The 57671-nt window shown below is 74.6% G+C and carries 42 protein-coding genes (2 of these 42 cut by a window edge); 27 read left to right on the top strand and 15 right to left on the bottom strand.

The features are described from left to right. The 12 genes from ABZ937_RS13255 to ABZ937_RS13200 form a co-directional block, all read left to right on the top strand. Window positions 1-4401 carry the 3' portion of a type I polyketide synthase gene (locus ABZ937_RS13255; protein WP_361690156.1) on the top strand. Its footprint begins 4758 nt before the window's first position, so the window shows 4401 of its 9159 coding nt (coding positions 4759-9159); the start codon falls outside the window, past its left edge; the stop codon is at window positions 4399-4401. Continuing rightward, a complete protein-coding gene (locus ABZ937_RS13250; RefSeq protein ID WP_361690153.1) occupies window positions 4401-14537 on the top strand; it encodes a type I polyketide synthase in 10137 nt (3378 codons plus the stop codon). The genes ABZ937_RS13255 and ABZ937_RS13250 overlap by 1 nt, the downstream gene beginning before the upstream one ends. A gap of 187 nt (window positions 14538-14724) precedes the next feature. Next, a complete protein-coding gene (locus ABZ937_RS13245) occupies window positions 14725-15900 on the top strand; it encodes a zinc-binding alcohol dehydrogenase family protein (protein WP_361690150.1) in 1176 nt (391 codons plus the stop codon). Further along, entirely contained in the window at window positions 15897-20429 is a 4533-nt protein-coding gene (locus ABZ937_RS13240) for an SDR family NAD(P)-dependent oxidoreductase (RefSeq protein ID WP_361690148.1), read from the top strand. Before ABZ937_RS13245 ends, ABZ937_RS13240 begins: the two co-directional genes overlap by 4 nt. Further along, complete coding sequence (locus ABZ937_RS13235; RefSeq protein ID WP_361690145.1) at window positions 20422-21699, top strand: acyltransferase domain-containing protein; 1278 nt, start codon at window positions 20422-20424, stop codon at window positions 21697-21699. Before ABZ937_RS13240 ends, ABZ937_RS13235 begins: the two co-directional genes overlap by 8 nt. Beyond that, window positions 21696-22415 (top strand): SDR family oxidoreductase, encoded by a 720-nt coding sequence (locus tag ABZ937_RS13230; protein ID WP_361690142.1) that lies wholly within the window; start codon window positions 21696-21698, stop codon window positions 22413-22415. Before ABZ937_RS13235 ends, ABZ937_RS13230 begins: the two co-directional genes overlap by 4 nt. Before the next feature lie 31 nt (window positions 22416-22446). After that, complete coding sequence (locus ABZ937_RS13225) at window positions 22447-23469, top strand: 3-oxoacyl-[acyl-carrier-protein] synthase III C-terminal domain-containing protein (protein WP_361690139.1); 1023 nt, start codon at window positions 22447-22449, stop codon at window positions 23467-23469. Between the two features lie 68 nt (window positions 23470-23537). Then, window positions 23538-23792 (top strand): acyl carrier protein, encoded by a 255-nt coding sequence (locus tag ABZ937_RS13220; RefSeq protein WP_361690136.1) that lies wholly within the window; start codon window positions 23538-23540, stop codon window positions 23790-23792. 20 nt (window positions 23793-23812) lie between these two features. Continuing rightward, window positions 23813-25663 (top strand): asparagine synthase (glutamine-hydrolyzing), encoded by a 1851-nt coding sequence (gene asnB, locus ABZ937_RS13215; RefSeq protein WP_361690133.1) that lies wholly within the window; start codon window positions 23813-23815, stop codon window positions 25661-25663. Between the two features lie 172 nt (window positions 25664-25835). Then, a complete protein-coding gene (locus tag ABZ937_RS13210; protein WP_361690130.1) occupies window positions 25836-26615 on the top strand; it encodes an alpha/beta fold hydrolase in 780 nt (259 codons plus the stop codon). 4 nt (window positions 26616-26619) lie between these two features. After that, window positions 26620-27990: a crotonyl-CoA carboxylase/reductase gene (gene ccrA / locus ABZ937_RS13205; RefSeq protein WP_361690127.1), complete on the top strand. Its 1371-nt coding sequence runs from the start codon at window positions 26620-26622 to the stop codon at window positions 27988-27990. Next, window positions 27987-28202, top strand: coding sequence for an MbtH family protein (locus ABZ937_RS13200; protein ID WP_361690124.1), 216 nt, complete (start codon window positions 27987-27989; stop codon window positions 28200-28202). The genes ccrA and ABZ937_RS13200 overlap by 4 nt, the downstream gene beginning before the upstream one ends. 60 nt (window positions 28203-28262) lie before the next feature. On the opposite strand, the gene ABZ937_RS13195 is transcribed toward ABZ937_RS13200, so the two are convergent. Both ABZ937_RS13195 and ABZ937_RS13190 read right to left on the bottom strand, forming a co-directional pair. After that, window positions 28263-28763: a peptidylprolyl isomerase gene (locus ABZ937_RS13195; RefSeq protein ID WP_361690121.1), complete on the bottom strand. Its 501-nt coding sequence runs from the start codon at window positions 28761-28763 to the stop codon at window positions 28263-28265. Between the two features lie 173 nt (window positions 28764-28936). Continuing rightward, window positions 28937-30016, bottom strand: a complete 1080-nt coding sequence (locus ABZ937_RS13190; RefSeq protein WP_361690118.1) for an NAD(+)/NADH kinase — start codon at window positions 30014-30016, stop codon at window positions 28937-28939. Between the two features lie 273 nt (window positions 30017-30289). On the opposite strand from ABZ937_RS13190, the gene ABZ937_RS13185 reads away from it, so the two are divergent. Continuing rightward, on the top strand, window positions 30290-30955 hold the full coding sequence (locus tag ABZ937_RS13185; RefSeq protein ID WP_361690116.1) for a DUF4232 domain-containing protein: 666 nt from the start codon (window positions 30290-30292) through the stop codon (window positions 30953-30955). Window positions 30956-30979: 24 nt separating this feature from the next. On the opposite strand, the gene ABZ937_RS13180 is transcribed toward ABZ937_RS13185, so the two are convergent. Next, window positions 30980-31840: an alpha/beta hydrolase gene (locus ABZ937_RS13180; RefSeq protein WP_361690113.1), complete on the bottom strand. Its 861-nt coding sequence runs from the start codon at window positions 31838-31840 to the stop codon at window positions 30980-30982. 97 nt (window positions 31841-31937) lie between these two features. Here ABZ937_RS13180 and ABZ937_RS13175 point away from each other — a divergent pair, with 97 nt between their 5' ends. Continuing rightward, a complete protein-coding gene (locus ABZ937_RS13175) occupies window positions 31938-32357 on the top strand; it encodes a helix-turn-helix domain-containing protein (protein ID WP_361690110.1) in 420 nt (139 codons plus the stop codon). Between the two features lie 139 nt (window positions 32358-32496). Beyond that, window positions 32497-34185 (top strand): sigma-70 family RNA polymerase sigma factor, encoded by a 1689-nt coding sequence (locus tag ABZ937_RS13170; protein WP_361690107.1) that lies wholly within the window; start codon window positions 32497-32499, stop codon window positions 34183-34185. A gap of 20 nt (window positions 34186-34205) precedes the next feature. Here ABZ937_RS13170 and ABZ937_RS13165 read toward each other — a convergent pair whose 3' ends face one another. After that, window positions 34206-34991, bottom strand: coding sequence for a helix-turn-helix transcriptional regulator (locus tag ABZ937_RS13165; RefSeq protein WP_361690104.1), 786 nt, complete (start codon window positions 34989-34991; stop codon window positions 34206-34208). A gap of 54 nt (window positions 34992-35045) precedes the next feature. Between ABZ937_RS13165 and ABZ937_RS13160 the strand changes: the two genes are divergently transcribed. Continuing rightward, window positions 35046-36245 (top strand): MFS transporter, encoded by a 1200-nt coding sequence (locus ABZ937_RS13160; protein ID WP_361690100.1) that lies wholly within the window; start codon window positions 35046-35048, stop codon window positions 36243-36245. Here ABZ937_RS13160 and ABZ937_RS13155 read toward each other — a convergent pair. Continuing rightward, the gene (locus tag ABZ937_RS13155; protein WP_361690097.1) at window positions 36212-37003 is read right to left on the bottom strand and encodes a CAP domain-containing protein; all 792 of its coding nucleotides are present in this window, start codon (window positions 37001-37003) and stop codon (window positions 36212-36214) included. The two genes, ABZ937_RS13160 and ABZ937_RS13155, sit on opposite strands and share 34 nt — an antisense overlap. 474 nt (window positions 37004-37477) lie before the next feature. Here ABZ937_RS13155 and ABZ937_RS13150 point away from each other — a divergent pair, with 474 nt between their 5' ends. Continuing rightward, window positions 37478-39604: an ATP-binding protein gene (locus ABZ937_RS13150; protein ID WP_361690094.1), complete on the top strand. Its 2127-nt coding sequence runs from the start codon at window positions 37478-37480 to the stop codon at window positions 39602-39604. Here ABZ937_RS13150 and ABZ937_RS13145 read toward each other — a convergent pair. Continuing rightward, window positions 39575-41341 (bottom strand): hypothetical protein, encoded by a 1767-nt coding sequence (locus ABZ937_RS13145; RefSeq protein ID WP_361690091.1) that lies wholly within the window; start codon window positions 41339-41341, stop codon window positions 39575-39577. The two genes, ABZ937_RS13150 and ABZ937_RS13145, sit on opposite strands and share 30 nt — an antisense overlap. Window positions 41342-41482: 141 nt before the next feature. Then, on the bottom strand, window positions 41483-41677 hold the full coding sequence (locus ABZ937_RS13140) for a DUF2795 domain-containing protein (protein WP_361690088.1): 195 nt from the start codon (window positions 41675-41677) through the stop codon (window positions 41483-41485). Window positions 41678-41861: 184 nt separating this feature from the next. On the opposite strand from ABZ937_RS13140, the gene ABZ937_RS13135 reads away from it, so the two are divergent. The 8 genes from ABZ937_RS13135 to pqqB all read left to right on the top strand — a co-directional run bounded on the left by ABZ937_RS13135 (window position 41862) and on the right by pqqB (window position 48713). Further along, window positions 41862-42026 (top strand): hypothetical protein, encoded by a 165-nt coding sequence (locus tag ABZ937_RS13135; RefSeq protein WP_361690085.1) that lies wholly within the window; start codon window positions 41862-41864, stop codon window positions 42024-42026. Between the two features lie 101 nt (window positions 42027-42127). Beyond that, on the top strand, window positions 42128-43633 hold the full coding sequence (locus tag ABZ937_RS13130) for a cytosine permease (protein ID WP_361690082.1): 1506 nt from the start codon (window positions 42128-42130) through the stop codon (window positions 43631-43633). Window positions 43634-43661: 28 nt separating this feature from the next. Beyond that, window positions 43662-44213, top strand: coding sequence for an isochorismatase family protein (locus ABZ937_RS13125; RefSeq protein ID WP_361690079.1), 552 nt, complete (start codon window positions 43662-43664; stop codon window positions 44211-44213). Continuing rightward, on the top strand, window positions 44210-44917 hold the full coding sequence (locus tag ABZ937_RS13120; protein WP_361690075.1) for a GntR family transcriptional regulator: 708 nt from the start codon (window positions 44210-44212) through the stop codon (window positions 44915-44917). Before ABZ937_RS13125 ends, ABZ937_RS13120 begins: the two co-directional genes overlap by 4 nt. A 17-nt stretch (window positions 44918-44934) precedes the next feature. After that, entirely contained in the window at window positions 44935-45942 is a 1008-nt protein-coding gene (locus ABZ937_RS13115) for an ADP-ribosylglycohydrolase family protein (RefSeq protein ID WP_361690072.1), read from the top strand. Window positions 45943-46197: 255 nt separating this feature from the next. After that, window positions 46198-46596, top strand: coding sequence for an SseB family protein (locus tag ABZ937_RS13110; RefSeq protein ID WP_361690069.1), 399 nt, complete (start codon window positions 46198-46200; stop codon window positions 46594-46596). Window positions 46597-46639: 43 nt separating this feature from the next. Next, complete coding sequence (locus tag ABZ937_RS13105; RefSeq protein WP_361690066.1) at window positions 46640-47752, top strand: hypothetical protein; 1113 nt, start codon at window positions 46640-46642, stop codon at window positions 47750-47752. 70 nt (window positions 47753-47822) lie between these two features. Beyond that, entirely contained in the window at window positions 47823-48713 is an 891-nt protein-coding gene (pqqB, locus tag ABZ937_RS13100; protein ID WP_361690063.1) for a pyrroloquinoline quinone biosynthesis protein PqqB, read from the top strand. On the opposite strand, the gene ABZ937_RS13095 is transcribed toward pqqB, so the two are convergent. From ABZ937_RS13095 to ABZ937_RS13080, 4 genes are all read right to left on the bottom strand, one after another. Further along, window positions 48710-49108 carry a MarR family transcriptional regulator gene (locus ABZ937_RS13095; protein ID WP_361690060.1) on the bottom strand — a complete coding sequence of 133 codons (399 nt, stop codon included), beginning with the start codon at window positions 49106-49108 and terminating at the stop codon, window positions 48710-48712. The genes pqqB and ABZ937_RS13095 overlap by 4 nt on opposite strands. 74 nt (window positions 49109-49182) lie before the next feature. Beyond that, on the bottom strand, window positions 49183-49533 hold the full coding sequence (locus tag ABZ937_RS13090) for a VOC family protein (protein WP_361690057.1): 351 nt from the start codon (window positions 49531-49533) through the stop codon (window positions 49183-49185). A gap of 110 nt (window positions 49534-49643) precedes the next feature. Further along, window positions 49644-51953 carry an FtsX-like permease family protein gene (locus ABZ937_RS13085; protein ID WP_361690054.1) on the bottom strand — a complete coding sequence of 770 codons (2310 nt, stop codon included), beginning with the start codon at window positions 51951-51953 and terminating at the stop codon, window positions 49644-49646. Further along, window positions 51950-52657, bottom strand: coding sequence for an ABC transporter ATP-binding protein (locus tag ABZ937_RS13080; protein ID WP_361690051.1), 708 nt, complete (start codon window positions 52655-52657; stop codon window positions 51950-51952). Before ABZ937_RS13080 ends, ABZ937_RS13085 begins: the two co-directional genes overlap by 4 nt. Before the next feature lie 140 nt (window positions 52658-52797). Here ABZ937_RS13080 and ABZ937_RS13075 point away from each other — a divergent pair, with 140 nt between their 5' ends. Both ABZ937_RS13075 and ABZ937_RS13070 read left to right on the top strand, forming a co-directional pair. Beyond that, on the top strand, window positions 52798-53679 hold the full coding sequence (locus ABZ937_RS13075) for a histidine kinase (protein ID WP_361690048.1): 882 nt from the start codon (window positions 52798-52800) through the stop codon (window positions 53677-53679). Next, the gene (locus ABZ937_RS13070; RefSeq protein WP_361690045.1) at window positions 53676-54359 is read left to right on the top strand and encodes a response regulator transcription factor; all 684 of its coding nucleotides are present in this window, start codon (window positions 53676-53678) and stop codon (window positions 54357-54359) included. Before ABZ937_RS13075 ends, ABZ937_RS13070 begins: the two co-directional genes overlap by 4 nt. 24 nt (window positions 54360-54383) lie before the next feature. Here ABZ937_RS13070 and ABZ937_RS13065 read toward each other — a convergent pair whose 3' ends face one another. The 4 genes in view from ABZ937_RS13065 to ABZ937_RS13050 are tightly spaced (each overlapping or abutting the next) and all read right to left on the bottom strand, a layout consistent with a single transcriptional unit that may run on beyond the window. Then, complete coding sequence (locus tag ABZ937_RS13065; RefSeq protein ID WP_361690042.1) at window positions 54384-55415, bottom strand: LacI family DNA-binding transcriptional regulator; 1032 nt, start codon at window positions 55413-55415, stop codon at window positions 54384-54386. After that, window positions 55412-56317, bottom strand: coding sequence for a carbohydrate ABC transporter permease (locus tag ABZ937_RS13060; protein ID WP_361690039.1), 906 nt, complete (start codon window positions 56315-56317; stop codon window positions 55412-55414). The genes ABZ937_RS13065 and ABZ937_RS13060 overlap by 4 nt, the downstream gene beginning before the upstream one ends. Continuing rightward, a complete protein-coding gene (locus ABZ937_RS13055; protein WP_361690036.1) occupies window positions 56314-57291 on the bottom strand; it encodes a sugar ABC transporter permease in 978 nt (325 codons plus the stop codon). The genes ABZ937_RS13060 and ABZ937_RS13055 overlap by 4 nt, the downstream gene beginning before the upstream one ends. Then, on the bottom strand, window positions 57288-57671 hold the 3' end of the coding sequence (locus tag ABZ937_RS13050; protein WP_361690033.1) for an extracellular solute-binding protein. It continues 933 nt past the right edge of the window; 384 of the gene's 1317 nt are visible here — the last part of the coding sequence; the start codon falls outside the window, past its right edge; its stop codon occupies window positions 57288-57290. Before ABZ937_RS13050 ends, ABZ937_RS13055 begins: the two co-directional genes overlap by 4 nt.

Below are 57671 nucleotides of genomic sequence, written 5' to 3'. Positions count from 1 at the left end.
GGCCTCAGGCCGTCCGACGTGGACGCCGTGGAGGGCCACGGCACCGGCACCTCGCTCGGCGACCCGATCGAGGTGGAGGCGCTGCTCGCCGCCTACGGCCAGGAGCGCGCCGAACCGCTGTGGCTCGGCTCCATCAAGTCCAACATCGGGCACACGCAGGCCGCCGCCGGTGTGGCCGGTGTGATCAAGATGGTCGAGGCCATGCGGCACGGTGTGCTGCCCCGCACGCTGCACGCCGACGAGCCGTCCCCGCACATCGACTGGGCCTCCGGCGCGGTGGAACTCCTGGCCGAGGAGCGGGAGTGGCCGCGCACGGACCGGCCGCGCCGGGCCGCCGTGTCCTCCTTCGGTCTGTCCGGCACCAACGCCCATGTGGTGCTGGAACACCCGGACCACGGTGACCACCAGCCTGCCGAGGCCGGCGAACGGCCCGCCGTCCCCGTGCCGGTGGCGCTGTCGGCGCGTACCGACGCGGGACTGCGGGCCCAGGCCGACCGGCTCGCCGCCGCGCTGACCGCCGACCCGGACCTGATCCCGCTCGACATCGCCTACTCCGCGGTGACCGGGCGGGCCCGGCTGGAGCGCCGGGCCAGCGTCGTCGCGGCGACCCGCGAGGAACTGCTGGCCGGGCTCCGCGAGTTGGGACCGGCCACGGTGGCCGGCACCGGACACACCGCGTTCCTGTTCACCGGGCAGGGCGCCCAGCGCCCCGGCACCGGCGAGGAACTGGCCGCCGCCCACCCGGTGTTCGCCGCCGCCTACGCCGAGGTGTGCGCCGCGTTCGACGTGGTCCTCGACCGGCCGCTGCGCGAGGTCGTCGCCACCGGCGACGGGCTCGACGACACCGGGTACGCACAGCCGGCGCTGTTCGCGCTGGAGGTCGCGCTCGGACGGCTCTTCGAGTCCTGGGGCGTCGTACCGGACTTCCTGCTCGGCCACTCCGTCGGCGAACTGGCCGCCGCGCATCTGGCCGGCGTGTGGTCGCTGCCCGACGCGGTGCGCGTCGTCGCCGCCCGCAGCCGGCTCATGGCCGCCCTGCCGGCGGGCGGCGCGATGGCCGCCGTCGAGGCGCCCGAGGACGAAGTGGCCGCCGAACTCGCCGACGGCGCGGTGCTCGCCGCGGTCAACGGCCCCCGTTCCGTGGTCGTCTCCGGCGCGCGGGACGCGGTGCTGGCCACCGCAGAGCTGTGGGCCGCGCGCGGCTGCCGCACCCGGGAACTGAAGGTGTCGCACGCCTTCCACTCGCCGCTGATGGAGCCCATGCTCGCCGACTTCGCGGCGGCCCTGGCCGACGTGGAGTTCCGTGCGCCGCGGATCCCCCTGGTGTCCACGGTGACCGGCACCGTCGCCGGCGACGAGCTGTGCACCCCCGGCTACTGGGTCCGGCACGTCCGGGACACCGTCCGGTTCGCCGACGGCGTCCGCGCCCTCGGCGAGGCCGGCGTGGACACCGTCGTGGAACTCGGCCCGGACGGCGTCCTCACCGCGATGGCCGCCCCGCTGCTGCCGGACGCCGCCGTGGCCGTGCCCACGCTGCGCGCCGGACGCCCCGAGGCGCCCGCCGTCGCCGCTGCGCTCGGCGCCCTGCACGACCGGGGCACGGCGGTGGACTGGCCGGCCTTCTTCGCGGGCACCGGAGCCCGGACCGTCGAACTGCCGACGACCGCGTTCCAGCGCACCCGCTACTGGCTGGAGTCCGCCGCGCGGACCGGCGACCTCTCCGCCGCCGGGCTCGCCACCGCCGGGCACCCGCTGCTCGGGGCCGCCGTCGACTCGCCCGACGGGATGCTGCTCACCGGCCGGCTCGACACGGCCACCCATCCCTGGCTGGCCGACCACACCGTCCTGGACACCGTCCTGCTGCCCGGCACCGCCTTCGTGGAACTCGCCCGCGCGGCCGGCGAACGCGTCGGCCTGCCCCGGGTACGGGAACTCACCCTGGCCGCGCCGCTCGTACTGCCCGCGGACGGCTCGGTCCTGGTCCAGGTGCACGTGGGCACCGCCGCCGACGGCGAGCGGCCGGTCACCGTGTCCGCCCGCGCCGACGACGGCCGGGAGTGGGTGCGGCACGCCACCGGCGTCCTCGCCCCGGCGGCACCGGCACCCGGCACCGACCCGCTGCCCTGGCCGCCGCAGGACGCCGAACCGGTGGTGACGGCCGGCCACTACGACGAGCTGGCCGCCGCCGGCCTCGGCTACGGCCCCGCCTTCCGCGCCCTGCGCGCGGTCTGGCGGCGCGGTGACGGCCCGGCCGCCGAGGTGTTCGCCGAGATCGGCCCCGCGCCGGGCACCGACCCCGCGGGCTTCGGCGTGCACCCGGCGCTGCTCGACACGGCCCTGCACGCGGCCGCTGTCGGCGGACTCGGCGTCGCGGGCGTGCCGTTCACCTGGAGCGACGTGGAGGTGCACACCGCCGGCGCCCGCTCCCTGCGGGTCCGGATCGCCCCGGACGGAAGCGGCGGGCTGTCCCTGCGCGCCACGGACGACGAGGGCCGCGCCGTGATCGAGGTCGGAGCGCTGCGTCTGCGCGCGATCGCCCCGGAGGACCTGCGCACCGCGCCGGCCGCCACCGAGGCGCTGTTCGACCTGGACTGGGTGCCGGTCTCCGTGGCGCAGGGCCCGCGGCCCGCCGGACACTGGGCGGTGCTCGCCCCCACGGACGCGGAGCTGGCCGACGTACTGGGGGCCGGGACCGAGACGGTCAAGGACCTCGCGACAGTGCCGGACGGCCTGGACATCGTGCTCGCGGCCGTGTCCGGCGGGGCCGGGGGCGCGACCGATGTGCCCGAGGCCGTCCGGGTCGCCCTGCGCGACGCCCTCGACCTGGTGCAGACATGGGTGGCGGGGGAGTCCGCCGCCCGGCTGGTCCTGCTCACCCGCGGCGCGGTGGCGCTCGCCGGTGAGCGGCCCGACCTGGCCGGTGCCGCGGCCTGGGGCCTGGTGCGCGCGGCGCAGTCCGAGCACCCCGGCCGGCTCGTGCTGGCCGACGTGGACGACGACGCGGCGTCCCTGGCCGCGCTGCCCGCGGCCCTGGCGACGGGCGAGCCGCAGCTGGTGATCCGCGCCGGTGCGGTCCGCGCCGCCCGCCTGGTCCGCGCCACCCCCGCCGAACCCGCCGTACCCGCCGCCCCGCTCGGCGCGCGCGGCACGGTGCTGGTCACCGGAGCCACCGGCAGCCTCGGCACCCTGGTGGCCCGGCACCTGGTCGCCGAGCACGGCGCCCGGCGGCTGCTGCTGGTCAGCCGGCAGGGCCGGCAGCCGGAGCTGGCCGCGGAACTCGCCGCGGCCGGCGCCGAGGTCCGCTTCGCGGCGTGCGACGTCGCCGACCGGGACGCGCTGGCCGCGCTCCTGGCGAGCGTCGACCCCGAGCACCCCGTGACGGCCGTCGTGCACGCCGCGGGTGTGCTCGACGACGGCGTCGTCGCGGCGCTCGACCCGGACCGGCTCGACACCGTCCTGCGGCCCAAGGCGGACGCCGCCTGGCACCTGCACGAACTCACCGGCGACCTGGACGCGTTCATACTGTTCTCGTCCGCCGCGGGACTCCTCGGCGCACCCGGACAGGCCAACTACGCGGCCGCCAACGCGTTCCTGGACGCCCTGGCGGCGCACCGCCGGGCCGCCGGCCTGCCCGCGGTGTCGATCGCCTGGGGCCCCTGGGCCGACGGCATGGCCGCACAGCTCGACACCCGGCGCGCCTCCCGGGCCGGACTGCTGCCGCTCGACGCCGCACTCGGCCTGGCGCTGTTCGACACCGCCCGTACCGGAGCACCGACCGCACCGCTCGCCGCCCGGCTCGACCTGCCGGGACTGCGCGCCAGGGCGGCGGAACTCCCGCCGTTCCTGCGGGCCCTGGTGCCCGCCCCGGCCCGGACGGCACCCGAACCGGCCGAGCCGCTCGCGGACACCCTGGCCGCGCTGCCCGTCGCGGAACGGGAACGCCGGGCACTCGACGCCGTCCTGCGGCACACCGCCGAGGTACTCGGCCACGCCACGGCCGACGGCGTCGACCGCGACCGCGGCTTCCAGCAGCTCGGCTTCGACTCCCTGATGTCCGTCGAACTGCGCAACCGGCTGGGCGCCGCCGCGGGCCTGCGGCTGCCCGCCACGGTGATCTTCGATCACCCCACGCCCGCCGCGCTCGCGGCCCACCTGGTGGCCGAACTGGCCCCCGGCCGCCCCACCGTGGCGTCCCTGCGCACCAGCACACTCGCCGAACTGGAGGACGCGGCAGCCGAGTTCGCCGGCGACCCCGAGCTGCGCGAGGGCCTGCGTACCCGGCTGCGAGCACTGCTGCGCACCCTCGACGACCCGGCCCCGGACGAGCCGCTCGACGAGACCGGCGAGGAGAGCCTCGCCGATCTGCTCGACCTCGCCGACCGGGAGCTGGGGGACTTCTGATGACCGAGCACGACCGCACGACCGACCGCACCACCGCACGAGGAGCCACCGCGTTGTCCCAGGAACAGACCGACGACCGCAAGGTCGTGGAGACGCTCAAGCGCCTGACCACCGACCTGCGCCGCGCCAAGCAGCGGCTGCGCGAGGCCGAGGACCGGGCGCACGAGCCGATCGCGATCGTCGGCATGGCCTGCCGGTACCCCGGTGGCGTCAGCTCGCCGGAGGACCTGTGGCGGCTCGTCCTGGACGGCCGGGACGCCATGGGCGCCTTCCCCACCGACCGCGGCTGGGACCTGGCGGCCCTCTTCGCCGACGACCCCGAGCGCTCCGGCACCAGCCACACCCGCGAGGGCGGGTTCCTGCACGACGCGGGCGAGTTCGACCCCGGCCTGTTCGGCATCAGCCCCCGCGAGGCGCTCGCCATGGACCCGCAGCAGCGGCTCCTCCTGGAGACCGCCTGGGAGGCCGTCGAACGCGCCGGCATCGACCCCACCTCGCTGCGCGGCAGCCGCACCGGCGTCTACGCCGGCGTGATGTACCACGACTACGGCACCGGGGCCGACCCCCTGCCCGAGGGTGTCGAGGGCTACCTCGGCCTCGGCACCGCGGGCAGCGTCGCCAGCGGCCGGATCGCCTACACACTGGGCCTGGAGGGCCCCGCCGTCACCGTCGACACCGCCTGCTCCTCGTCCCTGGTCGCCCTGCACTCCGCCGTCCGGGCCCTGCGCGCCGGGGAGTGCACGATGGCCCTGGCCGGCGGCGCGACCGTGCTGTCCACCCCGGCCGTCTTCGTGGACTTCTCCCGCCAGGGCGGACTCGCCGCCGACGGACGCTGCAAGTCCTACTCCGCCGAAGCCGACGGCACCGGCTGGTCCGAGGGCGTCGGCATGCTCCTCGTCGAACGGCTCAGCGACGCCGAACGGCTCGGCCACCCCGTCCTCGCCGTGCTGCGCGGCTCCGCGGTCAACCAGGACGGCGCCAGCAGCGGCCTCACCACCCCCAACGGGCCGGCCCAGCAGCGGGTCATCCGGCAGGCGCTCGCCGACGCCCGACTCACCCCCGCCGACCTGGACCTCGTGGAGGGCCACGGCACCGGCACCCCGCTCGGCGACCCGATCGAGGTGCAGGCCCTGCTCGCCACCTACGGCCAGGACCGCGCCGAACCGCTCTGGCTCGGCTCGGTGAAGTCCAACATCGGCCACACCCAGGCCGCCGCCGGTGTCGCCGGAGTCATCAAGGCCGTCCTGGCCCTCCGGCACGGCGTACTGCCCGGCACCGCCCACCTGACCGAGCCGACCCCACAGGTCGACTGGACCGCCGGCGCCGTGGAACCGCTGCGGGAGACACGCGCCTGGCCCGAGACCGGCAGGCCGCGCCGCGCCGCGGTGTCCTCGTTCGGCATCAGCGGCACCAACGCCCACATCGTCCTGGAACAGGCCCCCGCCCCCGCGGCACCGGAGCCCGCCGGAGACCAGGCCGTTCCGGCACCGCGGTCCGCCGGGGACCAGGCCACCGCGGCGCGGACGTCCGCGGGAGACCAGACCTCCGCCGCGCCGGCCCCCGCCGGGCCCCGCCCCGCCCCCGCCGCCCTCCCCGTCCCCCTCTCCGCCGCGACCGAGCCCGGCGTCCGTGCCCAGGCCCTCCGGCTGGCCGCCCACCTCGCCGAGCACCCCGAACTCGCCCCGCAGGACATCGCGTTCAGCGCCGCCACCACGCGCGCCGCGCTGGCGTCCCGGGCCGTCGTGCTCGCCGACGACCGGGCCGGACTGCTGGACGCCCTCACCGCGCTGGCCGAGGGACGGCCCGACCCCGCCGTCGTCACCGGCACCGCCGCGGCCGGCGCGCGCCGGATCACCTTCGTCTTCCCCGGCCAGGGCGCCCAGTGGGCCGGCATGGCCGTACCCCTGCTGGAGACCTCGCCGGTGTTCGCGGCGAAGTGGGCCGAATGCGCCCGCGCGCTCGCCCCCTGGGTGGACTGGTCGCCCGACGAGGCGATCCGCTCCCCGCAGGCACTGGAGCGGGTCGACGTCGTCCAGCCCGTGCTGTGGGCCGTCATGGTCAGCCTCGCCGAGCTGTGGCGGGCCGCGGGCGTACGGCCCGACGCCGTACTCGGCCACTCGCAGGGCGAGATCGCCGCCGCCTGCGTCGCCGGCGCCCTGTCCCTGGAGGACGGCGCGAAGGTCGTCGCGCTGCGCGCCAAGGCCCTGCTCGCGCTCGCCGGCCGCGGCGGCATGCTCTCGGTCCCGCTGCCCGAGGCGGAGGTCCGCGCCCGGCTCGACAGCCGGCCCGGCCTCGGCGTCGCCGCCGTCAACGGGCCCGCCACCGTGGTGGTCTCCGGCGAGACGGCCGCCCTGGACGAGGCCCAGGCCGCCTGGGAGGCCGAGGGCGTCCGGGTGCGCCGCATCCCCGTCGACTACGCCTCGCACTCCCCGCACGTCGCCGAGGTCCGCGACCGCCTCGCCGCCGACCTCGCCGGCATCGCCCCGCGCCCGGCCGAGGTGACCTTCCTGTCCACTCTCACCGGGGAACCCCTCGACACCACCGGACTCGACGCCGACTACTGGTACCGCAACCTGCGCGAGCAGGTCCGCTTCGAGGCGGCCACCCGGCGCGCCCTCGAGCAGGGCCACCGCGTGTTCATCGAGGTCGGCCCGCACCCCGTGCTCACGCTCGGCGTGCAGCAGACCGCCGAGGCCATGGACGTGCCCGCCGCGGCGATCGCCACCCTCCGCCGCGACCAGGGCGACCTGCTCCGCTTCCGCACCGCGCTCGCCGAGGCCGCCGTCCTCGGCGCCCCCGTCGACTGGGCCGCCGAACTCGCCCCGTACGGACCCCGCCGGGTCGACCTGCCCACCTACGCCTTCCAGCGCGAGCGCTACTGGCTCACCCCGCAGCGGCGCGCCGCCCTGGCCGCCAGCACCGGCACCGACCCGTGGGACGGCCGGTTCTGGGACATCGTGGACCGCGCCGACGTCGAGGAACTCTCCCGCGCGCTCGGCGTCGACACGGACGACCCGCTCACCGCCGTCGTACCGGCCCTCTCGCGCTGGCGCCGCCTGCTGCGCGAGCGGTCCGCCGTGGACAGCTGGCGCTACACCGTCGCCTGGGAGCGGCTCGCCGTCCCCGACAGCGCCCGGCTGACCGGGCCGTGGCTGCTCGTCGTACCCGAGACCCGGGCCGGTGACGGACTCGCCGCGCAGTGCGCCGCCGCGCTCACCGGGCACGGCGCCGACGTCACCACGCTCACCCTGGGCGCGGACGACACCGACCGCGCGGCGCTCGCGGCCCGGCTGACCGGCCTCCGCCCGGCCGGCGTGCTGTCCCTGCTCGCCCTGGACGACGCCCCGCACGCCGCGCACCCGGCCCTGCCCACCGGACTGGCCCTGACCGTCGCCCTCGTACAGGCCCTCGGCGACGCCGGCGTCACCGCGCCCCTGTGGTGCGCCACCCGGGGTGCCGTCGCCACCGGCCCCGCCGACCAGGTCACCGCGCCCGCCCAGGCGCAGATCTGGGGCCTGGGCCGGGTCGTCGCGCTGGAGCACCCCGACCGCTGGGGCGGCCTGATCGACCTGCCCGCCGAGTGGGACGACCGCGCCGCGGGCCGGCTGGCCGCCCTGCTCGCCGCCGGCGGCGACGAGGACCAGACGGCGCTGCGCGCCACCGGCGTGTCCGCCCGCCGCCTGACCCGCGCGCCGCTCGGCACCGAGCCCGCCCCCCGGCCCTGGCGGCCCGCCGGCACCGTCCTGCTCACCGGCGGCACCGGCGCCCTCGGGCCGCACCTGGTGCGCTGGCTGGCCGAACAGGGCGCCGAGCGCATCGTGCTGCCCGGCCGCCGCGGCGCCGACGCACCGATCGCGGCCGAGCTGACCGCCGAACTGGCCGGCACCGGCACCGAACTCCACTTCCCGGTCTGCGACGTCACCGACCGCGCCGAACTGGCCGCGCTCATCGACGGACTCGACACGGCCGGGACCCCGGTGCGCAGCGTCCTGCACGCCGCCACCGCCCTCGAACTGCGCCCGCTGGCCGACACCCCCGTCGACACCTTCGCCGACCAGACGGCCGCCAAGGTGCTCGGCGCCCGGCACCTCGACGAACTCCTCGCCGACCGGGACCTGGACGCCTTCGTGCTGTTCTCCTCGGTCGCAGGCGTCTGGGGCAGCGGACTGCACGCCCCCTACGCCGCCGCCAACGCCTACCTCGACGCCCTCGCCGAGGACCGCCGGGCCCGCGGCCTGACCGCGACCTCCGTCGCCTGGGGCATCTGGGCCGCCGTCAACGAGTGGGACGGCGTGAACGAGGACGTCGACCCCGAACGCGTCGGCCGGCAGGGCCTGCCGTTCCTCGACCCGGACCTCGCCGTCGCCGGCCTGCGGCAGACGCTCGACCACGACGAGACGACCGTGGTGATCGCCGACGTCGACTGGACCCGGTTCGTCCCGGTGTTCTGCTCCGCGCGCCGCCGGCCGCTGCTGGAGTCCGTGCCCGAGGCCGCCGCCGTCCTGCGCACCGCCACCGTCGACACTGGAACCGTGTCCGCGCTGCGCGAGCGGCTCGGCGCCCTGCCCGAGGCCGGCCGCCGACGGGCCGTCACCGAACTGGTCCGCGAGCACGCCGCCGCCGTCCTCGGCCACGACTCGCCCGCCGCGCTCCCCGCCGACCGCGCCTTCCGGGACGTCGGCTTCGACTCCATCACCGCGGTCGAGCTGCGCAACCGGCTCCGCTCGGCCACCGGCCTGGCGCTGCCCGCCACCCTCGTCTTCGACCACCCGTCGCCCACCGCGCTGGCCGACCACCTGCTCGCGCTCGCCTTCGACACCGCCGCGGCGGACGTCGCCGTGCCCGCCGCCCGCGCCGCCGCCGATGACGACGACCCGATCGCGATCGTCGGCCTCAGCTGCCGCTACGCCGGCGGCGTCGCCTCCCCGGACGAGCTGTGGCAGCTCGTCGTGGCCGGGCAGGACGCGGTGGGCGGCCTGCCCACCGACCGCGGCTGGGACCTCGACTCGCTCTACGACTCCGACCCCGACGCCCGCGGCCGCAGCTACGTCCGCCAAGGGGCCTTCCTCACCGACCCCGCCGGCTTCGACGCCGCCTTCTTCGGCATCGCCCCGGCGGAGGCCCGCGCCACCGACCCGCAGCAGCGGCTGCTCCTGGAGGCCGCCTGGGAGGCGTTCGAGCACGCCGGCATCGACGTCACCGGCCTGCGCGGCGGGCGCGTCGGCGTCTTCGCCGGCGCCAACGTCGGCGACTACGCCTCCAGCCGCGGCCCCGGCGCCGGCGGCTCCGACGGACAGCTGCTCACCGGCAACGTGCCGAGCGTGATCTCCGGCCGGATCTCCTACACCTTCGGTTTCGAGGGCCCGGCCGTCACCGTGGACACCGCCTGCTCGTCCTCCCTGGTCGCCCTCCACCTGGCCTGCCAGTCGGTGCGCAGCGGCGAGAGCGACCTGGCCCTGGCCGGCGGCGTCGCCCTCATGTCCAGCCCGGCCGCCCTGATCGGCTTCTCCGCGCAGCGCGGCCTGTCCGGCGACGGCCGCTGCAAGGCCTTCGCCGACGCCGCCGACGGCACCGGCCTCGCCGAGGGCGTCGGGCTGCTGCTGGTGGAACGCCTCTCCCGGGCCCGCGCCCAGGGCCACCGCGTCCTCGCCCTCGTACGCGGCTCGGCGATCAACCAGGACGGCGCCTCCAACGGGCTCACCGCCCCCAGCGGACCCGCCCAGCAGCGCGTCATCACCGCCGCGCTCGCCGACGCCGGGCTGCGGCCCGTCGACGTCGACGCCGTGGAGGCCCATGGCACCGGCACCCGCCTCGGCGACCCGATCGAGGCCCAGGCCCTGCTCGCCACCTACGGCCAGGACCGCACCGAACCGCTCTGGCTCGGCTCGGTGAAGTCCAACATCGGCCACTCCCAGGCAGCGTCCGGCGCGGCCGGCGTGATCAAGACCGTGCAGGCGCTGCGGCACGGCCTGCTGCCCGCCACGCTCCACGTGGACCGGCCCACCAGCCAGGTCGACTGGACCACCGGCGCCGTCGAGGTGCTGACCGAGGCCCGGGACTGGCCGGCCGTGGACCGGCCGCGGCGGGCCGCCGTGTCGGCGTTCGGCCTGTCCGGCACCAACGCCCACGTGATCCTCGAACAGGCCCCCGCCGAGGAGGTTCACCCGGCCTTCGGCGAGGACACCTCGCAGACCGCGCCCGAGCCCGCGCGGCCCGTGGTGTGGCCGGTGCACGGCCGTACCCGGGACGCCCTGCGCGCCCAGGCCGCGCGGCTGCGCACCCACCTGGAGACCCGCCCCGACGCCCGCCCGGCCGACGTCGGCTGGACCCTCGCGGCCGGCCGGGCCGTGTTCGACCACCGCGCCGTGGTGCTCGGCACCGACCGCGCCGAGCTGCTGCGCGGACTCGACGCCGTCGCCGCCGGCACCCCCGACCCCGCGGTCGCCGACGGCGCCGCCCAGGGCGCCGACCGGACCGTGTTCGTCTTCCCCGGACACGGCGCCCAGTGGCCCGGCATGGCCCGGCAGCTCTTCGACGACTTCCCGGTGTTCCGCCAGAGCGTGCTCCAGTGCGCCGACGCCTTCGCCGAGTTCGTCGACTGGTCCCTGCTCGACGTGCTCCGCGACGAGGAGGGCGCGCCGCCGCTGCACCGCGTGGACGTCGTCCAGCCCGCCCTGTTCACCATGATGGTGTCGCTGGCCGCGCTGTGGCGTTCGTTCGGCGTGGAGCCGTCGGCCGTGGTCGGCCACAGCCAGGGCGAGATCGCCGCCGCCTACGTGGCGGGCGCCCTCGACCTGCGGGACGCCGCCCGGATCGTCGCCACCCGCGGCAAGGCCTGGCTGACCCTGGCCGGCACCGGCGGCATGGCCTCCGTGGCGCTGCCCCGCGCCGAGGCGGCCGAGCGGCTGCGCCCGTTCGGCCACCGCCTGGACATCGCGGCCGTCAACGACCCGCGCTCGGTCACCGTCGCCGGCGACCTCGACGCGCTGGAGGAGTTCCTGACCGGCCTGGAGACCGAGGGCGTCCGCGTCCGCCGGGTCCGCCAGATCGTCGGCGCGGGCCACACCGCGCACGTCGACGCGCTGCGCGACCAGCTGATCGAGACCCTCGCGCCGACCGCGCCGCGCTCCGCGCCGATCGCGTTCTGCTCCACCGTCACCGGCGAACTGCTCGACACCGCCAGCCTCGACCACCACTACTGGTACCGCAACGCGCGGCACACCGTCCTGTTCGAACAGGCGGTCCGGACGCTGGGGGAGCAGGGCTACGGCCCCTTCCTGGAGATCAGCGCACACCCGATGTTCACCGTCGCCGTGCAGGAGACCCTGGAGGACGCCGGCGCCGGCGCCGCGGTCCTCGCCACGCTACGCCGCGACGAGGGCGGGCGGGACCGGTTCCTGCGCGCCGCCGCCGAGGCCCACACGGCCGGCGTCACCGTCGACTGGCGCCCGGCCTTCGCGGGCACCGGAGCCCGTACGGCCGACCTGCCGACGTACGCCTTCCAGCGCACCCGGCACTGGCTGGAGCCGGGCGGGGACAGCGGCGACGTGACGGCCGCCGGCCTGGCACCGGCCGGGCATCCGCTGCTCGGCGCCGTGGTCGAACTCGCCGACGCGGCCCTGGTCCTGACCGGCCGGCTCTCCGCCACCGCACAGCCCTGGCCGGGGCCCGAGGCGCCGGACGCCACGCTCGTCGACCTCGTCCTGGCCGCCGCCGACCTGGCCGACTGCGCGGGCATCGGCGAACTGACCGTGCACGAACCGCTGGTCGTGCCGGCCGGCGGCGCCGACACCCGGGTGACCGTCGGCGCACCCGACGCGGCGGGCACCCGCACGGCCGCCGTCCACACCCGCACCGCGGACAGCCCATGGGTACGCCACGCCGAGGCCACGCTCGTCACCCGGCCGGCCCCCGGCGAGTCCCTGACCGACTGGCCGCCGGCCGGCGCGGAACCGATCGACCCGCCCGCGGAGGCGGGCCGCGCCGGAGTCGCCGTGACCGCCGCCTGGCAGCGCGGTGACGACCTCTTCGCCGAAGTCGCGCTCGACGACGGCACCGCCGAGCGGGCCGACGCGTTCGCGCTGCATCCGCTGCTGCTGGACGCCGCCCTCAGCCCGCTGCTCGACGGCGAACTGACACCCACCGCGTGGTCGGGCGTCCGCCTGCACGCGACCGGGGCAAGGACCCTGAGAGCGCGCGCGGAGCGCACCGGCCCCGACACCGTGGCGCTCACCCTGGCCGACCCCGAGGGCGGCCCGGTGCTGACCGCCGACACCGTCCGCCTCGCCGCCGCGCCCGCCGCGGGAGCCGGCCGGCGGATCGGCAAGGACGCCCTGTTCCGGATGGAGTGGGTGCCGGCGCCGCTCGCCCCGGCCACGCCCGGCCGCTGGGCCGTCCTCGGAGCCGACCCGCTCGGCGCCGCCGACACCCTGCGCGCCCTCGGCCACACCGTGCACGGCGCCGACGGCCCGGCCGGCCTGACCGAGGTGCCCGACGCGGTGCTGATCACCGCCGCCGGCACCCCGGGCGAGGCGCCCGCCGAGGCACGCACCGTGCTGCACGGCACGCTGGCGGCCCTCCAGGCGCTGCTCGCCGACGACCGGCTCGCCGCCGTACCGCTCGTGGTCCTCACCCGGGGCGCGGCGGCCGACGCGGCGGACGACCTCGCCGGCGCCGCGGCCTGGGGCCTGGTGCGCTCCGCACAGTCGGAGCACCCCGGCCGCTTCGTCCTGGCCGACATCGACGACGACCCCCGCTCCTGGCGGGCGCTGGGCGGCGTACCGGCCACCGGGGAGCCGCAGTTGGCACTGCGGGCCGGCGCGGCCACCGCCCCGAGGCTGGCCCGCCTCACCCCGCCGGACGGCCCGGCGCCGTGGAACCCGGACGGCACCGTCCTCGTCACCGGCGCCTCCGGAGACCTCGGCGCGCTGGTGGCCCGGCACCTGGTCACCGCCCACGGGGTCCGGCACCTCGTCCTCGCCTCCCGGCGCGGCCCCGCCGCCCCGGGCGCCGCCGAACTCGGCGCCGAGCTGCGTGCGTCGGGCGCCGCCACGGTCACGCTCGCGGCCTGCGACACCGCCGACCGCAAGGCCCTCGCCGAACTCCTCGCCGCCGTCCCCGACGAGCACCCGCTCACCGCCGTCGTGCACAGCGCCTCCGTCCTCGACGACGGGGTGATCGCCGCCCTCGACCCGGACCGGCTGGACACCGCGCTGCGCCCGAAGGCCGACGCGGCCTGGCACCTGCACGAACTGACCCGGCATCTGAACCTGTCCGCGTTCGTGCTGTTCTCGTCCGTGGCGGGCACCTTCGGCGGCCTCGGCCAGGGCAACTACGCGGCGGGCAACGCCTTCCTGGACGCGCTGGCCCGCCACCGCCGCGCCCACGGCCTCCCGGCGACCTCCGTGGCCTGGGGCTGGTGGGCGGAACGCGCCGCCAAGAGCGGCCACGGCACGGACGCCGAGACGCCCGTCGCCGTCAACGGCATGACCCCGCTGACCGAGGACCACGGCCTCGCCCTGTTCGACGCGGCCTGCCGCGGCGACGAACCGTTCGTGGTGGCCGGCGCCCTGCACCTGCGCTCGCTGCGCGCCGCGGCCGACGAACTGCCGGCGCCGCTGCGCGGCCTCGTCCGGGCACCCGCCCGCAAGGCCGCAGCCCAGGCCACCGGGGCCGGCACGCCCACGGTGGCCGGGGAACTGGCCGGCAAGTCGCCCGCGCAGCGCGAGGCGTTCCTGGTGGACCTGGTGCGCGACGAGACCGCGCTCGTCCTCGGCCACACCGGCCGGGACGACGTCCCGGCCCACCACCGGTTCCTGGACCAGGGATTCGACTCCCTGGCGGCGCTGAAGCTGCGCAACCGGCTCGCCGCCGCCACCGGGCTGCGGCTGCCGCCGACGCTCGTCTTCGACCACCCGACCCCGACGGAGCTGGCCCGCCATCTGCTGGCCGAACTCGCCCCGCCGGCCGACGCGGAACCGCCCGCGTTCGACGACGAGGACGCCGCCACGGCCGTCCTGGTCCTGGAGGAACTGGGCCAGTTGGACGAGGCCATCACACGGCTGCCCGCCGACGGGCCCGAACGCGCGCGTATCGCAGGTCTGTTGACAGACCTGCTGGCCAGGTGGGGTCGATGAGGTTGCGCACAGCACTGGCCACAGGCCCTGGACCGTCCGATAGCATCACCATGATCGCTACGGCGGGGCGGGACGATCACCGCCCCGGCCGCATCGCGCCACGGGGGCAGGTACGGCTGAGGGCGATCGATACGCGTGAGCAGGCAGGCACGTCCGGCGCCGCACGCACGCACACAAGGGGGAACTGATGGAGAACGTTCAGGCCTGGGTGCTGCCCGCGGGTCCGCAGGACAGGTCCGGCGGCCCGGTGCGCGGCGAGCTGACCCTCACCCGCATCCCGGTGGCCTCCCCCGGCGAGGACGAGGTACTGGTCGAGTCCCTCGTCGGCTGCTGGGAAGCCAACATGGAGCACGCCCTCGCGCGCAGCCCCGTCGACATCGTCCGGCAGCGCGGCGAGGAGCAGATCGTCATCGGCACCTGCGGCGTCGTCCGCGTGCTCAGCACCGGATCGGCCGTGCGCGGACTGCGCGAGGGCCAGGAATGCCTGTGGATCCCGTTCGGCCAGGCCGACCGCAACGGCTACGCGGAGACCATCTGCGCCTACGACGCGCCGGGTTCGCCCGGTCTGCTGGCCGAGCGTATGGTCGTCCCCGCCGACCGGCTCGTGCCGCTGCCGGCCGACGGGCGCTACCCGCTGGAGCGCTGGGCGCCGTTCGCCCGGTACTTCACCGCATGGGACAACTGGCGGGTCACCAGCCGGTGCTGGCGCAGCCAGGTCGACGACGCCTGGGACGAGCAGCCGCTCGTCCTCGGCTGGGGCGGCGGGGTCGTCTTCGCCGAACTCGAACTGGCCCGCCGCGAGGGCTTCCGCACGGCCATGGTGTCCGGCCGTGAGAGCCGGCTGAAGGAGATCGCCGCGTCCGGCGCGATCGCCGTCGACCGCCGCGAGTTCCCCGACCTGGACTACCTCCGGGCCAAGGAGTCCACCGACCCGGACGCCATGGACCGCTACCGCGCCTCCGAGGCCCGGTTCCTGGAGATCGTCGGCGAACTCTCCGGCGGCCACGGTGTCTCGGTCTTCCTGGACAACCTCGGCGGCGGCCTGCACCGGGCCACCATGAAGAGCCTCGCCCGCGAGGGCGTGGTGTCCACCGTCGGCTGGAAGACCGGCATGCGGCTGTGGAACCTGCGCGCCACCGAGTGCATCAGCAGGCACATCCACGTCCACACCCACGCCTGGCGGCTGCAGGACGCCCCCCGCATCCGTGACGTCATGCAGGAGACCGGCTGGCTGCCCGACATCGCCGACGACCCGGTGACCCCGTTCGCCCGCGTCCCCGAACTGGCCGACGCCTACCGCCGGGACGACCTCGACACCTACTTCCCGCTGTTCTCCGGCGCCGGGAGGGGGCTGACCCGATGAGCCCGCGTCCCTATGACGTGGCGGTCGTCGGCATGGCCTGCGCGTTCCCCGGTGCCCCGGACCTCGGCCGGTACTGGGCGAACGTGGTGGCCGGTGTCGACTCCGTCACCGAAGTACCCCCGGACCGCTGGCCGGCCGACCGCCACTGGGGCGGCGCCGACGCGGCCCCCGGCGAGCAGTCGCCGTCGAAATGGGGCGGATTCCTGCCGCCCCTGCCCTTCGACGCCCTCGCCCACGGCGTGCCGCCCAACTCCCTCGGCGGCATCGAGACCGCGCAACTGCTCGCCCTGCACACCGCCGACCGGGCACTGGCCGACGCCGGGTACCGCGAGCGGCCGTTCGACCGGGAGACCACCTCGGTGATCTTCGCCGCGGAGGCGGGGGCCGACCTCGCCTCCGCGTACGCGGCGCGCTCGATGCTCGGGCAGCACCTGGAGTCGGTGCCGCAGGAGCTGGACGCCCGGCTGCCCCGGCTGACCGAGGACTCCTTCCCCGGCACCCTCGCCAATGTCATCGCCGGCCGGGTCGCCAACCGGCTCGACCTCGGCGGCCCCACCTACACCGTCGACGCGGCCTGCGCGTCCTCGCTGGCCGCGCTCGACCAGGCCTGCAAGGAACTCCTCGCCGGAACCAGCGACATGGTGCTGTGCGGCGCCGTCGACACCCACAACGGCCTCCACGACCACCTGCTGTTCGGCTCCGTACGGGCACTCTCGCCCACCGGCCGCTGCCGCGCCTTCGACGCCTCCGCCGACGGCATCGTCCTCGCCGAGGGCGTCGCCTGCCTCGTGCTGAAGCGACTCGCGGACGCCGAACGGGACGGCGACCGCGTCTACGCCGTGATCAAGGCGGTCGGCGCGGGCAGCGACGGGCGCGGCCTCGGCCTGACCGCGCCCCGCCCCGAGGGCCAGCGGCGCGCCCTGGAACGCGCCTACGCCCTCGCGGGCCTGTCCCCCCGCGAGGTCGGCCTCGTCGAGGCGCACGGCACCGGCACGGTGCTCGGCGACCGCACCGAACTGGAGACGCTCACCGAGGTGTTCCGCACGGCCGGCGCCGCTCCCGGAGCGTGCTCGCTCGGCTCGGTGAAGTCCCTCATCGGCCACGCCAAGTGCGCGGCCGGCATGGCGGGACTGATCAAGGCCGTACTCGCCGTGCACACCGGCGTCCGGCCGCCCACCCGCCTCACCGAGCCCAACGCGGCCTGGGACCCGGCGACCAGCCCGTTCGCCTTCGACACCACGGCCCGCCCCTGGGCCGAGCCCCGACGCGTCGCCGGAGTGAGCGCGTTCGGTTTCGGCGGGGTCAACTACCACGCCGTCGTGGCCGCCCCCGCTCCGGACCCGGCGCGGGAGACCGCGCCGAGGTCCGCCGGACTGCTCCTGTTCCGCGGCACCGAGGACGAGGTCCGCACCGCCCTGCGGGACCTGGCCGGCCGGCTGGCCGACGGCACCGTACGGCCGTCCGCCCTCACCGGCGTCACCGGCACCGGCCCGACCCGGATCGCCCTCGTCACCGAGGGCACCGCCGCGCTGCGGGAACAGCTCGACCTGGCCCTGCGCGGGGAGGACCGCCCCGAGCGCGGCGTCCACGTGGGAGACGGCACCCGGCAGCCCGTCGCGCTGCTCTTCCCGGGCCAGGGCAGCCAGCGGCCCGGCATGCTGGCCGACCTCTTCGTCGCCTTCCCGCGCCTGCACCGGTACCTGCGCGCCGAGCCGCGACTGACCGGCGCCCTCTTCCCGCCCGCCGCCTTCGGCGGCACACCCCCGCGCCTGGTCGACACCCGGCTCGCCCAGCCCGCCCTCGGCCTCGGCGGCCTCGCCGCCCTGGACCTCCTGCGGGCCTGCGGCGTCGAACCCGACATGACCGCCGGCCACAGCTACGGCGAACTGCCCGCCCTCGCCGCCGCCGGCGCCCTCCCCGAGACGGCCGTACTGCCGCTCAGCGGCGCCCGGGCCGAGGCCATGCACACCGCGGCGGGCCAGGACCCCGGCGCGATGGCCGCGGTCGCCGCGCCCGCCGGCACGGTCGCCGAGCTGCTCGCCCGGCACGGCCTGGCGGACGACGTCACCCCGGCCAACCACAACGCCCCCGGCCAGGTGGTGCTCGCCGGCTCCGCCGCCGGGATCGACGCCGCCGTCGCCGCACTGCGGGAGGCCGGGCACACCGCCAAGCGGCTCCCGGTCGCGGCGGCCTTCCACAGCCCGCGGATGGCCCCGGCCGTCGACGCCTTCGCCGGCGCACTGGCCGGCCACGACCTCCGCGCGCCCCGGCTGTCGGTCTGGTCGGGCGCCACCGCCCGGCCGTATCCGACGGACCCCGAGGCGATACGCACCCAGCTCGCCGGCGCCCTCGCCCGCCCGGTGCGGTTCGCCGAGCAGATCGAGGACATGTACGCGGCCGGCGTCCGCGTCTTCGTGGAGGCGGGCCCGGGCACGGTCCTGACCCGCCTGGTCGGCGAGGTGCTCGCCGACCGCCCGCACACCGCCCTGTCCGTGGAGGCCCCGGGCCGCCCGGGACTCGCGCATCTGCTCGGCACCCTCGCCGCGCTCGCCGTACGCGGCACACCCGTACGGCTGGACGAGCTGACCGGCGCGTGGGACGAGCCGGTGTCCGCGCCCGCCGGATGGACCGTCGACGGCCACCTGGTGCGCACCGCGGACGGCACGCCCGTCCCCGGCGGACTCCAGCCCGCCGGACCGCCCGTGACCCTCACCGGCGGCGGCGCGTCCGACAGCCGCGACGAGACCGTCATCGAGTTCCTGCGCGGCACCCAGCGGATCGTGGCCGCACAGCAGGAGGTCATGCTCCGCTACCTCGGCACGGAACCCCCGGCCCCCGAGCCGCCCGCCGAGATCGACCCACCGGAATCCGCCGGGACCGCGGCGCCCACCGTCCTGGACCTGGTCGCCGCACGCACCGGCTACCCGCCGGCCATGCTCGACCCGGACCTCGACCTGGAAGCCGCCCTCGGCGTCGACTCGCTCAAGCGCACGGAGATCGCCTCCGCCTTGGTCCGCGGCACCCCGGCCGCGGACGCCGTGGGCGAACTCGCCGACCTGCGCACCATCCGGGCGATGACCGACTGGCTCGCCACCCGCACCGGCCCCGGCGGCACCGACCGCCAGGAGGCCGAGCCGGAGCCCGAAGCCCCGCCCGCCGGCGCCTCGGACACCGTGCGCCACGTCGTCGAACCCGTGCCCGAGGAACGGCCCGCCGGCCCGCCGCCGACCCTCACCCGGGCCGCCGTCAGCGGCGGCGGCGAGACCGGTGACGTACTGGCCGCCCTGCTCAAGGAGAACGGCACCGAGGTCGTCAGCGACCCCGCCGGCTGCGACGCCCTCCTGCTGCTCGACGCCCTCGACGGCGGCGACGGCGTCCTGCCCGGCCGGTTCGCCGAGATACGGGCCGCGGTCCTGGGCGGCGTGCGCACCCTGCTGCTGGCCACCTGCCACGACGCCGGACCCGCCGGCGCCGGAGTGCACGGCCTCGCCCGCGCCCTCTCCCGCGAACACCCCGGCCTCGCCGTGGTCGCCGTCGACCTGCAAGCCGGACAGCCGGCCGAGGAGGCGGCGCGCACCCTGCTCGCCGAACTCGGCGCAGCCCAGCCGTCCGTGACCCACACCGTCGGCCGCCGGGCCGTCTGGCGCACCCGGCAGGCCCCGCTGCCCGCCGCCGACGTCACCGCCGGCGACCTCGGCCTGGACCGCGACTCCGTGGTGCTCCTCACCGGCGGCGCGCGCGGCATCACCGCCCGCGTCGCCCGCGCCCTGGCCACCCTCACCGGCTGCCACATCGAACTCGTCGGCCGCAGCGAACCCGTCACCGGGCCGGTCCTCACCGACGCCGACCTGCGGGCCCGCCTGATCGCCGAGGGCGGGCGCGACCCGGCCGGCATCGAACGCGCGGTCCGTGCCCACGCCGCCGGCCGGGAGGTCCGGCAGTGCCTGGACGACCTCGCCGGCCGGGCCGCGTCCGTGCGCTACCACCGCGCCGACGTACGCGACCCCGAGCGGCTGGGTGCCGTCCTGGACGACGTGTACGCCCGGCACGGCCGGCTGGACACCGTCGTCCACGCGGCCGGCCAGGTCCGCGACCGGCTGCTGCGGGACAAGACCCCCGACGAGTTCGCCGAGGTGTACGACACGAAGGTCGCGGGCGCCCGGGCGCTGGCCGCCCGGCTCCGGCCGGGCCTGCGCCACCTGGTGCTCTTCGGCAGCATCGCCGGCGTGACCGGCAACCGCGGCCAGACCGACTACGCCGCCGCCAACGACGCCCTGGACACCCTGGCCCGGCAGTGGTCCGGCCGGGTCGCCGACCGGGTCCTCGCGCTGGACTGGGGCCCCTGGGCGGCCGACGCGGGCGGCATGGTGACCGCCGAACTGGAACGGGCGTACGTCCGGGGCGGCATCGGCCTGATCGACCCGGACGACGGCGTACGGGCCTTCCTGCGCGAACTGGCCTTCGGCCGCGACCCGCAGGTGCTGCTCACCGTCGGGGACCCCGCCGGGTTCGGGAGCGCCCTTGACTGACATCCTCCTCGCCGCCGCGGCCGGCCCCGGAGCCCTGGGCACGGCCCTGCGCTCGGGCCGGCGCGGCGGCACCGGACCCTGCCGCGTCGCGGTGCTCGACCCCACGGCCGAGCGGATCGCGCAGGCCCTCGCCCTGATCGACCGGGGCGAACCGTGGCACGGCGGCAACGACATCTGGTTCGCGCCCCGGCCCGGCCCGGCCGGCCGCACCGTCTTCCTCTTCCCCGGGCTCGACGCCCGTACCGGCCCGCCCCCCGACGACGTCCTGCGCTGGCTGGGCCGCCCCGCCGGACCGGCGACCGGCGCCGCCACCCTCGCCGAGCGCACCCACGCCACCCTGCGGCTCAACCGGGTGCTCCACGCGGCGCTGCTGCGGGCCGGGATCGTCCCGGACGCCATGGCGGGGCACAGCGCGGGGGAGTGGAGCGCCCTGTTCGCGGCGGGCCTCTTCCCCGAGCCGGCGTTCGACGAGTTCGCCCGGACGATGGGCGCCGCCCCGGTCCCGGACGTGGTCTTCGCCGCCGTCGGCCTGCCCGCCGAGGCGGCGGCCCGGCTGGCCGAGGGGGAGCCGCGGGTCGTGCTGTCCCACGACAACGGGCCCGACCAGAGCGTGCTGTGCGGCGACGAGGACGCCGTCACACGCTGCCTCGCCCGGATCGCCGACCCCGAGGTGCCGCGCAGGGTGCTGCCGTTCCGGTCCGGGTTCCACTCGCCGATGCTCGCCCCGTACCTGCCGGGCTTCTCGGCCGTGTTCGACCGGGTGCCGCTCGCCCGCCCCGCCGTCCCCGTCTGGTCCGCGACCACCGTCGCCCCCTACCCGGACGACGAGACCGAGCTGCGCGCCCTGCTCGACCGGCACCTGGTGGAGCCCGTCCGGTTCCGTGCCGTGATCGAGCGGCTGTACGAGCAGGGCGCCCGCGTCTTCGTGCAGGCCGGCTGCGGCAGCCTCACCCGCTTCGTCGCGGCCACCCTCGCCGGCCGGCCGCACCTCACGGTCAGCGCGGGCTCGCCGACCCGGCCCCAGCTCGACCAGCTGCGCTGGGCCGCCGCCGCGCTGTGGGCGGAGGGCCACGCCCCGGACCTGGCCGCCCTCGGCCTCACCGGGCCCACGGCGGACCCGGTACCGAGCGCCCGCGCCGTGACCGGCGTACACCCGAGAACCGGCGCGATCCCGGTGACCCACCCGGTGGCCGACGCCTACGAGGCCGCCGTCGCCGCGGTGAGCGCCTCCGTGGAGACCGTCTACCGGACCTGGAAGGAGCGGACATGAACAGCCGGCGACACGCGGTCGTGACCGGATCGTCCAGCGGCATCGGCGCGGCCGTCGCCGCCCGGCTGGCCCGGGCGGGCTGGGCGGTCACCGGCTGGGACCGCAAACCCGGCGACGCCACCGGCCTCGCCGACTGGCGCGAGGTGGACGTCTCCGACGCCGAGTCCGTCCAGGCCGCCGCCCGCGAGGTGACCGGGACCGACCTCCTCGTCAACAGCGCGGGTGTCGGCGCGATCGCCCCGTCGGCCGAGCTGAAGCCACGCACCTGGGAACGGGTCGTCGGCGTCAACCTCAGCGGCACGTTCTACTGCGCCCAGGCGCTGTTCCCCGCCCTGTCCGCGCGCCGCGGACTGGTGGTGAACCTCGCCTCCGTCATGGCACACCGGGCCGTCCCCGGCCGCGCCGCGTACTGCGCGTCCAAGGCCGGCGTGGTCATGCTCACCGAGGCGCTCGGCGTCGAATGGGCGGAGCACGGCGTCCGCGTGGTGGCCGTCAGCCCCGCCTACGTCCGCACCCCCCTCGTCGCCGAGGGCTTCGCCAACGGCAACCTGGACGAGTCCGCCATCGCCGCCCGCACCCCGCTGGGCCGGCTCGCCGAGCCCGAGGAGATAGCCGACCTCGTCCTGTCCCTCACCGGCGACGAGTTCGCCTATCTCACCGCCACCACCCTGCGCTTCGACGGCGGCTGGACCGCCGACGGCGTGTTCCCCCGCTGAACAGGCCCACGGACAAGGAGAACCAGACCCGATGCCCGCCACGGACTTCGGCGTCCTCGCGCTCGCCCACGCCCTCGGCGACCCGCGCGACGTCGCCGCCACCGCAGCCGACCACGTCGACGACCCCGACCGCGTCCTGCTCTGGGGCTACCGCGGCTACCACCGCGCCCCGGAGGGCACCACCTCCACCGCGCTCGCCGCCCGCGCCGCGGAGAAGGCCCTCGCCAAGGCGGGCGTCGACCCCCGGGACCTCGACCTCGTCGTGGTCGCCGACAGCAGCGTCCCCGAGTACCTGCTGTGGGACACCTCCGCCGTCGTCGCCCGCGCGATCGGCGCCGGCACGGCACCGACCCTGCTGCTCACCCAGGGCTGCGCGTCCGGCGTCACCGCCTTCCAGCAGATCGCCGGCACCTTCGCGACCCGCCCCGACGCCGAGACGGTCCTGCTGGTCGCCGTCAACCAGGTCAGCGAGGCGCACACCAACCGCATGCGCTTCAACACCCTGCTCGGCAGCGACGGCGCCGCGGCGGCCGTCCTGCGCCGCGGCCACGACCGGCTCCGCTGGCTTGCCACCGAGCAGCTCACCGACCCCACGTACGCCGACTTCTACCGGGTCGAGTACGGTGGCGCCGCCGCCCCGCACGCCCCCGAGGGCACTGGCAACCTGGACATCGACCCGCTGTCCCTGGTGTACCGGCACTTCCGCCGGGAGCCCGAGCACCTGGCGAAGTTCGTCCGCACCCTCAACAGCCGCGTCCGCACCGTGTTCGAGGACGCCTGCGACGGGGCCGGAGTCGACCCCGGCCAGGTGAAGCGGTTCCTGTTCCTCAACGACAACCAGGACTCCCTCGCCGACGTCGCCAAGGCCGTCGGCGTGCCCCTGGACCGCACCAACGCCGAACTGGCCAAGGACCTCGGCCACTGCGGCGGCGCCGACCAGCTGATCTGCCTGGACACCCTGCTCGAACGCGGCGAGCTGGCCGAGGGCGACGTCGTCGCGCTCGCGGGTCTGTCCATCGGAATGCACTGGTACTGCACCCTGCTCACCGTCTGACCCGGGCACCCCCACCGAGCCATCACCGACAGCCCGCAACACCGAGAGAGACAGAGAGAAGAACGACCATGGCTGAGCTGACCATCCAGGACCTGATCGACATCTTCAACCGCAGCATCGGCGACCAGGACCCGGTCGAGCCCGAGGGCGACCCGTCGGACGTCACGTTCGCCGCCCTCGGCTTCGACTCGCTCACCACGCTGAACGCCGTACGCCGGATCGAGCGCAAGCACGGCGTCGAACTCGGCGAGAACGTGATCAGCGAGGCCCGTACGCCGCGCCAGCTGCTCGACCGCGTCAACGCCGCGCTCGCCGCGGCCTGAAGCACGAAAAGAGACACGACATGTGCGGAATCACCGGATGGGTGGCCCACGGCGACGACCTCGCGCGGCACCGGTCCGTCGTCCAGGCGATGACCGACACCATGATCTGCCGCGGCCCGGACGCCGAGGGCGTCTGGATCGAGGGACCCGTCGCGCTCGGCCACCGCCGGCTGTCCATCATCGACCCGGCCGGCGGCGCCCAGCCCATGGTCGCGACACGCGACGGCCGGACCCTGGCGGCCCTGACCTTCTGCGGAGAGGTCTACAACTTCCGGGAGCTGCGTGCCGAACTGGCCGCCCTCGGGCACACGTTCCGCACCGACAGCGACACCGAGGTCGTCCTCAACGCCTACCTCCAGTGGGGCGCCGACTTCGCCGCCCGGCTCAACGGCATGTTCGCCATCGGCCTGTGGGACGCGACCACCCGCGAACTGCTGCTGGTGCGCGACCCGATCGGGGTCAAGCCGCTCTACTACGCCCGGACTTCCGACGGCGTCGTGTTCGGCTCGGAGCCGAAGGCCGTCCTGGCCCACCGCGGCGTGCCGCGCCGCGTCGACGCCCAGGGCCTCGCCGAGATCCTGGACATGGTCCGCACCCCGGAGGTCACGCCGTTCACCGACCTGTCCGAGGTCCGCCCCGGACAGGTGGTGCGGGTGACCGAGGGCGGCCTGACCCGGACCCGGTACTGGCAGCTCACCGCCCGCGAGCACACCGACGACCTGGACACCACGATCGCCACCGTCCGGGAGCTGCTGGAGGACATCGTCTCCCGCCAGCTCATCGCGGACGTCCCGGTCGCCACCCTGCTCTCCGGCGGCCTCGACTCCTCGGCCATCACCGCCCTGGCCCAGCGCGCGCTGACCGCCGAGGGGCGCGGCCCGGTCCGCTCGTACTCGGTGGACTTCCAGGGCGCGGCCGACGGGTTCGAGCCGGACGCGGTCCGCGGCACGGCCGACGCGCCGTACGTGCGGGACTGCGCCGCCCATGTGGGCTCCGACCACAGCGAGGTCCTGCTCGACAGCACCGAGCTGGCCGACCCGGCGGTCCGGGCGGCGATCCTGGGCGCCACCGACCTCCCGCCGGCGTACTGGGGCGACCTGTGGCCGTCGCTCTACCTGCTGTGCCGCGAGATCCGCAAGCGGGCGACCGTGGTGCTGTCCGGCGAGTCCGCCGACGAGCTGTTCGGCGGCTACCGCTGGTACCAGCGCCCCGAGGCGGTCGACGCGCCGACCTTCCCCTGGCTCACCCCCGGCTCGGCGCGCATCTTCGGCGGCAGCTCGCTGATCGACCAGGGCCTGCTGGAGAAGCTGGACCTGGAGGGCTACCGCCGGGACCGCTACGCCGAGGCCCTCGCCGAAGTGCCCGTGCTGGCCGGGGAGTCCGCGGTCGACCGGCGCATGCGCGAGGTCACCTACCTCAACATCACCCGGTTCATGCAGGCCGTGCTGGACCGCAAGGACCGCATGAGCATGGCCGTCGGCCTGGAGGTCCGGGTGCCGTTCTGCGACCACCGCCTGATGGACTACGTGTTCAACGTGCCGTGGGCGATGAAGTCGTTCGACGGCCGGGAGAAGAGCCTGCTGCGCGCCGCCGTCCGCGATGTGCTGCCGGCCTCGGTCCTGGAGCGGACCAAGACCCCGTTCCCCTCCACCCAGGACACCCGGTACGAGCAGGCGCTGCGCGCCGAGCTGCGCGAGGTGCTGGCCGACCCGGACGCGCCGGTGCGGCCCTTGCTCAACACGGCCAGGGTCAACCGCGTCCTCGGCCGCGAGCTGGACGACTTCAGCCTGCCGCACGACCGGGGCGGCATCGAGATGGCGCTGTGGCTCAACCGCTGGCTCGTGTCGTACGACGTGTCCGTGACCGTCTGACGTCCGGCCGCAGGCCTGTCCGACCGTCCGGCAGCCGGCCTGTCCGACCACCGGAGCGCCGCCCGCACGGGCCGGGCGGCGCTCCGCCCCGCAACCCGCCCGCCCGGCGCCGTCCGGCGTCAACTACCGTCCGTACCAGCACGATTCGCACACGTTCCACCTAGGGGGACACATGGCCGACCGGTCCAGCGCAGAGCACCAGCTGTGGCTGCGCAGTTTCCACCAGCCGACACCGGGTGCGCCGCGGCTGCTCTGCCTGCCGCACGCCGGCGGCTCCGCGAGCTTCTACTTCCCCGTCTCCAAGGCGCTGTCGCCCGCGGTGGACGTGCGCGCGGTGCAGTACCCCGGCCGCCAGGACCGCCGCCAGGAAACCCCGGCGGACTCCATCCAGGACCTCGCGCGGGGCGTGTTCCACGCCCTGGACGAAACGGAGGACACGCCCCTCGCCCTGTTCGGGCACAGCATGGGCGCCGTGGTCGCCTTCGAGCTGGCCCGGCTCCTGGAGGAGGCCGGCCGGCCCCCCGCGGTCCTCTTCCTCTCCGGTCGCCGGGGCCCGTCCGTCCAGCGGAACGACAACGTCCACCAGGGCGACGACGCGCGGCTGATCGAGGAGGTCACCAAGCTCGACGGCACCGACGCCGCCCTGCTCCAGGACGAGGAGCTGCTCCGGATGATCCTGCCCGCGCTGCGGGCCGACTACCGCGCCGTGGAGACCTACCAGCGCACCCCCGGACCGCGACTGAGCAGCCCGTTCGTCGTGCTGACGGGCGACGTCGACCCCCGGGTGACCCCCGACGAGGCCCGCACCTGGTCCCAGGAGACCGACGGCCCGTTCGAACTCCACGTGTACCCCGGGGCCCACTTCTACCTGGTGGCGCAGCAGCAGGCCGTACTGGCCCGGATCGAGACCACACTGCGACGACTCGCTTCCGGCACCGGAGCGGCGGTCTGAGCCCGTGAACGAGATTCTCAGCGCCGTCCTGTCGGCGGAGGCCACCCCCGCGGACTTCGCGGCCCTGCCGCTGCCCGAGTCGTACCGCGCGATCACCGTGCACAAGGACGAGACGGACATGTTCGCGGGGATGCACACCCGCGACAAGGACCCGCGCAAGTCCCTGCACCTGGACGAGGTGCCGCTGCCCGAACTCGGCCCGGGCGAGGCCCTGGTGGCGGTGATGGCCTCCTCGGTCAACTACAACTCGGTGTGGTCCTCGATCTTCGAGCCGCTGCCGACGTTCGGCTTCCTGGAGCGCTACGGCCGGACGAGCCCGCTCGCGAAGCGGCACGACCTGCCGTACCACGTCATCGGCTCCGACCTGGCGGGCGTCGTCCTGCGGACCGGTCCGGGGGTGCAGGCGTGGAAGCCCGGTGACGAGGTCGTCGCGCACTGTCTGAGCGTGGAGCTGGAGTCGAGCGACGGCCACGACGACACCATGATGGATCCCGAGCAGCGGATCTGGGGCTTCGAGACCAACTTCGGCGGCCTCGCCGAGATCGCGCTCGTCAAGTCCAACCAGCTGATGCCCAAGCCCCGGCATCTGACCTGGGAGGAGGCCGCGGCCCCGGGCCTGGTCAACTCCACCGCGTACCGGCAGCTGGTGTCCCGCAACGGCGCCGGCATGAAGCAGGGCGACAACGTCCTGATCTGGGGCGCGAGCGGCGGACTCGGCTCGTACGCCACCCAGCTGGCGCTGGCCGGCGGCGCCTTCCCGGTCTGCGTGGTCTCCAGCGAGCAGAAGGCCGGGATCTGCCGGAAGATGGGCGCCGAGGCCATCATCGACCGCGACGCCGAGGGCTACCGGTTCTGGAAGGACGAGAGCACCCAGGACCCGAGGGAGTGGAAGCGCTTCGGCAAGCGCATCCGCGAGCTGACCGGCGGCGAGGACGTGGACATCGTCTTCGAGCACCCCGGCCGGGAGACCTTCGGCGCCTCGGTGTTCGTGGCCCGCAAGGGCGGCACGATCGTCACCTGCGCCTCCACCTCGGGCTACCACCACGAGTACGACAACCGCTACCTGTGGATGTCCCTGAAGAAGATCGTCGGCTCGCATTTCGCCAACTACCGCGAGGCCTGGGAGGCCAACCGGCTCATCGCGAAGGGCAGGATCCACCCGACGCTGTCGAAGGTCTACCCCCTGGCGGAGACCGGGCAGGCCGCCCACGACGTGCACGGCAATCTGCACCAGGGCAAGGTCGGCGTGCTGTGCCTCGCACCCCAGGAGGGACTGGGCGTGCGGGACGAGGAGATGCGCGCGAAGCACCTCGACGCCATCAACCGCTTCCGGCCGCCCGCGGCGGGGGCCCCTTCGAAAGGAACGACGTCATGAGCAACCCGTTCGACAACGAGGACGGCCGCTTCTTCGTGGTCGTCAACGACGCCGGGCAGCACGCCCTGTGGCCGGCCTTCGCCGAGATCCCGGCCGGCTGGACGGTCGTGCACGGCGAGGCCGACAAGGCGTCCTGCCTGGAGTACGTCACCGCGCACTGGACCGACATGAGGCCCCGTCAGCTGGCCGAGGCCATGGCGGCGGAGAGCTGACGCGACGGCCGGCGCGACGCGGGCGGCACCGGTGGACCGGTGCCGCCCCGGCGGTGTGTTTCAGGCGAGGACCTTGGCGGACTCGATGACCACGGTCTCCGTGGGGACGTCCTGGTGGCCCATCCGGCTGCCCGTCTTGACGCCCTTGATGGAGTCGACGACTTCCTGGCCCTCGGTGACCTTGCCGAACACGGCGTAGCCCCAGCCGGTCGGGGTCTTCGCCGAGTAGTTGAGGAAGGCGTTGTCCGAAACGTTGATGAAGAACTGGGCCGTCGCGGAGTGCGGGTCGCTCGTCCGCGCCATCGCCACGGTGTAGTTGTTGTTCTTCAGCCCGTTGTCGGCCTCATTCTGGATCGGCCCGTCGGTGGGCTTCTGGTCCATGTCCGGGGTGAAACCGCCGCCCTGGATCATAAAGCCGTTGATTACCCGGTGGAAGATCGTGCCGTCGTAGTGGCCCTTGCGCACGTACGACAGGAAGTTCTCGACGGTCTTGGGCGCCTCGGCGTCGTTCAGTTCCAGCACGATCCGGCCGAAGTTGGTCTTCAGCTCGACTGTCGACATCAAAATCTCCTCATTCCGGTGGGCCTCGCCCACGCTACGTTACGGGAATATACGATCACAGGAGACACGCACCGTGCTGTGGCGCCCCCGGGGTTCGAACGGCCATCCGGGTCATGGCAGGCTGGGGCGGACGGCTTCCCGGGCGCTGTTCGCCGGCCGGCCCGGCAGCGTCATCAGACCTCACGCCGGCCGGGGGCGTCGCCGGGCAGTGGGGGCAGCGCCAGATGGGCCAGGTCGCCCGGCGGCGGTGTGGTCACCGGCCACAGCGGCGCGGCGTCACCGTCGGCGAGCGCGGCCGGCGCGTCGGTGAGGTTCATGCGCTCCCGCAGCCGGCCGTAGAAGTCCATCGGGCCGAGCCGGACCGCCTTGAGCCGGCGCGGCGCGGCGTACACCCCGATCCAGTCCCCGGGGCTCAGCACCCCGCGCAGCTGGCCGTCGATGCTGACCGCGGCCTGGCCGGACCGCTCGAGCACCCGCAGCGCGACGGGCTCGTCCGGGGCGGCCACCACCGAGCGGTTGAACACCATGTGCGGCGCGACCGGCGTGAACACCAGGCCCTCCGCGCGGGGCGAGACCACCGGACCGCCCGCGGCGAAGCTGTACGCCGTGGACCCGGTGGGCGTGGCCACCAGCAGCGCGTCGGCCGAGTAGACGGCCAGCAGCCGGCCCGCCAGATAGACCCCGACCGACACCTGCCGGTCCCGAGCCAGCTTCTCCACGACCACGTCGTTCAGCGCGGTGACGTTCAGGGCGACACCCCAGTCACCGCCCGCCTCGCACTCCGACCGCACCCGCGGCGGGGGCAGCATCGGCCCGCGGCCGTACCGCAGCAGCGTCTCCATCTGCGCGGGCACCTCCAGCCGGCACGACGCCCGCATGGTGAGCAGCATCCGGCTCTCCACGTTGATCCGCTCCTCGCGTACGGCGTCCAGCGCCGCCCGTACGGCCGTGGCGGGCACCTCCGTGAGGAAGCCGACCCGGCCGAGGTCCACGCCGAGCACCAGCGCGTCGTTCTCGGCCGCCAGCCGGGCGCCGCGCAGGAAGGTGCCGTCGCCGCCCAGGGTGACGATGAGGTCCGGATCGCCCGCGCTGTCGACCTCCTCCCGGGCGCTGTGCCGCGCGCCCTCCTGCCACACGTCGATGTCCCGGCACCCCACCGCGTGCTCGGCGCACCACGCGCGCACGGTCCGCGCGGCGGCCACCGCCTCGGCGCGCCCGCCGTGCACGACCAGGCCGACACGGTTCACCGTCATACCCGCACACCCGCCTCCCGGTCGGCTCCGTACCGAGCGCCATCCTCGCCGTGGACGACGCCATCCTCGCCGCGGACCACGCCGGCCCGGCGCGCGCCACGCCGCCCGGTGGCCACCGCGCGGCCTTCCGTGCATATCCGGCCCTGAATTGTCACCGGCGTGTCACAACAGCCGGACCAGGGAACCCAGGGCCCCGGCGCCCGGTCTGGTCCGGTGAGCACCGGCGCCCCGCCGGTCGCCCTGACCACACACCACGGACCACCGGGGGATCTCATGCATCACCGACACACCAGCCGCGTCGCCGGGGCGGCCCTGGCCGCCGTCGCCGCCACCCTGTCGCTGACGGCCTTCCAGTCGGCGAGCGGCACGGCAGCGGGCGCGGCCCCGGCCCCTAAGGCCCCCGCCGCCACCGTGGCGGACGCGGCGACTGCCGGGTCGGCCGAGGCCGCCGCGCCCGTCCGCGTCTCCCTGGTCGCCCACACCACCTCCCGTTCCACGCCCGCCTGCGCGGCCAAGGCGCTGAAGGTGTCGGCGTACCAGTCCGCCGTCCGGCCGCGGGGCACGGGCACGGGGGCCGCGGTCGTCCAGTTCAAGAACGTCTCCTCGGCGGCGTGCGTGCTGAGCGGCCACCCGACGGTGGCCGGGGCGGGCAACGGCTCGCCGCAGCGGTCCGTTCCGCTGAAGGTGACCCCCAAGGGCACCGCGACCACCGTGCGCCTCGCACCGGGCGGCAAGGCGTGGCTGAAGCTGACCTTCGTACAGGTGCAGGGCGAGGGGGACGGTTACTGCGTCTCCGGCGCGACCCCGTCCGTGTTCCCGACCATGGTGATCGGCCTGCCGAAGGCGGGCAAGCACCAGGTCGCCATGGACGACGGCTGGCTCGCCGAGTGCGACAACAAGGTCACCGCGACGGCGGTGTCGAAGGTGAAGCCCGCCTGACCCTTCCGCGCCGGGGACGCGGGGTCAGCCCCGGTCCCCGGCGAGGAACGGCTCCAGCAGCTCCAACAGCGCCTCCGGGCGGTCCAGCGGGACGATGTGGCCGCAGTCCGGGATCACCCGGCCGGTCAACCGGTCCGCGTACGGGCGCAGTTGGCGTTCCAGCGAGCGGCCGACCGGGTGGGCGCCGATCGTGAGCGCGGGCACGGTGAGGCGGGCGCCGGCCACCGCCTCCCGGATCTGCCGGGCGGTGACCGGCAGGGCCCGGTACGGCCCGAACGCGGCGCGCAGCGCCTCGCTCCCGCCGTAGGCGCGGACGAACTCCGCCCGCACGTCGGGCCGTACGCCCCGGCCGAGGGTGCCGCGCTCCAGGAACCAGCCCACGTACGCGCCCTCCTGTCCCGCGAGTACGGTCTCCGCGAGGCCGGGTTCGGCGTGGAAGCCGAACCACCACGGCGGCCCGCCCGCCAGGAACTCCTCGGCGCCCGGTAGGTCGCCCAGCAGCGACTCCATCAGCACCAGCCGCCGTACCCGCCCGGGCCGCCGCACGGCCAGCAGGAACGCCGGCGGGGCGCCGAGGTCGATGCCGACCACGGCGGCGGGGCCGGCGTCGAGCTCCTCCAGCAGGGCCTCGGCGTCGGCGGCGAGCGTCCCGGCGTCGTACCCGCCGGCCGGCCGGTCGCTGTCGCCGAAGCCCCGCAGGTCCGGGGCGATCACCCGGTGACGGCGGGCCAGCGGGCCGATGACCTCGGTCCACAGCCGCCAGGTGTGCGGGAAGCCGTGCAGCAGCAGGACGGCCGGCCCGCGGCCGGCCGTGGCGACGTTGAGCCCGACGCCGTTGACGGTGACCCGGCGCAGCCGCACGCCCGGGACGGAGAGGACGGTCATGAACGCTCCCATGAGTAACCGATGGTGACAAGGGAACGCTAGGTAACTAATGTCGGCGTCACCAGACCGCACTTTCCCGTGAGTTGGTGAGCCTCAGGTGACCTCCCAGGCCAAGGACGCCCCCGCCGTGCGCGGTGACCTGTTCGACCCCGCGTGCCCGACGCGCCGGCTGCTGGACCGGATCGGCACCAAGTGGACGTCGATGGCGGTGAAGGTGCTCGCGGAGGCGGCCCCGGACGAGGTGCGCTTCGCCGAGCTGCTGCGCAGGATGCCCGGCGTCTCCCACAAGATGCTGTCCGTGACCCTGCGGAGCCTCGTCCGGGACGGACTGGTGGCCCGCCGGGTGGAGCCGTCCGTACCGCCCGGCGTGCACTACCGGCTCACCCCGCTCGGCCTGTCGCTCGACACCGTCCTGGCCGCCGTCCGGGACTGGGCCGAGGAACACATGGCCGAGGTGGACCGCGCCAACGAGCTGAGCCAGGGTCAGGAGGGCCGGCCGGGATCCGCCGGGGTGTGACCTTCTTCCTTGCGGTCCCCGCCCCACTGCTGTGAACCTCCCGTCGAACGATTTTCCGAAGAACTGTTATCGGCACCGCACCCGGCGGTCTCCCAGGTAACGGACAGCATCGTTCGGCGTCGAGGACAGGGAAGTTCTGATGAGCACACAGCACACGGTGGACACGGCGGCACTGGTGAACGCCGCCCGAGCGGGGGACCAGGCGGCCCAGGACGCCCTGGTCAGCGCCTTCCTCCCGCTGGTGTACAACATCGTGGGGCGGGCCCTGAACGGTTCGGTCGACGTCGACGACGTGGTCCAGGAGACCATGCTCCGGGCCCTCGGCTCGCTCGGCGACCTGCGGACCCCGGAGAGCTTCCGCTCCTGGCTCGTGGCCATCGCCATGAACCGGGTCCGGGCACACTGGCACGACCGGCAACTCGCCCCGCACGCCGTGGAGGAGACCGCCGACGTCGCCGATCCGGGCGCCGACTTCGTGGACCTCACCATCGTCCGGCTCCAGCTGTCCGGGCAGCGCCAGGAGACCGCGCGCGCCACCCGCTGGCTGGAGCCCGAGGACCGGGAGGTGCTGTCGCTGTGGTGGCTGGAGTGCGCCGGTGAGCTGACCCGGCCCGAGGTCGCCACGGCCCTCGGCGTGTCGCCGCAGCACACCGCGGTACGGGTGCAGCGGATGAAGGCGCGCCTGGAGGCGGCCCGCGTGGTGGTACGGGCGCTCGACACCCGGCCCGCCTGCGAGGAACTGCGCGGTGTCCTGGCCTCCTGGGACGGCCTGCCCTCCGCCCTGTGGCGCAAGCGCATAGCCCGGCACGCCCGCGAGTGCGCGCGCTGCGGCGGCCTGTGGAGCGGTCTGCTGCCCGCCGAGGGGCTGCTCGCCGGGCTGGGGCTGGTCGGGGTGTCGTCGGCGCTGCTCGCGACGACCCGGTCCGCCGCGTCCGGCATGACCGCGGCCGGCTCGGCCACCCCCGTCCCGGTGGACGCCGAAACCACGCACCTGGCGGCGGATGCGGGACCGGAGCCGGGCGCCGCGACGGGCGGCGGCTTCGGCACCCCGGTCGGGCTGCGCGCCTCTCGCCGCCGTACGACGGCCCGAGGGGAGGCGCGGCGGCAGCGGCGCAACCGGCGCCGGGCCGTCGGGGGTGCCGTGGTGGCGGCCTGTGTGGCGGGCGGCGGCCTCTGGTACTTCGGCGGCGGCTCCGGACCGGAGACCAAGGACGCCACCGCCGCGCACACCGCCGGCGCACCCGTCGCGGACCTCTCCGCGCCCAGCGCCGTCGCCACCTCGTCGTCGCCCTCGGCGTCCGCGTCGCCGTCCCCGTCGCACTCGAAGAAGCCGAGCCCCTCCAAGAGCCCCCGCCCCGCGAAGAAGAGCGTCACCCCCAAGGCCGAGCCCACCGTGCGCGTCACTCCGCGGGTCACCCGTACCCCGCAGGCACAGGCGGCGCCCACGGGCACGGTGGGGCAGGTGGTCGCGCTGGTGAACAAGGAGCGGGCCACCGCCGGATGCGGCCCGGTCACCGAGGACCCGCAGCTGGACAAGGCCGCGCAGGGCCTCTCCGACGACATGGCCGCCCGCGGCTTCTTCGACCACACGGACCCGGACGGCAACGGCCCCGGCGAGCGCATCACCGCGGCGGGCTACCGCTGGTCCACGTACGGCGAGAACATCGCCAGGGGCCAGCAGACCCCGCAGTCGGTGATGGACTCCTGGATGAACAGCCCCGGCCACCGCGCCAACATCCTCAACTGCTCGTTCAAGAACATCGGCGTGGGCGTCCACAACGGCTCCGGCGGCCCCTGGTGGACCCAGGACTTCGGCGCCAAGTCCTGAACACGGCCCGGGGCACGCCGTCACGGCTGCCCCGGCCCCTCCCCACGGGTGCCGTACGGCGGTGCCGCCGCCGGACCGCTGCCCGGCGTGTGCCCGAAGGCGCGCCGGAAGACGTCGATGAACGCGCTGGCCGAGGACCAGCCGCACCGGTGCGCCACCGTGGTCACCGGTGTCCGCTCGGCCAGCAGGACCAGCGCGTGGTGCAGCCGCACCTGGGTACGCCACTGCGGGAACGTCATCCCGAGGTCGCCGCGGAACAGCCGGGAGAGGGTACGGTCGCTCGCCCCGACCACCCGGCCCAGCTCCGCCAGGGTGCGTCCGTCGGCCGGGTCGGCGCGCAGGATGTCGCACAGAGCGCGCAGCACCGGCGAGGAGGGCGTCGGCAGGTGCAGCGGCCGCTCGGGCGAGGCGCGCAGCTGGTCCAGCAACACCGCGCGCAGCCGGGCCCGTTCGGGGCTGCCGTCCGCCGGGCCACGGGTGTGGGCGACGATCAGCTCGCGCAGCAGCGGGCTCACGGCGAGCACGGTCGGCGCGTCCAGGCCGAGCGGGTTCTCGGCCGCGGGCAGCCCCACCAGATGCAGTTCGAGCGTCCCGTGCGCCTGGTGGGCGTGCACGGTGCCGGCCGGCACCCAGAGGGCGCGGGTGGCCGGGGCGACCCAGGACCCCGCGTCGGTGGTGACGGCCAGCACGCCCCGGCCCGCGTAGACGATCTGGTGCTCGTCGTGCCGGTGGGCGTCGATCGACGCGCCGGCGGCCAGCCACTGGGTGCGGGTGGGGGCCACCGGCTCATGGCGGATCTGCGTCATCGACCGGCAGTTTATCGAAAGCGCGACAGACCGCCGGGGCCCGAGCATGGCCGGGTGCGAAGGAAAGCATCGATCACCCTGCTGTCCGTGGGGCACGCCTGCGTCGACGTCTACCAGGGAGCCGTGGCCTCCCTGATCCCGTACCTCGTCGCCGAGCGCGCCTACGGCTATGCCGCGGCCTCGGGCGTCGTCCTGGCCGCCTCCCTGCTCTCCTCGGTGGCGCAGCCGCTGTTCGGCGCGCTCACCGACCGCCGGGCGGTCCCCTGGCTGCTGCCGGCCAGTACGCTCCTGGCCGGCCTGGGCATCGCGCTGAGCGGAACCAGCGGCTCGTACGCGCTCACCCTGGCCGTCGTGGCGGTGTCCGGGATCGGCGTGGCCGCCTACCACCCCGAGTCCGCCCGGGTCGCCCGGCTGGCCGGCGGGGGCAGCCACAGCGCCATGGGCTGGTTCTCCCTGGGCGGCAACGTGGGTTTCGCCCTCGCCCCGCTCCTGGTCGCGGCCGTCGTGGGCACCCGCGGACTGCGCTGGACCCCGCTGCTGGCGCTGCCGGCGCTCGCCGGCGCGGCACTGAGCCTGGCCGTCCTGCGCGCACCGGCGCGGCGACGGCACCCGCTCGGTACGGCACCGGCCGCCGGCGCCGACGACCGGGCGTCCTTCCTGAGGCTGTCGCTGGCCGTGGTGTGCCGCTCGGTCGTGTTCACCGGCCTGAGCAGCTTCCTGTCCCTGTACGCGGCACAGCGCACGGGTGGCGGTACGGCCGCCGGTACGGCCGCCCTGTTCGTCCTCTATCTCGGCGGCGCGGTCGGCTCCGTGCTGGGCGGGGCGCTGGCGGGCCGCCTGGACCGGGTCACGGTCTGCCGCCGGTCGTACCTGCTCTCGGTCGCGGCGGTCGCCGGCGTCGTGTTCGTCCCCGGGCCCGCCCTCTACCTGTGCGTGGCCCTGACCTCCGCAGGCCTGTACGTCCCGTTCTCGCTCCAGGTCACGCTCGGCCAGGACTACCTGCCCTCACGTGTCGGCACCGCCGCCGGCATCACCCTCGGTCTGACCGTCAGCATCGGCGGACTGGCGAGCCCCCTCATCGGCCGGGTGGCCGACGCGACGTCCCTGCGGACGGCCCTGGCCCCGCTGGTCCTGATGCCGGCGCTGAGCTGGCTGCTGTTCCGTACCCTGCCCGAACCCGCGGACCCCGGCCGGCGGGCCGACCCGCCGGCCGGCGACGCTCAGCGGGCCGTGCCGAAGTCCTGGGTCCAGTAGCTGCCGGGCTGTGCGAGACCGACGCCGATCTCCTGGAACCCGCAGTTGAGGATGTTGGCCCGGTGGCCCGGGCTGGACATCCAGCCCGCCATGACCTGCTGGGCGGTGGAGTAGCCGTAGGCGACGTTCTCGCCGTAGCTGCTCCAGGTGTAGCCGGCGCGCGTGATGCGGTCGCCCGGGGACGAACCGTCGGAGCCGGTGTGCGACATGTTCTGGTGGGCCGCCATGTCCGCGCTGTGGGCCTGCGCGGCCTTGGTCAGCGTCGAGTTCAGGGTCAGCGGCCGGCAACCGGCCTTGGCCCGCTCGTCGTTCACGAGCCGCACGATCTCGGCGGTGACCCCGGACGCCGTCGCGGTGGGCTTCGGGGTGCTCGGCGCGGCGGGGGCCGCGGACGAGGGGGCGGAGGGGGTGGCCTTGGGAGCGCTGGGAGCGGCGGTCCTCTTGGGGTGGTGGACCGTGACCTTCTTCTCGGTCTTCTTCGCGCTCGGGTGCTCCGTGGCCGGGGGCGTGGTCGGCGCGATGGTCTGCGGGGCGCTCGTCTGCGGGGCGCTCACGTCGGGGGCGTTGCGGTGGTGATGCCTGTAAGGGAGCTGCCACTGCGCCACGGGAGCGGTCGTCGCGGCGGCCTGCGCCGGGTCCTCCGTGCCGTACGGCCAGTCGGAACAGGCCAGGGCGACGGAGGGCACGCCCACGGCGCCGATGGCCACGGCGGAGACGACTATTCGCCGGTAGTGCTTCGTCTTGCGGTGCTGGCCCATTCGTTCAACCTCACTCGGTGATCGTCGGGCGCTCATTCTCAGGACGGCTTCACATGGAGTGCAAAGGCCCCTGCTACTACCTCCCCTCGTAGGCCCGCACGGCCCTTGTCAGGCGGGCCGAGAGATGCCGACTTCGCGACAGCGACGTTTGCGAACAGCTGTCGGGGCGTCAGGACCGCGTTCTCCGCGACGAATGCGGAAAGCCGTCGAGCCGTCGGCGCGCCGCCACCCGAACCGCGACTCACGCCCACGGCAAGCCGGACAAATCCCATATGTCGTGGGAGCGGGATCTACTATGCGGCACGCTTAGTCGCCGACGCCACTGTGACGGATGTCACCTTGCGCCGGTTCACAGCTCGGGATCGTCGACAGCCGACAGCGGGCGCGGCGTGTTGTCCGAATCTTTCCGCAGGCCGGTGGCGCGGGGATACAGTCCGGCCAGTGGCGGATCGGGTACTCGGGGGAAGGGCCGACATGCTGGAGATCGTGGCGCTCAGTGCGCTGACCGCCTTCCTCACGTCGGTGGGCAACGGTGCGGCCGGCGAAATGGGCAAGCAGCTGCTGCTGTCGACGGGCGCACTGGCGAGAAGGGCGACGGGAAGAGACACCCCGTTGCCTGCCGGCCGCGAGGGCTGGGAGTCGCTGGCCGGTGACGTGCATGCCCGTCTGGCTGACGACCCACGGCAGGCGGCGGAGTGGTCACTGCTCCTGCGGAGCCTCCCGCAGCACGCGGCGGAACTCCCGGCCGGGAGCGGGTTGCCTCCCGCTACGCGGCACTTCACCGACCGCAAGGACATCGTCAGGCAACTGAGACGGGAGGCGACCCGCCCCGCCGGTGGCCGGCCACGCGTCGCGTTGCTGTACGGCCCGCCGGGGATCGGCACCACCGCGGTGGCCCTTCACCTGGGCGCGCTCTGTCACGCCCGGTTCCCCGACGGACAGTTCTACGTCGACCTCCGAGACGGTTCCGGAGACCAGGGACCGGCTCCGGCGGCCGTCCTGCTGCGTCTGCTCCGGCAGATGGGCGTCGGACCCGATCGGATCCCGCCCACCGAGGCCGGCCGGGAACAGCTCTATCGGCGGCTCACTGCCGGCCGCCGGGCGATGGTGGTGATCGACCACGTGTCCTCGGCCGCACAGGTCCGGGCACTCATTCCGTCCACCCCCGAGGTCTTCCTGCTGGTCATCGTGTCGGGCTCGCCCTTCGCGCTGGAGGCGGAGCCGGTTCCCGTGCCTCGCCTGAGCGACCGGGACGCGCTGGAGATGATGGGGAGGATCGCGGGCCGGGAGCGCATCGCGCGTGCCAGGCCGCGGATGCCGGAGGTCCTGGCCCACTGCGGCGGAAACGCCTTCGCCCTGAGGACAACGGCGATGCGCCTGTTGAACGAGGACACGGAGCTGGAGCTCCCCGCCCCGGTGACCGGGACGTCAGGGAGCGACCCGGTGCGCGCCGCGGCGCAGGCCGGCTGCCTCCGTGTCCGGCCGGAGGCCGCTCGGCTCTGCCGGTTGACGGCCCTGGGCGACTGGCCGTCCGTCACTGTCCACCTCGCCGCGGCCGCGGCAGGCGTCGCCGAGGCGGAGGCCGCCCACCTGCTGGCCGAAGCGGCGGACGCTCAACTGCTGGAGCCCCTGCCCGACGACCGCTATCGGTTCCGGCCCGAGGTACGCCGCTACCTGGCGGACACGGCAGGACCGGAACACGGCATCCCCGAGTGCTCCGCAGCGGTCGCCCGAACCCTCGAAGCCCTGCTGCACCGGGCACTTCACGCGGCCCACGCGGCCCTGCCCCAGAGCTGGCGCACCGAACCGGCGCCCGCGCACGGGGAGCCGTACCGCGGTGAAGCGGCAGGCGTGGAAGCGTTGGCGGCGGAGGCGGGCAATCTCGTCCGTGCTGTGTCCGTCGCCCGGGAGTACCGGCACATCACCACCGCGCTCCGCCTGGGGCGGGCCCTCTGGCCCCTCCAGCTCAAGGCGGGCCACTGGGACGAAGTGCTGCCGGCGCTCCGTGTCGCGGCCCGCTGCGCCGACGATCACCAGCCGGGTTCGCGCATCGCGGGCGCGCTGCACTTCCAGCTGGCCCACTGCCTGGGCGAACTGGGCCGGTGGGAGGAGGCCGACCGCGAGGCGGACGCCGCCGCCAGGGCCGAGCGCGACGCCGGACACCTCCGTGGCGAGGCGTCCTCCGTGGAGTTGCAGGGACTGTTGAACCTCTACCGCTGGCGTTACGAGACGGCACACGAGCGGTTCACCGCGGCAGAGGCCGTCTACGGCAGGATCGCGCCTGGCCAGGAGGGCGCGGAGGACCTGCCGCGCGCCTTCGCCCTGTCCCGCCGCCACCGAGGCCGGGCGCTGCGTGGCATGGGACGGCTCGACGAGTCGCGCAGCCTGCTGACGGCTGTGGCGGAGTTCTTCCGTGAGCAGGGGGAGGCGTACAACCAGGCCCGTGCCCTCACGGACCTGGCCGAGACGTTGCACGACTCGGGTGAGAACACCGAGGCGCTGGCGAAGATCGAGGAGGCTGAACGCCTCCTCCCGCCGGCCGCGACCCCGCACCTCGGATACCTGGCTGCCCTACGGCTGCGCTGCGAGGTCGCCGGCTAGGGCCGGCTCCACGGTCACCGGGTGCACGCCGCCCGCCACGTGCACCCGGAGAGTGATTCCGGCCGGTGGCACCGTGCCGCCGGTGGCGAACCACGCGGCCAGCGAGGACGCGTACGCCGCCGGGTCGGTGTCGGCGCCCGGTCCGGCCGACAGCCGGAACGCACCGTGGTCGCGGATCCGGACGGTGCATGTGTGCGGGCCCGTCACGTACGCGGCGACCGGGCAGCGCGGATACCGGCGCAGTACCTCGGCGGTCCATGCCTCCGGGCTGCCCAGTCGGGGATCGTCCGGCTGCCCTTCACGTGTGATCACATCGGCGGACTCCAGGCTGTCGGGGTCCAGGCTGTCCTCGTGGACGGCGAGGTGTGACCTCCCGTCGGTCCGGTGCGGGCGCCCCGTGGAGCGTTCGATGGTGACGTCCGTCCCCCGGACATGTGTCCACACGTGCAGGGGAGCCGTGCGCCGCGGTGGGTCGTACGCCGGCAGGGGCAGTGGTTCCAGGAGAGCGGGAGCCTCCGGCTCCGGGAGGTCCATCAACCGGTAGAAGTGCTGTCTCAGCAAAGCGGCCGAGGCCCCGGGGGCAGAGGTGGTGAACGCGGCCGGCTCGGCGAGTGGCCGGTGCCCGGTCAGCACCCGTTCGACCTGCTCCCGCAAGAGGCCGTGCGGATCGAGACGTGGTGCGTCCCGCACGAACGACACGAGCGGGGCGTCGGGATCCAGCCGGTCCTGCGCGGCGGCCGCCAGCATCACGGGGAGGCCCAGCGCCGCGGCGTAGTAGGAGACCGCGCCGAAGTCGCCCAGGACCACGTCCGCGGCGATGAGGGCCTGGCGCCAGTCATGCACGGGGTCGATCAGGGTGAGCCCGCTACGGCGCGCCCGGTCCAGCCAGGCCCGGATCTGACCCGGGCCGTGCCCGTACCAGATGTTCGGATGCAGGATCGCGGCCAGCCGGTACTCGTCGGCCGGCAGCTCGGCCGTGAGGCGCGGGAGCAGACTCGGCAGTACGTCCTTGCCGCCCCCGTTCCCGAAGAAACCCTCCGGGTTCCAGGTGGAGTTCAGTACCACGAGCCGCTGCCCGGTACGTACGCCCAGGGCTCGCCGGAACCGGTCACGGTGGGGGAGGGCCGTCAGCATGCGGTCGAAGCAGGGGTCCCCGGCGAACACCGCTGAACTCACGGCCTCCGGGCACGCGCGGCGCAACCGCTCGAACTGCTCCGGGTGGGACAGGACGAGACCGTCCACGAACGGTTCGCCGTCGACGAGGAGCCACTCCCGCGAAAGGCCGAACGTCGGCTCCCGGCTCCCGGCTCCCGGCTCCCGGCTCCCGGCTCCCGGCTCCCGGCTCCCGGCTCCCGGCTTCGGTAGCTTCTTAGTGTAGCCGACACCGTGTGACAGAACGCTCAACTTGCCTTGCAGGGCATGCAGTTGGCCTCCGAAGCTCGCGGAGACGGCCAGGTCGACCGGTGTCGAGCGGGCCTGCTCCCACGGCAGCACGGGGAACCCCAGCTCGGCGAACAGCTCCGGGAGCCCCGCCCGGAACGGGGAGGACTCGGTGGAGGTCACGAGCAGCTGTACACGGAAGTCGTCACGGAACAGGGGCAGCACGTCCAGGAGGCGTCCGGCGGAGGTGACGTTGTGCGCCACCAGCAGTACCTTGCGACTGGTCGACCGGCTGGTCCACAGATGGGCGTCCTCGCCGACGGGCACCCTCACCGCCAAGGGATCGGCTGACCCCACCTGTCACCTCCTGCCGGCCGCGCAACGTGCTCGTTGCCGCGGATCACCCTAGCCGTGTTGTCGCGGACGCCTGCCCTGCGGCCACGGCACGGCGGCCGGAGCCGAAGCCTCCGGCCGCCGCGGATCCGTGTCCGCTCGCCGTCACTCGTTCTGGAAGACGGCCTTGCTGACCTCGGCCGGGTTCTGGAACTCCTTCTTCCCGAGATGGGAGATCCGCTCGGTGATCTCCTTGGACGCGTGGTTCTTCTTGGCGGCCTTCTGCAGCTGGTCGGACGTGGCTGGGTAATCCACGCCGGACAGGGCTTTCTGCAGATCAGGTGGGTTGATACCCGCCATGGCTCCTCCAAGCGGTGAGAGGATCATCGCGCCGGCGCCGCATGCTGCGCCGGGACTGGTCAGGTACCCACCTCGCGGAAGCGGATTCAGAGATTCCGTCGGGTGATGGGCCCTGGGGCGTACGGGTACTCGGAATCCCTGGAATCAGGCGCGCGACGCGTGTGAGACGACCCGAGGGGATCCGATGAGCGAGAGCACCCCTTCCCAAGCCGAGGGCGAACGGGACCTGGACGCCCTCGACGCGGAACAGCCGCCCCGCACCACTCCGTCACAGGCGGAAGGAGAGGACCCCGCCGACGAGAACGAGGAAGAACCGAAGACCCCGATCGAGGAGGAACCCGACCGCTGAACAGGTGAGCCGGCCCGCCTCGGCAGGCCGCCTTGACGGTCCCTGGGTGCCGATCTAGCGTGATTGGACACGTCTGGACAGGTAGGGCAGGTGGCTCGGCGATGACGGACCGGCAGGACCCCCTCGACAGCGCGCCGGGCGTCCGCCCCCTCCAGGTGGAGACGCACGGGCTCGACGTGATCGGGGACGCGGAGCGCCGGGGCACCCCGCGCGACCTGTTCTGGCCCTGGTTCGGGGCGAACGTCTCCGTCCTCGGCCTCAGCTACGGCGCCTTCGCGTTCGGCTTCGGCATCTCCTTCTGGCAGGCCCTCACCGCCGGCGTGCTCGGCATCGTCGTCTCGTTCCTGCTGTGCGGCTTCATCGCCGTCGCCGGGAAGCGCGGCTCGGCACCCACCATGGTGCTCAGCCGGGCCGCGTACGGCGTACGCGGCAACCGCCTGCCGTCCGTCATCTCCTGGATGCTCACCGTCGGTTGGGAGACCGTCCTCACCGCGCTCGCCGCGATGGCCACCGCGACGGTCTTCAGCCGCCTCGGCTGGGGCGGCGGCACCCGGACCCAGGTGGTCGGCCTCATCGTGGTGGCCGCGCTGACCGTCGTCGGCGGAGTCATGGGCTTCGACCTGATCATGCGGCTGCAGACCTGGATCACCGTGATCACGGGCGTGCTCACGCTCGTCTACATCGCCCTCGTCGCCCACCACGTCCACTGGAGCACGGTCAGCGCCGTCCCGGCGGGTTCGGCGCAGGAGTTCATCGGCGCGCTGGTGTTCATGATGACCGGCTTCGGCCTCGGCTGGGTCAACGCCGCCGCCGACTACTCACGCTATCTGCCCCGCGTCTCCTCCGGCCGGGGGGTGATCGGCTGGACCGCCTTCGGCGCCTCCCTCGCCCCGCTCGTCCTGCTGGTCTTCGGCCTGCTGCTGGCCGGCTCCTCCGAGCCGCTGAGCAAGGCGATCGCGCAGGACCCGATCGGCGCGCTGACGACGATCCTGCCGACCTGGTTCCTGGTGCCGTTCGCCGTGGTCGCCGTCCTCGGCCTGGTCGGCGGCGCCGTCCTCGACATCTACTCCTCCGGCCTGGCCCTGCTCTCGGCCGGCGTGCGCGTGCCCCGCTACCTGGCCGCGCTCTTCGACGGGCTGCTGATGATCGCCGGCGCGGTCTACATCGTGTTCTTCGCCGACAACTTCCTCGGCCAGTTCATGGGCTTCCTCACCACACTCGGCGTGCCCATCGCCGCCTGGGCCGGCGTCATGCTCGCCGACCTGGCCCTGCGCCGCCGCGACTACGACGAGAGCGACCTGTACCGCCCGCACGGCCGCTACGGCGACGTCCCCCTGGTCCCGCTGGTCCTCACCCTCGCCGCCACGGCCGTCGGCTGGGGCCTGGTCACCAACACCGCCGCCAGCTGGCTGACCTGGCAGGGCTATCTGCTGCAGCCGTTCGGGCTCGGCGGCAGGACCGGCGCCTGGGCGTACGCCAACCTGGGCGTCCTGGTCGCCCTGGCACTCGCCTTCCTCGGCACACTGCTGCTGGGCCGCGGCCGGGTCCACGACCAGGAGTCCCAGGCCCCGAGCCCGGCGGCCGGCCAGGGGGTGCTGAACCCATGAGCGCCGTCCGGGAGGGGGTGCCGACCGCATGAGCGCCGGACATCTCGCCGTCATCGACATGCAGCGCGTCTTCGCCGACCCGGCGAGCCCCTGGGCCACCCCCCGGTACGCCGACGCGGCGGCGGGCGTACGCAGCCTGCTGCCCGCCTTCGCCGGCCGCGTCACCTTCACCCGCTTCCTGGCCCCCGAGCGGCCGGCCGGTGCCTGGCGCGCCTACTACGACCGGTGGCCCTTCGCCCGCCGGCCCCCGGACGCCGAACTCTGGGCGCTGACCGACGAGTTCGCCGACCTCGCGGACCACGTCCTGGACGCCACCACCTTCGGCAAGTGGACCCCCGAACTCGCCTCCCGGACCGGCCCGGACGGCCGCCTCGTCCTGGCCGGCGTCAGCACCGACTGCTGTGTGCTGTCCACCGCCCTGGCCGCCGCCGACGCCGGCGCCGAGGTGCTGGTCGTGGCGGACGCCTGCGCCGGCGTGGACGACGACTCCCACGTCAAGGCCCTGCAGATCATGGAGCTGTACCGGCCGCTGGTCCGGGTCACCACCATCGCCGACCTGCTCGCGGAGGCCGGGCCGTGACCGGCGTCCCGCTCAAGCACCAGCGGATCAGCCGGATCCTCGCCCGGGAGATCCGCGCGGGCAGCCGCCCGGCCGGCGAGCGGCTGCCCGGCGAGCACGCCCTCGCCCAGCGGTTCGGCGTCAGCCGTACGACGATCCGCGCGGCCCTCGCCGAACTGACCGAGCAGGGCCTGATCACCACCCGCACCGGCAAGGGCTCCTACGTCCTGTTCGACGGCCGCCCGCCGGACGACCGCCTGGGCTGGGCGCGGGCCCTGACCCCGCGGGGTGCGGACAGCACCGTGCGGACCCTCGCCGTACGCGAGACGCGTGACAGCGCGCTGGCCGCCGAACTCGGCCTGGAGAAGGACGTCTTCGTGTGCGTGGAACGGACGCGGGAACTGACCGCGGAGGGCACCGTGCTGTCGTACGAGCGCAGCTACCTGCCGCCCGTGCCCGGGATCCGCGAGCTGCCCGCCCGGGGCCTCGGCCAGGACTCGCTCACCGAGGTGCTGCGGCGGGCCGGGCTGCGGCCCGACCACGGCGAGCAGCGGGTGTCCGGGCGGCGGATCGACGTCCGGGAGGCAGAGCTGCTGCGACGCGCGCCGGGGGACTGGTTCCTGCACACCCACCGCACCAGCAGGGCGGCCGACGGCTCCTTCGTCGAGCACGTCGTCAGCCTGCTGGACCCCGACCACTTCGCCCTGGCCCTCGCCTTCGGTTGACCCCACGGACGGCAGCCATGACCTCGTACGACCGCGCCGTCGGAGCCCTGTACGGACTCGCCCTCGGGGACGCCCTCGGCATGCCCACCCAGATGCTGCCGCGCCCGCTGATCACCGCCCGGTACGGTCCCGTCCTGACCGGCTTCCACCCCGCCCCGCCGGACCACCCGCTGGCCGCCGGCATGCGGGCCGGAGCGGTCACCGACGACACCGGACAGGCCCTGCTGCTGGCCGGGTTGCTGATCGACGGCGAGGGCACCGTCGACCCGGCGGAACTCGCCCGGCGGCTGGTCGTCTGGGAGGACGAGATGCGCGCCCGCGGCTCCCTGGAGCTGCTCGGCCCCTCCACCAAGCGGGCCGTGGAGCGCGTCCTCGCGGGCACTCCGATGGACGAGGTGGGCCGGTACGGCACCACCAACGGCGCGGCGATGCGGATCGCGCCCGTCGGCATCGCCGTACCGGCCGGCGATGCCGTGGCCCTCGTCGACCGCGTGGTGGAGGCGAGCCGGCTCACCCACCACACCGGGGTCGCCCTGGCCGGCGCCGCGGCCGTGGCCGCCGCCGTCAGCGCGGGAGTCGACGGGGCGCCGGTCCCGCAGGCGGTCGAGGCCGCCGTGCACGCGGCCCGGCTGGCGTCCGGGCGCGGACACTGGGTGGCCGCCGCCGACGTCGCCGCGCGCATCGTGTGGGCCACCGGGATGACCCGCGCAGGCCTCTCCGACGACGAACTCTGCGACCGCGTCTACACACTGGTCGGCACCGGCCTCGCCACCCAGGAGTCGGTGCCCGCCGCCTTCGCGGTCCTCGCCGCCCGCCCCGACGCACCCTGGCACGCGGCCCGGCTCGCCGCCTCCGTCGGCGGCGACTGCGACACCATCGCCGCGATCACCGGCGCCGTCGCGGGTGCCTGCCACGGCGTCGACGCCTTTCCCGCCGCCGCGCGCGACACCCTGGTACGCGCCAATCCCGGACTCGACCTGGACGTCACGGCCACCGCCCTGCTGGCCCTGCGCGACCGGACATGACCGGCAGCGAAACCCGTCGGGGACCGCGCCCGCACCGACAGCCCCGGCGCAAAGACCACGCGCACCGGCGCCCCGGACCCGGTCGCCGCGGGCGCCCTCGCCGTCCGGCTGCGGCGGCGCCGTCCCCGGCCCCGCACCGGACCTCCCGCCGATCTCCACGCATGCGCCGGACCTCACCGGGTACGCGAGGCGGGAGCACCCGGGCGCCAGCCTGCCCGGGAGGCCCGTACGACCGTCGCTACCTGGGGATCAGCCATGGAGACAACCGCACACGACGACCTGCCGACGCCGGCCCAGCGGGCACTGGACGCGCTGGTCGTGAACGCCGAGGACCAGGCCGCTCTGGACACCCTCGCCCACAGTGACGTACTCGTCCCGGTGCCGGACGACGCGGTGGACGGGGAGGGCGCCGACGCCACGACGGTGGCCCTGCCGGTCCTGGAGCAGCCCGGAGGCGAACCGGTCGTCCCGGTGTTCACCTCCGAGGGCGAGATGGCCGAGCTGCTGCCGTTCGTCTCGCGCTACCGCCTGATCCCGCTCGGCGACCTCGCCTCGCAGTGGCCCGACGAGGACCTCTCCCTCGCCATCGACGGCAGCTCGACCCACGCACTGACACTGACGTCACAGGGGGTACGCACACTCCTGGCCCGCTGATCCAGGGCCCCGCAGGGCCTCGGAGCCAGGCGGAAACGAGCCCATGCCCTACATCGCCGGCGCGGCAGGGGCAGTGGTCCTGGGACTGGTGCTGACCAGCATCCTCCGTACCCTCGTGGTGCCCAGGGGCCTCTACTCCGTGCTGGTGTTCCGCCTGTGGGGGCTGCTGCGCCGGATCCTCCGGCTCACCGCGGTCCGCCGCGGCTACGACGCCACCGACCGCGCCCAGACCTGGCTCGCGCCGCTGATGCTGATCGGCATGCTCGGCAGCTGGCTCGGCGGCGCCCTCCTCGGCTTCGGGCTCCTGCTGTACGCGGTGTCCCCGCTGTCCTGGACCACCGCGTTCCGGGAGGCCGGCTCCAGCCTGTTCACGCTCGGCTTCGCCGGCGGCGCCCGGCTGAAGCTGTCGGTGCTCGACTTCCTGGCCGCCGCCACCGGACCGGTCCTGATCGCCCTCCAGATCGCCTATCTGCCCACCCTCTACGCCGCCTACAACCGGCGCGAACTGGAGGTCACCCTGCTCCAGGCGCGGGCCGGCGAGCCCGCCTGGGGGCCGGAGATCCTCGCCCGGCAGTGGCTGGTGGACACCGAGACCGCGCTGCCCGCGCTGTACCGGGCCTGGGAGCGGCTCGCCTCCGACATGGGCGAGAGCCACTCCACCTACCCGATCCTGCTCACCTTCCGCTCGCCGCGCCCGCACCGCAGCTGGCTGGTCGGCCTGATCGCCGTGATGGACGCAGCCGCCCTGCAGCTGGCCCTGGCTCCGCGGCTCGCCCCGCCGGAGGCCAGGCTGGCGCTGCGCGCCGGGTTCACCGCGCTGCGGGACATCGCCCGCGTCCTGCGCATCCCCTTCGACACCGACCCGTCGCCCGAGGCGTCCGTCCAACTCACCTTCGCCGAGTTCGACGCGGCGGTGGGCATGCTGGAGACCGCCGGATTCCGGTCCGAGCGCACCGCGGAGGAGGCCTGGCCGCACTTCCGGGGCTGGCGGGTCAACTACGAGGCGATCGCCTACGAGCTGTGCCGCCGCTGCGACGCCGTACCCGCCCTGTGGACCGGGCCCCGCGACTTCCCGGGCGACCCCATCCCGCCGCGGCGCCCGGCGGACCGGCGGCCCGGCGAAGGACGGCCGGAACTGCCCCCTGCCGCCGAGTAGTCACCGGCCCTTCGGCAGGGAAGATCCCAACGGGGGACAAGTCCGGGGGAGCGCGAAGGAGCCGATGGTCGTGAGGGTCGTCCTGCTGGGCACTGCCGCCGGGGGAGGCTTCCCGCGGTGGAACTGCGCGTGCGGGCTGTGCACCGCCGCCCGGGACGGCAAGCTGCCCTCCCGGACCCAGGAGTGCGCCGCCGTCACCGGCAACGGCCGCGACTGGTGGCTGCTCAACGCCTCCCCCGACCTACGGGCGCAGCTCACCGCGACCCCGGCCCTGTGGCCCGGTCCCGGCCGCCGGGACACCCCGCTGCGCGGGGTGCTGCTCACCGACGCCGAGGCCGGCCATGTGATTGGCCTGAGCGAGCTGCGCGGGGCGGCCGGCCTGAAGGTCTACGCCGCGCCGCCGGTCCGCGCCGTCCTCGGCCCTGCCCGCGCCGCCCTGGACCGCTACGCGCCCTGGGAGTGGGCCGACAGCCTGGCCGACGGGGGTTTCGTGCTGGCCGGCGGGCTGGTCGTGACCGCCCACCCGGTGGGCACGAAGATCCCGGCGTACGCACCGGCGCGGGCGCCCGGGCCCGCGGGGCCGTGGGTGACGGCGTACCGCATCGAGGACCTGGCCAGCGGGGGAGTGCTGGTGTACGCCCCGTGCGTCGACGGCTGGAGCCCCGCCCTGGACGACCTGTGCGCCGAGGCCGACTGCGTGCTGCTGGACGGCACGTTCTTCGCGGCCGACGAGACGGGCACGGCCGTACGCTCCGGCACCGGGCGGGCCACCCTGGGCCATCTGCCGGTGACCGGGCCGGGCGGGTCCCTCGCCGAGCTGGCCCGCCATCCCGGCCCGCGCCGGATCTACACCCACCTCGACAACACCAACCCGCTCCTCGACCCCGCCTCGCCCGCACGCGCGCACGTGACCGAGAACGGCGCCGAGATCCTGCCGGACGGGGCCGAGCTGGTGCTCTAGAGCGACGGCTCGGCCAGCATGCGCCGGAGCACGGCCCGCTGCAGCGGCAGCACCTCGGTGTGCAGCGCGCGGCCCTTGGGGGTGAGCGCGACCCAGACCCCGCGCCGGTCCTCCGCGCACACCGAGCGCTCCACCAGGCCCTCCTTCTCCAGCCGGCCGATCAGCCGGGACAGCGCGCTCTGGCTGAGGTGGACCCGCCCGACGAGGTTCTGCACCCGGCACTGCCTGCCCTGCTCGGGCCGTTCCGCCGCCAGGATGTCCAGCACCTCGAAGTCGCTGGCGCCCAGCCCGTGCGGGTGCAGGACGCGGTCGATCTCGCACATCGTGCGCGCGTGCACCGCGAGGATGTCCCGCCAGCGTTCTTCGAGCCGCGTCTCGGCCGTCGTGACTGCCATACCGGCACCGTAGCACCGAACAGGCAAGTCGTTGAGTGTGCAACTAGTGGCCGGTGCAGCTGATCGCCCGGACCTCAGGCGGCCGGGTCCTGCAGCAGCCCCACGAGGTTGCCGTCGGCGTCCTTCACCGAGGCGATCAGCCGGCCGTTGCCGACGTCCCGCACGTCCTGGAGCACCTCCGCACCCGCCTCCAGCAGGGCCGCGAGCCGCTCCCGGAGATCGGTGACGTGCCAGAACGGAACCGGCCCGGTCAGGCCCTGCGCGTGCCCGCTCGGGTCGAGGCCGACGTCCTGGCCGGCGGCCTTGAAACCGATGTAGTACGGCTCGTCGACGAACGGCTCGACGCCCAGCAGCGCGGTGAAGAGGGCCTTGGCCCGCTCCGCGTCCTTGACGGGGTAGATGATCGTCTGCAGGCCGGTGGTCATAGGGACTCACTCCTTGTGAGGTGCGGGATCCGACGGGTTCCCCGTCGGTGCCCCCACGCTAGGACCGCGGAGCCCGCGGCGGCTTCTCCGATCCTGACCGGTTGGTGCCGTCACTCGTTGTGCAGCACCTCGGCGACGGTGAGCCGGGCCGCGCGACGGGCCGGGACCAGCGCGCCCATCACGGCGATCAGGACACCCGCCAGGGCCAGCAGGGCCAGGAGCGGCGCATGCCAGACGTCCGTCATGTACGACGGCAGGGTGATGTCCACGCCCGCCGCCATCCGCGGCATCACCACCTCGTAGGCGGCGATGCCCAGCGGGATGCCGAGCACGGACCCCAGCGCGCCGAGCATGGCCATCGACGTCACCGTCATCACCGTCACCTGGCGCGGGGTCATGCCGATCGACTTCAGCATGCCGAGATCGCGGCGCCGGTCGTGGGTGTTGAGGACGGCCGTGTTGAAGACGCCGAGGGCGGCGACCAGGGACAGCATCAGGGTGAGGCCGGTCGCGGAGCCGACGATGGTGCCGGTGACGCTGTTCGATCCGCTCAGCTGGACGGACAGCCCCGGGTCGGCGGCCCGGACGGCGCGGGCGTACGCCTCCTGGTCCGTGCCCGCGCGCAGCCTGACGTGGTAGGCGATGGGCTTCACCTGCGGCATCAGCGCGGTGACCGTCGGCCAGTCGCCGATGATCAGCCGGTCGTCGGTGTCCAGGGTCTCGCCGACGACCGTCACCTCCTGCTCGCGGCCGTCCTTCCGCAGCCGCAGCCGGTCCCCGAGCCGCACTCCGTTGCGGCGCAGGAACGGCGCCCCGGTCACGACCTCCCCGGTCCGCCGCATCCAGCGGCCCCTCGTGAGCACGCTGTCCAGGGACCGGCCGCCGCGTCGCCCCTCGACCATGACCGCCTGTGTGGTGCCGACCAGGAGCGCTTCGTCGTCCGAACGCGCCAACACATGGGTCGCCCCCGGCAGCGCGCCCAGCAGCGAGTCGAGTTCGCGGTCGCCGTGCACCGGCCGCACCTCCTTGCCGTGCCGGTAGGCGCCCACGTAGACGGTGACGTCGTAGGTCTTATGGCTGTTGCTCCCGTAGCCGTTCAGCGTCGCCGCCAGGCCGGTCGCGAACGTCACCGTCGTCACGCCCAGCACCACGGCGGCCAGCGTGAGGCCGCTGCGCGCCGGACGGGTGAACGGCAGTCCCATGCCGAGGCTCACCGACCGGGGCAACCGGGCGCTCGCCAGCCGCCGCTGGATGCCGAGCGCCCGTCCGGCCCGCGGGGCACTGCCCGCGGTGATGGCCCGCGCCGCCGGCAGCCGCTGCGCCCGCACCGACGGGCCGAGCGCGGCGAGCACACAGACCAGGGGCATGCCGAGCAGCGCCAGCAGGTTCACCCAGGGGGCGATGCCCAGACTGCCGTGCAGCACGCCGGAAGCCGGTCCGCTGAACACGAACCGGAAGAACGGCTCGGCCAGCAGATTGCCGGCGATGGTGCCGAGCACACAGCCCAGGACGGCCGGCACGGAGATCATCATCAGGTAGACGCTCAGCACCTGCCCCGGGGTGAAGCCCAGCGCCTTGAGGATGCCGATGTGCCGGAACCCGGAGACCACGGCCCCGCCGACCACATTGGCGACGATGAGCACCGCCACCAGGATGCCGAGGACGCCGAACGCCATCAGATACGGGGCGTACGCGCGCGCGTTGCTGCCGATCCGGTGCTTCAGCGCCAGATACGTCTGGGATCCGGTGAGCGCGTCCCGCGGCAACCCCTCGGTCACCGTGGACAGTTGTGTGCGCAGCGCGCCCTCCGAGGACGCGTCCCGGAACCGGAGCAGCAGCTGCCTGCCGGTCGGGTGCAGGGCCCGGACCTGGTCCGGGGTCACCCAGGCATCCGCCGTGTGGCTCAGGTCGAACGCGAACCCGACGATGGTGAGGGTCGGGCCCGACGGAACGTGGAACCGCTTGCCGAGGTCGTCGGCGGTCCAGTCGCGCTGCCGGTTGAGGACCATCTCGCCCGGCCGGGTGGGCCACCGGCCCGCCCACAGGTCGACCCGGTCCACCGGGCCTCCGGGACCGGAGCGGCCCACGATCGTGATCGCACCGCCGAGACCGTAGTCCGCGGCGCCGTGCGGGATGTCGACCGCGGCCTGCGAGAACGGCCCCGCCACCGCCTCCACCCCCGGCCGCCGCGCCGCGCGCACGAGTTGGGCGTCCGACACCTCGCCACTGTCGAACGCGGCCACGACATGAGGCCCGTGCAGCGTGCCGAAAGCCTGGTCGAACGGCGATGACGCGGCGTCCACCAGTCCCAGCGCCACCACGATCGACCCCGTCGACACCAGCGTGACCAGCCAGATCACCAGCGTCTGGACCCGCCGCCGGCGTACGGCCGCCCGCGCGGCCCGCCACACCGCCCTCATGCCGACGGCTCCAGGGTGTGCTCGCCGGTCATCCGGCCGTCGGCCAGTTCCACCAGACGGCTCGCGCAGCGCTGGGCCAGATGCTCGTCGTGCGTGACGATGACCAGGGTCTGGCCGATCTGGTTCAGGTCGATCAGCAGGTCCATCACCTGCTCCCCGGCCCGGCTGTCCAGCGCGCCGGTCGGCTCGTCCGCCAGCAGCAGCGCGGGCCGGTTCATCAACGCCCGTGCCACCGCCACCCGTTGCCGCTCGCCCCCGCTGAGCACCGCCGGATAGGCGTTGCGCCGCTCGGCGATGCCCAGCTCCTCGAACAGCTCCAGCGCGCGCCGCCGGGCCTGCCGGGCCGGAGTCCCCGTCAGCTGGGCGGCCAGCGCCACGTTGTCCAGCGCCGACAGGTCGTCGATGAGGTTGAAGAACTGGAAGATCATGCCGATCCGGCGCCTCCGGTACAGCGCGAGATCCTTCTCGCTCAACTCCCCGACGCTCTCGCCGTGTACGACGACTCGGCCGGCGGACGGCCGGTCGAGACCGGCGATCATGTTGAGCAGCGTGGACTTGCCGCACCCCGAGGGGCCCATCACCGCGACGGCCTCCCCGGCGCGGATCTCCAGCGACACCCCGTCGAGGGCGACCGTCTCGCCGTACTCCTTGCGCACCCCGTCGAGCCGTACGACGGTGTCTGTCGTTCTCATCTCAGTGACCATGGTCAGGACGCTAGACGCGCGACCAGGGCCCCGGCATCCATCCCCGGACGGCACCGCGCCGCCGGACTCATCCCGGGGATGGAGCGAACTGAATCCCCAGGTCGATGCGGATGTCAGTGCCGTCTGCGAGCATGAACGGCATGGGGGAGTACGACGTGGTGACGGCGGCGCTCGCGGTGGCGTGCGCGGCCGTCCTGGGACTGACCGTGGCGCTGCTGCGCACCCGCCGCCGCTGGCGGACGGCGGTGGGGGAGCGCGGCTGGCTGCTGGAGCGGGAGCGGGAGAGCGCCGCCGAGGCCGCGATCGCGGCCGAACGCGACCGGATCGCCCGCGAGTTGCACGACATCGTCAGCCACAACGTCAGCCTGATGGTCGTCCAGGCGAGCGCCGCCCGCGAGGTGCTCGGCACGATGCCCGACGAGGCCGCGACCGCGCTCCGGGCCGTCGAGGACGCCGGGCGGGGCGCGATGACCGACCTCAGACATCTGCTGGGACTGCTGGCCCCCGCACAGGACGGCACGGACAGCGACCCGGGGCCGGCCGGGGACCCGGGCGCCGACCTGGTGCGCACGCCGCTCACCCCGCAGCCCGGCCTCGACCGGCTCGGCCCGCTGGTGGACCGGATATCGTTCGCCGGCCTGCCCGTCGAGGTCCGTATCTCGGGCGCGCCGCGCCCACTGCCGCAGGGCATCGACGTGACCGCCTACCGCATCGTCCAGGAGGCCCTGACCAATGCGCTCCGACACGGCGACGGCGGCAAGGCCGAGGTGACCGTGCGCTACGCCGACCACGCCCTGCGCGTCGAGATCCTCAACACCGGCCCCAGCGTCCTCACCGGCACCACACCGGCGCATGGCGAGGGCCCCGCACCGGCCGGCCCGGGACCGCACGCCGAGGGCACCGGACGCGGCCTGCTCGGCCTGCGTGAACGGGTCGCCGTCTACGGCGGTGATCTCGACGCCCGGCGCAGACTCGGCGGCGGCTTCCGCGTCCGGGCGCGCATACCCCTGGACCGCCCGTGACCCCGGACGCGCCCGAGCGGGCGCCCCGCGTCCTGATCGCCGACGACCAGACGCTGATCCGGACCGGCTTCCGGCTGATCCTCACCGCCCGGGGCATCGAGGTGGCCGGCGAGGCGGCCGACGGCGCCGAGGCCGTCACCGCGGTCCGCGAGCTGAAGCCGGACGTCGTCCTCATGGACATCCGCATGCCGGTCATGGACGGCCTGGAGGCCACCCGGCGCATCCTGGCCGAGGCGCCCGACTGCCGGGTGCTCATGCTGACCACCTTCGACCTGGACCGGTATGTGTACACGGCCCTGTCGCTCGGGGCCAGCGGCTTCCTCCTCAAGGACGTCACCCCGGAACACCTGGCGGCGGCCGTACGGCTCGTCGGCACCGGCGACGCCCTGCTGGCACCGCAGATCACCCGGCGCCTGGTGGAGCGGTACGCGGCCGAGGCCGAGCGGCCGGCCGAGACCGTGCCCGCCGACCTGGCCGCGCTCACCCCGAGAGAGCGGGAGGTGCTGACCCTGATGGGCCGGGGCCTGTCCAACACGGACCTGGCCGCCGAACTGACGCTCAGCGAGGCCACGGTCAAGTCCCACGTGGCCCGCATCTTCGCCAAGCTGAGCCTGCGCGACCGCGCCCAGGCGGTGGTCGTCGCCTATGAGACGGGGCTGGTCAGACCCGGGGAGCGCTGACGCGCCCCACGGGGCGCGAGGCGCTCACGCCGAAGCGCGCCGCACCAGCTCCGTCGGCAGGATCACCGCCGCCGGGTCCTCGCCGCCTATCTGGGCGAGCAGCACCCGCACCATCTCGCTGCTGATCCGGTCCCACGGCTGCCGGATGGTGGTCAGCGCCGGGGTGGCGGCGGTCGCCGCCGGCGAGTCGTCGAAACCGCCGACGGCGATGTCGTCCGGCACCCGCTTCCCGGCCCGGTGCAGGGCCGCCAGCACGCCCTGCGCCATCAGGTCGGAGGCGACGAACACGGCGTCCATGTCCGGCGCCTGCGCCAGCAGCCGCTCCGCGCCCGCCTCACCGCTGGCCCGGCTGTAGTCGCCGGAGACGATGAGCCGCTCGTCGGCCGCGAGGCCCGCCTCGGCGAGCACCTCGCGGTAGCCGGCGAGCCGCTCCACACCACCGGGGGTGTCCAGCGGACCGGTGACCACGCCGATCCGGCGCCGGCCCAGCGACAGCAGATGCCGGACCATGTCCCGGGCGCCGTCCCGGTCGTCGGCGGCCACGTAGCTCACCTTCGAGCCGAGCCCGATCGGTTTGCCGCAGGCCACCAGCGGCACCCCCGCTTCCCGCAGCTCCTCGGCCACCGGATCGCCGAAGTGGCTGGAGACCAGCAGCACCCCGTCGACATGCCCGGCGGTGATGTAGCGCGTGATCCGGCGCCGCTCGTCCTGCGTGCCCGCCAGCATCAGCAGCAGCGGGATGTCGTGCGCGGCCAGCGCCTGGGTGCAGCCGCGCAGCAGGACATTGAAGTTGGGGTCCTCGAAGAACCGCTCCTGCGGCTCGGTCAGCAGGAAGCCGACCGAGTCCGAGCGTCCCGTGATCAGGGAACGGGCGTGCCGGTTCACGACGTAACCCGTCCTGCGGATGGCGGCGTTGACCGCCTCCTGGGCGGCGGGGCTGACGTAGTGCCCGCCGTTGAGCACGCGCGAGACGGTGCCGCGCGAGACGCCTGCCTCGCGCGCCACGTCGTGGATCGTCGGCGGTTTCCGCCGGCCCCCCGTATTGCTCATGGTCATGACTTTACGGCCCCGGAAAGGAGATCGAGGCTCCAGAAGCGCTGGATGACCAGGAACAGCGCGATCAGCGGGAGCACCGCGAGGAACGCGCCGGTGATCACCAGCGTGTACAGCGCGGGTGTGTTCGAGCCCTGCTCCAGCAGCGTGTACAGACCCAGCGTGAGCGGGAACTTCTCGTCGTCGCTGAGCATGATGTACGGCAGCAGGAAGTTGTTCCAGATCGCGACGAACTGGAACAGGAACACCGTGACCATGCCGGGGATCATCATCGGCAGCGCGATCCGGGTGAAGATCCGCCACTCGCCCGCCCCGTCCATCCGCCCGGCCTCCACCACGTCGGCCGGCACGGCGGCGGACGCGTAGATCCGGGCGAGGTAGACGCCGTACGGAGAGAGGATCTGCGGCAGCAGCACGGACAGGTAGGAGTCCGTGAGGTCGGCCTTCGCCAGCAGCAGGTACTGCGGGATCGCGAGGATCACCGGCGGCATCAGGACGCCCGCGAGCAGGACGTTGAACATCGCCTCGCGGCCCCGGAAACGGTAGGTCGCGAGCGCGTAGCCGCTGAACGCCGACACGGCGGTGGACAGCAGCGCGCCCAGCCCCGAGTACAGCGCGGAGTTGCCCATCCACGACCAGTAGATGCCGTCGCGGTAGGCGTTCAGGTCCTTGAGGTTGTCGGCGAACCCGGTGCCCGGCAGGAAGGTGAAGGTGGAGAACAGCTCCCGGCCGGACTTGGTGGACGCGATCACCACCCAGGCCACCGGCAACAGCGTGTAGACCGCGCCCAGCAACAGGGTGACCGTCGGGACCAGCGCGATCCGGCGGCGCAGCGGCGGGCCCTGCGCCGTACCCGGGGTGGTGCCGGCGGCCGGGGCGGCCTTGCGCACGGCGAGCGTACTCATCCTGCTGCCTCCTGCTTGTTACGACGGTTCGCGACCCGCAGGAATCCGAAGGACAGCACCAGGGTGACCAGTGCGATCAGGGTCGCCTCGGCGGCGGCTGCGTAGATGTCGCCGCGGTGGAAGGCGTCCTCGTACACCTTCATCAGCGGACTCCAGCTCGTGTTGACCGAGTTGGTGAGCGGCTTGAGGGTGGTCGGCTCGCTGAACACCTGGAGCGTCGCGATGATCGAGAAGAAGAAGGTCAGCACCAGCGAGGGCGCCACCATCGGGATCTTGATCCGCAGCGCGGTCTGCAGGGGGGTGGCGCCGTCCAGCTTCGCCGCCTCGTACACCTCGGCCGGGATGGACCGGAGCGAGGTGTAGATGACGATCATGTTGAAGCCGGTGCCGCCCCAGACCGCGATGTTCGACAGGGCGAGGTACAGCGGACCGCCGTCCAGCAGGTCCGGCTGCGGCAGGCCCAGTCTGTCGAGCACGAAGTAGAACGGGCTGACGTCCGGCAGGTAGAGGAAGCCCCACATCAGCGCGGCGACCACGCCGGGGATGGCGTACGGCAGGAAGATCGCGAGCCGGGTGAACGGGGCGAGCCGCACCCGGTCGGAGTCCAGCATCAGCGCGAACAGCAGCGCGAGCCCGAGCATCACCGGGACGACGATGCAGCCGTAGCCGACGACGCGCAGCGCGCCGTGCAGCAGTTCGCTGTCCTGGAAGGCCTGGGTGTAGTTCTCGAAGCCGGCCCAGACTTCGGTCCGCGCACCCGGCCCCAGGCCGAGGCCGGAGACGTGCACCTTGCGGAAGCTGAGCCAGACCGCGTAGCCCATGGGCAGCGCGAAGAAGAGGGCGAAGAGGATCGTGGCGGGGAGGAGGAAAACATAGGGCGCGCTTCGCGCTCGTTCGAGGGTGGTGGTGGGAGACGGGTGGGCATACGGGGTCCCCTTGACCCCGTATGCCTTCCGGCTGTGCGTGCTCGTCACTGAGAAACCCCGAAGCCCTGCTTCTTCATGTCGGCGACCGTGGCGTCCTGCATCTTGTCCACGGCGGCGGTGAAGTCCGACTTGTTCTTCGCGGCGGTGCCGAAGGCGTCGTTGAAGGTCGCGTAGGCGACGTTCACGTTCGGGCCCCACGCGGAAGGCGCCGTGGTCTTCGCGATGTCAGCGGCCTTGGTGTAGAAGTCCGGCTGGTTGGAGAAGAACGCCGGCGGGTTGGAGAACGCGCCGCTCAGCTGGGCGGAGGTGGAGGCCGGGTAGATGCCGCCCTCCTTCGCCAGCGCGTTGAGGGCGTCGTGGTCGGTGTTCAGCCAGGCCGCGAACTTGGCCGCGGCCTCCTTGTGCGCGGAGTCGGTGGTGACGGCCGT

The organism is Streptomyces sp. NPDC046727, assembly GCF_040645635.1.
In the GTDB taxonomy this organism is placed as follows: domain Bacteria; phylum Actinomycetota; class Actinomycetes; order Streptomycetales; family Streptomycetaceae; genus Streptomyces.
The sequence above is the reverse complement of the archived record's forward strand: the minus strand, read 5'-3'. Positions and strand labels throughout refer to the sequence as shown.

Bases quoted from the DNA above. Each gene is read 5' to 3' on its own strand.
- asnB (WP_361690133.1), top strand. From the start codon at position 23,813: ATGTGCGGAATCACCGGATGGGTGGCCCACGGCGACGACCTCGCGCGG.
- ABZ937_RS13095 (WP_361690060.1), bottom strand. From the start codon at position 49,108: ATGGCAGTCACGACGGCCGAGACGCGGCTCGAAGAACGCTGGCGGGAC.
- ABZ937_RS13135 (WP_361690085.1), top strand. From the start codon at position 41,862: ATGAGCGAGAGCACCCCTTCCCAAGCCGAGGGCGAACGGGACCTGGAC.
- ABZ937_RS13230 (WP_361690142.1), top strand. From the start codon at position 21,696: ATGAACAGCCGGCGACACGCGGTCGTGACCGGATCGTCCAGCGGCATC.
- ABZ937_RS13240 (WP_361690148.1), top strand. From the start codon at position 15,897: ATGAGCCCGCGTCCCTATGACGTGGCGGTCGTCGGCATGGCCTGCGCG.
- ABZ937_RS13085 (WP_361690054.1), bottom strand. From the start codon at position 51,953: ATGAGGGCGGTGTGGCGGGCCGCGCGGGCGGCCGTACGCCGGCGGCGG.
- ABZ937_RS13080 (WP_361690051.1), bottom strand. From the start codon at position 52,657: ATGGTCACTGAGATGAGAACGACAGACACCGTCGTACGGCTCGACGGG.
- ABZ937_RS13165 (WP_361690104.1), bottom strand. From the start codon at position 34,991: ATGACGCAGATCCGCCATGAGCCGGTGGCCCCCACCCGCACCCAGTGG.
- ABZ937_RS13180 (WP_361690113.1), bottom strand. From the start codon at position 31,840: ATGACCGTCCTCTCCGTCCCGGGCGTGCGGCTGCGCCGGGTCACCGTC.
- ABZ937_RS13200 (WP_361690124.1), top strand. From the start codon at position 27,987: ATGAGCAACCCGTTCGACAACGAGGACGGCCGCTTCTTCGTGGTCGTC.
- ABZ937_RS13115 (WP_361690072.1), top strand. From the start codon at position 44,935: ATGACCTCGTACGACCGCGCCGTCGGAGCCCTGTACGGACTCGCCCTC.
- ABZ937_RS13150 (WP_361690094.1), top strand. From the start codon at position 37,478: ATGCTGGAGATCGTGGCGCTCAGTGCGCTGACCGCCTTCCTCACGTCG.
- ABZ937_RS13110 (WP_361690069.1), top strand. From the start codon at position 46,198: ATGGAGACAACCGCACACGACGACCTGCCGACGCCGGCCCAGCGGGCA.
- ABZ937_RS13065 (WP_361690042.1), bottom strand. From the start codon at position 55,415: ATGACCATGAGCAATACGGGGGGCCGGCGGAAACCGCCGACGATCCAC.
- ABZ937_RS13220 (WP_361690136.1), top strand. From the start codon at position 23,538: ATGGCTGAGCTGACCATCCAGGACCTGATCGACATCTTCAACCGCAGC.
- ABZ937_RS13225 (WP_361690139.1), top strand. From the start codon at position 22,447: ATGCCCGCCACGGACTTCGGCGTCCTCGCGCTCGCCCACGCCCTCGGC.
- ABZ937_RS13210 (WP_361690130.1), top strand. From the start codon at position 25,836: ATGGCCGACCGGTCCAGCGCAGAGCACCAGCTGTGGCTGCGCAGTTTC.
- ABZ937_RS13125 (WP_361690079.1), top strand. From the start codon at position 43,662: ATGAGCGCCGGACATCTCGCCGTCATCGACATGCAGCGCGTCTTCGCC.
- ABZ937_RS13130 (WP_361690082.1), top strand. From the start codon at position 42,128: ATGACGGACCGGCAGGACCCCCTCGACAGCGCGCCGGGCGTCCGCCCC.
- ABZ937_RS13105 (WP_361690066.1), top strand. From the start codon at position 46,640: ATGCCCTACATCGCCGGCGCGGCAGGGGCAGTGGTCCTGGGACTGGTG.
- ABZ937_RS13090 (WP_361690057.1), bottom strand. From the start codon at position 49,533: ATGACCACCGGCCTGCAGACGATCATCTACCCCGTCAAGGACGCGGAG.
- ABZ937_RS13195 (WP_361690121.1), bottom strand. From the start codon at position 28,763: ATGTCGACAGTCGAGCTGAAGACCAACTTCGGCCGGATCGTGCTGGAA.
- ABZ937_RS13190 (WP_361690118.1), bottom strand. From the start codon at position 30,016: ATGACGGTGAACCGTGTCGGCCTGGTCGTGCACGGCGGGCGCGCCGAG.
- ABZ937_RS13060 (WP_361690039.1), bottom strand. From the start codon at position 56,317: ATGAGTACGCTCGCCGTGCGCAAGGCCGCCCCGGCCGCCGGCACCACC.
- ABZ937_RS13140 (WP_361690088.1), bottom strand. From the start codon at position 41,677: ATGGCGGGTATCAACCCACCTGATCTGCAGAAAGCCCTGTCCGGCGTG.
- ABZ937_RS13250 (WP_361690153.1), top strand. From the start codon at position 4,401: ATGACCGAGCACGACCGCACGACCGACCGCACCACCGCACGAGGAGCC.
- ABZ937_RS13170 (WP_361690107.1), top strand. From the start codon at position 32,497: ATGAGCACACAGCACACGGTGGACACGGCGGCACTGGTGAACGCCGCC.
- ABZ937_RS13245 (WP_361690150.1), top strand. From the start codon at position 14,725: ATGGAGAACGTTCAGGCCTGGGTGCTGCCCGCGGGTCCGCAGGACAGG.
- ABZ937_RS13075 (WP_361690048.1), top strand. From the start codon at position 52,798: ATGGGGGAGTACGACGTGGTGACGGCGGCGCTCGCGGTGGCGTGCGCG.
- ABZ937_RS13185 (WP_361690116.1), top strand. From the start codon at position 30,290: ATGCATCACCGACACACCAGCCGCGTCGCCGGGGCGGCCCTGGCCGCC.
- ABZ937_RS13155 (WP_361690097.1), bottom strand. From the start codon at position 37,003: ATGGGCCAGCACCGCAAGACGAAGCACTACCGGCGAATAGTCGTCTCC.